The following is a 57,671-nucleotide window of genomic DNA, read 5'->3' as shown; positions in this document are numbered from 1 at the left end:
GTCGCTGCCGACCAGCTTGCGGCAGGCCGTCGCCCGCATCGCGCGCGTGCCGCGGCTGCTCGTGGTCTGCGACTACGACGGGACGCTCGCGCCGATCGTCTCAGACCCAGCGCAGGCGGTACCGCGTCCGGAGTCGGTGCGGGCTCTGCGATCGCTGGCCGAGCTGCCCGACACGACCGCCGGCGTGATCTCCGGCCGGGCCCTGCGCGACCTGGCCGCGTTGTCCGGACTGCCCGCCGGCGTGCACCTGATCGGCAGCCACGGCGCGGAGTTCGACGCCGGGTTCGCCCACGCGCTGGACCATGGAGCGCAGGCACTACGCCGCCGACTGGAGGTCGAGCTCGAACAGCTCGTGGGCCGCTCCCCCGGCGTGCTGTTGGAGCTGAAACCGGCCAGCATCGCGGTCCACGTACGCCGGGCCGAGCCGACGGTCGGCGCCTCCGTCCTGGACGCGGTCCGGGCAGGTCCGGCGCGGTGGGACGGCGTACAGGTGACCGAGGGCAAGGCGGTGATCGAGCTGGCGGTCGTCGAGACCGACAAGGGCGAGGCCTTGGACATGCTGCGCCGTCAGGCCGACGCCACCGCGGCGCTGTTCGTCGGCGACGACGTCACCGACGAGAAAGCCTTCGCGCGCCTCGCCGATCCGGACGTCGGCGTGAAGGTCGGCCACGGCGAAACCCTGGCCGAATACTCCATACCGGACACGGAAGACGTCGCCGTGATGCTGGACTACCTCCTGGCGGAACGACGCATCAGGCACGTGTCAGGCTGACGCGTCCTCCCCGGCGGCCAGTGACCGCAGGATCGGTCCGTACTTCGGATCGGCCAGCGCGTGCGCGAACTGCGCCACCAGATAGTCCGCCGGGTTGCCGGTGTCGTACCAGCGCCCTGCGATGACCTGCCCGTACACGGCGCGGGTCTCGGCGTAGGCGTTGATCGCGTCGGTGAGGTACACCTCGCCGGTGCGCTGCTGCTCCCAACGCGCGGTGGCCTCGTGCAGCTCCTCCACGATGCCGGGGGTGACGACGTAGCCGCCGATCGCGGCGAAGTCGCTGGGCGCGTCCGCCGGCTTGGGCTTCTCCAGCAGGCCCGAGATCCTCAGCAGGCCGTTGCCGAGGTCCTCGTGGACGATCGGGACGCCGTAGCGCTGGGACTGCGAGCGGTCCATCGGCATCAGCGCCAGCATCGGGCAGCCGGTCGCCTCGTAGGCGGCTATGAGCTGCTGCGCGCGCGGGACCTCGGCCACGAACACGTCGTCGGGCCACAGCACGAGCATCGGCTCGTCGTCGCCGAGGCCTCGCGCGGCGTTCAGCACGGGAGTGCCGTTGCCGTAGGGGCCGTGCTGGTCCTGGTAGGTGATGTGGCCCTCGCGGGCCAGCTCGGCGACGTCCTCGACGGCCTGGGCGTAGGCGTCCTTGCCCGCGGCCTGAAGCTGTTCGACCAGCGCCGGGTTCGGGCGGAAATGGTCCTGGATCAGCGACTTGCCGCCGGACACCACGATGGTGATGTCCGTGATCCCGGACGCCACCAGCTCGCGCACCGTGTGCTCGATGACCGGCCGGTCGCCGACCGGCAGCATCTCCTTGGGGATCGCCTTGGTCAACGGCAGCATCCGGGAACCGATCCCGGCCGCCGGGATCACCGCCCTGCGGATCGTCACAGCCACACCGGGGCCCTCCGGATCGGGTCGGAACCCGCCGGTGGCCCGGCAGGACACTTCGGACGCTACCAACGCCCCGCCCGGCAGCCGGGCGCGACACGCGTGAGGGTCGATGCCTTTGGCACGTCGGGGTCTTCGAAACGCAGGGTCTTCGAAACACCGGGTCTTCGAAACGCCGCGTCTCGGAACGCCGTCGCCTCCATGTCAATTGTCATTCAACGCCCTGACAATTGTCAGGATTACTTCTGTCATTTCCGAGCCCGGCGACCTCGGAGGCCGGCGTGGCCGGCATGACAACGGAATGATTCGGTGCGAAACGCCCAGGCCGGGACGGTCCGGGCCGAGGTTGCAGCAAGACTGTGACCCAACGCGGCGAGAGCTGACCCGCCTGGGCATATGCTGCACTGGTCGCCCGGCCGTCTCGACTTGCATTGGTGTCGGATACTCCATGACCGCAGCGCTCTCCCACGACCCGGTCGCGGCAGGTCGGCGTCTGCCGCACCTGCCGTTGATCATGATGTACCACTCGGTGGGCGTCCGCCCGCACGACCCGAACCACCTGGCCGTGACGCCGGAGCGGTTCGAGGAGCAGATGGCGACGCTCAAGCGACGCGGGCTGCGCGGCGTCTCCGTGGCCGAACTCCAGGCGGCCCGGGCCACCGGATCGGCGCGCGGTCTGATCGGCCTCACCTTCGACGACGGCTACACCGACGTCGTGGAGAACGCGCTGCCCATCCTGCAGCGCTTCGGTTTCTCCGGGACGTTCTACATCCTGGCCGGCCGGATCGGCGGGGCGAACGAGTGGGACGAGGGCACCCCGTGGCCGCTGGTCGACGAGGCGGGGATCCGGCGTTGGGCTGACGCCGGGTTCGAAGTCGGGTCGCACGGCTCGATGCACGTGGCACTGGCCGACGCGGGCCCGGACGTGCTGCGCACGGAGGTCGCGGACAGCCGCGAGAAGCTGTCCGACATCGTCGGGAAGCCGGTGAACGGCTACTGCTACGCCTACGGGTCGATGGACGCCGCGGCCCGCTCGGCGGTCGCCGCGGCCGGGTACGAGCACGCCACCGCCGTCGTCTCCCGCGAGTCGCTGGGACCGCACGCGCTGCCCAGGCTCTGGATCGGCCAAGTGCACACGTCCAAACATATTCTTAAATTGCTCTACACCTACCGGGTTCATCGCCGTATTTCCGGTCGGCATGCCCTATGATTTCGAAGCCGTACGCCACCGACGGCACGGCGCCCCGGACAAGTTCGACGGCCCGCGATCCGGCCCCGAACTCTTGTCATCCGGTGCCCCCTGAGTACTTGCACCACGCGTAGCCCGCTGTATACCTTCCGCCCCAAGCCGATTTCGGCTACAAGGCTCGAAGGCACCGCCGTCAGACCTTTCCCTTGGGGGGACACGAATGCGATCGCTGTCGGTTGTGATACCGGCTTACAACGAAGCCGAGAACATCGAAGACGTAATAGCTTCGATACCGGTTTCGCAGTTGGCTGACCTCGGCTGGTCCACGGAGATCGTGGTGGTCGACAACAACTGCAGCGACGGGACCGGAGATCTGGCGCGGGCCTGCGGCGCCGAGGTCGTGTTCCAGCCGGAGAAGGGCTACGGCAACGCCTACAAGGCCGGCTTCGCCGCCGCCAAGGGCGAGGTGATCGCCTCCGGCGACGCCGACCGGACCTACCCGTTCGACCATCTCCCGGAGCTGCTCGCCGCGCTGGAGAGCTCCGGCGCGGACTTCCTGACCACCGACCGCCTGCACTCGGCCAACCGGGGTGCCATGAAGCACTCCCACTTCTGGGCCAACCACGTCCTGAGCTTCGTCTCCCGGCTCATCTTCCGGCACGGCATCCGCGACTCGCAGTCCGGCATGTGGGTCTTCCACCGGCACGTCTGGGCCGGCGTGGACGTCCGCTCCCCGGGCATGGCGTTCTCCCAGGAGATCAAGAACGCGGCGGTCCTCGCGGGCTATAAGGTGACCGAAACGCACATCGAGTACCGAGTACGCGGCGGCGACGTGAAGCTCAACTCGGTCCGCGACGGCCTGCGCAACCTGGCCCACCTCATCGGCCACCGGATCCGGCACGACGGCCCGGCGGCCGACGGGCCCTACCAGGACCAGGAAGTCCCCGTCCGAGCCCGGGCCAAGGGCGTCCGGCTCCCGGCGATGCGTACGGCGACTGTGTCAGAAGGAGAAGGAGCAGCACCGGGATGCCAGACGACGGGCAGCGGCACAGCCGCCTGAGCGAGGTGTTCGCCCGGCTGTTCCCGGCACGGTCCCCGAAGTCCCCGGCCGGGGCTGCCGGGTCTGGTCCCGGTGTGGGTGAGGGTGCAGGACGGCAAGACATCGCCGGCTCCCGCGGGCTGGGAGCCGGACATCGAATAACGGCGAGCGTCCACGAACCGGCCCCCTACGCGGACCCGATGGCCGATACGACGCTTTTGGGCCGGATCACTCTGTCGGAGCCGACCGCCGACACGATGGTGTTGGGTCGGATCACCTTGCCGCCGCCGACGGCGGAACCGACCGGCCCGAACGCCGGCGACACCGATGACACCAACGACACCGACGACGCCGCGCCCCCCAATCCCGCCGACCGTATCGACTTCACGGACGCCTACCCCGACGTCGCCTACCCCGACATCGCCGGCGCCGACGCGGATGACGCCGATTACGCCGCGCCCCCCAATGCCGACGACCGCATCGACATCACCGAGGCGTACGCCGACATCCCCGACATCGCGGACATCGCCGCCGACGCCGACGATGTGGACACGGTCGCCGCCGCCACCGACCACGCCGGGCCCACACCGCCGTGGTCCGTCCGCTCCTTCGTCGACCGGCACCGCCGACGGCTCACGATCGTCGCGGCGGGCGTCGCAGCCGTCGGTATCCTGCTCGCGCTGCCGCCGGTCCGCACCCAGCTCCGGGATTCATTCACGCAGCTGCCCAAGCCGTACACGGCCCTGTACTTCTCCTCGCCGCCGCAGATCGACGGCACCGTGCTGACGGTGCCGGTGAGCGTGCACGCCGTCGACACCGGCGCGGAGACCTTCAGCGTCCGGGTCTGGACGGTCGACGCCCAGGGCCGCGTCGACGACAGCCGCACCGCCGGCCTCAAGTGGGACGGCCAGGCGCTGAGCGCCGTCATCAGCATGCCCGTCAACCCGCAGGCCACCTTCGTCTGGGCCACCCTGAACGGCAGCACCGAAACCCTCCACTACAAGATCGCGGTGTCATGACCGAGCAGAGCTCCCCCGAGCACATAGCCCCCACCGGCTCCGCGCCTGGCAGGCGTCGACGCGTCGTCCAGGTCACGCCGAACTACCCGCCGCAGCTCGGCGGCGTGGAGCGGGTCGTCCAGATCCTGGCCACCCGGCTCGCGGACCGGAACGACGTCAGCGTCGTCACCACCGACAACAAGGCGGACGGCGCGCCGCGCCGGGCCGTCGAAGCGGGCGGCGTCAAGGTCCGCCGGCACCGGGCGCTGACCGTCGCGCACACCTCGCTGGCCCCGGGCATGTTCGGTTCGCTGCTGCGGATCCCGCGCGGCACCGTCATCCATCTGCACTGTGCGACGGCGGTCGTCCCGGAACAGGTGTGGCTCAGTGCCCGGATGCGCGGCCTGAAGTACATCCTGCACTTCCACATGGAAGTCGACGCCTCCGGACCGCTCGGCCGGCTGCTGCCGTACTACAAGACGCACCTGTTCGGCCGAGTCGTCCGGGGCGCGGCCGGTGTCATCGTGCTCACCGATTCGCAGCGCGGCTTCTTGGCCGAGCGCTACGGCGTGGACCCGGCGAAGGTGTACGTGGTCCCCAACGGCGTGGCCGAGGAGTACTTCCTGCCGCCGCGCACACCGAACCCGGAGCAGGCGGCCGCTTCCGGACCCGAACCGCTCCGGCTGCTGTTCGTCGGCCGCCTCGGCGCCCAGAAGAACGTCGCGCGGCTCCTCGACGCGCTGGCACTGGTCACCGAGCCGGTCCGGCTGCGACTCGTCGGCGACGGCGAACTGCGCGCGGATCTGGTGGCGCGGGCGACCAGACTCGGCCTGGACGACCGCGTGGAGTTCGCCGGCCGCAAGCACGGTGACGACCTCATCAAGGAGTACGCGGCCGCCGAGCTGTTCGTCCTCCCGTCGGACCGGGAGGGCATGGCGTTGGTGGTGCTGGAGGCCATGGCCGCCGGACTGCCGGTACTGGCCACCGCGGTGCCCGGCAACATCGAGACCATCGAGGGCGCGGGCGTGCTGGTCGAGCCGACCCCGCGGGCCCTGGCCGCGGCGATCGACAGCCTGGCCCGGGACCGCTCGACGCTCGCCGCCACGGCGGCGGCGGGCACGGCGCGGGTGGCCGACAGCCGCTGGGACGACGTCGTGGCGGCGATCGAGGACGTGTACGAGCAGGTGGGATTCTGAACACCGAGACCTCCAACGGCAGGACGGCCCTCCTCGCGAGCGTCGTCCTCGCCGGCGTGATCGCCTCGTTCGGCGACTACTACCTCCCCGGCATACTGGCCACGCTGGCCGGCCTGTGGCTGATCCTCGGCGCGCCGACCGCGCTGTGGCTGGGCCTGGCACAGCGCGTGGTGTCCCGGCTGGACTCCGCGCTGCTGGTCGCCTTCGGCTTCGCCGTCGTCACCGACTTCGCCGTGCTGCTGCTGGTGAACTTCGGGGCACCGCTGGTCGGGTACTACCGGCCGCTCTCGACCGTGCCGCTGGCGGCCGGGTTCGCTCTGGTCAACCTGCTGATCGGCGCGCTGTCCCCGCAGTGCACCGTGGACTGGGACCGGATCCGGCGCCTGCGCCCGGCCGGCCTGCGGGTCGTGGCCGGCTACGGCGTGCTGTGCGTCGTACTGGCCGTCGCCGGCGCCACCCGGCTGAACAACGGGCTCGGCCCGGCGGTCAGCATGCTGGCGTACACGGCACTCGCCGGGTTGCTGGCTCTGCTGCTGATCCGGCACGAGCGGTACGCGGTCGAGATGCTGGAGCTCGGAGTCTTCCTCGGCGCCGGCGCCCTGCTGCTGCTGACGTCGCTGCGCGGCTGGCTGATCACGGGTCACGACATCCAGGTCGAGTACGACGTCTACCGGCTCAGCCTCGCCAGCGGGCACTGGGCGATCTCGGACTACCGGACCCCGTACAACGCCTGCCTGAGCATCACCCTTCTCCCGCTCGCGCTGACCAAGCTCACCGCCATCTCCGCGGCCGGGGTCTGGAAGATCGTCTTCCCGGTGATGTTCGCCGTGGCCCCGGTCGCCCTGTTCCGGTCGGTCCACAACCTGGCCTCCCGGCAGGTGGCGCTGCTTTCCTCGGCGCTGTTCCTGACGTTCCCGACGTTCTTCACCGACATGCCGTACATGGCCCGCCAGGAGATCGCGTTCGTCGTGCTGGGCGCGGCGGTCGTGGTGATGACCGACCGGCTGGGGGACATCCGGCTGCGGCGCTACGCGTTGATCCCCCTGCTGACCGGGATCGTGCTCGCGCACTATTCGACGGCTTATGTGCTGGTGATGGTTCTGGGATCCGGGGTGGTGGTCACCGCGGTCTGGCGCCTGCTGGACCGGATCGGCGCGCGGTGGCGCAGCCGCGGGGTCGCCGGGGATGCCGGGGACCCCGCCGAGAGCCAGACCGCTGACACCTGGGACTACGGCGACTGGGACTACGGCGACAGTCTGGACAAAGCCGACGGGATCGGCGACACCAGCAGAGCCGGCGAAATCAGCAGGGCCGGCGCGTCCGACGCCCTCGCCGCAGAAAGCCAAGGCAGCGAAGGCGGCAGCAGTGGCAAGGGCTGGCTCGGGCGCCTCTCCGCGGCCGTCCGGAATCCGGGCGGCCCGCAACCGAAGCAGGCCATCCCGGCGTTCCTCACGGTCTGGCTGGTCGCCCTCACCGCCGTGCTGGCCGTGGGCTGGGCCGGCCCGGTCACCCACACCAGCGGACAGCTGACCAGCACGCTGACCTCCGCGTGGAAGGAGGTCATCGGCCGCACGTCCGACGCCGGCTCCTCGGACACCTCCAACAGCCTGGTCGGCGCCTCCAACGTCACCGACGCGCAGCGCATGGCCGCCTACCTCGCCGAGACCCGCGCCGCGACCACGCAGGACCGCGACCAGGGCAACCTGTACCCGCAGGCCGTGATCGACAAGTACCCGACCCCGCTCACCTCGATGCCGGACATGCCGCTGACCCCGGTCGGCACCAGCCTGCGGAGCGCCGGCCTGCCGGTCGCGACCGTCAACGGCCTGATCCGCTTCGGCATCGCCGCGGCGATCCAGCTCCTGCTGCTGCTCGGCACGGCCGTCACCCTCCTGGGCCTGCGCTACCGGCGGCTCGGGGCCGAGCTGACCCCGACCCGGGACCAGGCCGCCCTGGCGGTGGGGTCGATCGGCGTCCTGGTCGTGCTGACGCTCGTGCCGCAGCTCACGGTCGACTACAGCGTCCTGCGAGCGCTCCAGCAGGGCATCTTCTTCTTCGGCCCGTTCATGGCCGCCGGCCTGCTCTGGGCGCTCCGCTGGTGCGGCCGGTACCGGACGCCGGTGCTCGCCGCGGTGATCGCCGTGATGGCCGTCGACCTCACCGGCGTGGTGCCGCGTCTGACCGGCGGCTATCAGCCCCAACTCGCGCTGTCCGACGCCGGCGAGTATTACGACGCGTACTTCCCGACCCCTCAGGAGATGGACGCGGCCGCCTGGCTCCAGAGCGTGTACGACCAGTTGCCGCCCGATGCGCGGCAGACCATGAATCTCCAGACCAGCCAGGACGTCTGGGAGCGGATCCAGACCGTCTACATCGGCCCGGTCGCCACCACGGTCGACCCGCTCCGGCTGGAGCCGGGAGGCTACGTCCTGCTCGGGCACGCGGAAGTGAACCAGGACCGGGCGTCCATCGACTATCGAGGCACGGCAGTGCTCTACGTGTACCCGACCGGCCTGCTCGAAGACTTGAAGGACAGAATCTACGTCAGCCCCGGAGTGGAGATCTACCGATGAGTGACAGCGTCGGCGGACCGCTCAAGGTCCTGCTCGTCTGCCATTACTACCCGCCGCATCTGGGGGGCATCGAGAACGTGGTGCACTCCGAGGCCCGGTATCTGACCGAGGCCGGGGTGGAGGTGACGGTACTCACCAGTGGCGACCGCAGCAGCGTCAGCGACGAGGACGGGGTCCGGGTAGTCCGGGTCCGGGCCTGGAACGGGCTGGAGCGCAAGGCGGGTTTGACGTTCCCGGTCCTAGGGCCGAAGCTGCTGCGCAGTGCGACGCGCTGGGCGCGGTGGGCCGATGTCGTGCACATCCACGATGCCTTCTATCTGACGTCCTGGGCCGCGCTCACCGCAGCGAAGCTGACCCGCACTCCCATGGTGACCACCCAACACATGGCGCTGGTGGATTTCAAGCCCGCCGTGCGCGTGGTACAGCAGGCCGTCTACGCGACCGCCGGACGGCTGCTCCTGCGCGACGCGAGGTCGGTGTTCACCATCAACTCCGATGTCGCGGCCTTCGCCCGCGCCTACGGTGCACGGCCGGAACGGATGCACCATCTGCCGAACGGCGTCGACACCGAGCTGTTCCGGCCGGTCCGGGACGCCGCCGAACAGGCCGCCGAACGAGAGCGGCTGGGACTGCCACCCGAGGGCGTGCTGGTGCTGTTCGCCGGGCGATTCGTGCCCTATAAGGGTTTCGATCTCTTACTCGCGGCCGACGATCCGGGCTACCGGCTGGTGTTCGCCGGCGGGCCCGCCGAAGCGCTGGCCGGGGCACCGGAGTCCGTGAGCTACCTCGGCTCGCTCGCCCCCGCCGAGATGGCCGCCGCCTACCGGGCCTGCGACATCCTCGCCCTGCCTTCGACGGCCGAGGGGTTCCCGCTGACCGTCCAGGAGGCGATGAGCTCAGGGATGGCCGTCGTGACCACCGATCTGAGCGGGTACTCGGTCTATGAGCTGGATCGGGATCGCGTATCGTTGATCGATCGGGACGCGGAGACCCTCCGCGCCCGGCTGCGGGAGATCGCCGCGGACAGCGAGTTGCGCCGGCAGATGGGCAAGTACGGCCGGGAGTACGCGGTGGAGCGGTTCGCGTGGCCGAAACACGCGTCCAGGCTGATCGAGACGTACCGTTCGGTGATCGGCCCGGAGAAGAGTTCCGCCGACCGGGGATGACGTATGAGGACGATGTACCGGCCCGCCGCTGAGACGCTGATGGTCGCCGGGCTGCTGGGCTGGGGCTATGTGGCCCTGATCGCGGTGCTGCGGCCGCACGTGCTGAGCGAGCCGATCGCGGCCGTGCTGCCGATGCGGCGCGACACGTTCGGGGCACTTTGCCTGCTGGTGTCGTTCGGGGCCGCGTGCGTCCTGCGCGCCCGGACCGGCAAGTTCTGGACCCGGCGCCCCGGCCGGCCCGACGCGGCCGAGGCCGCGCTGGCCGCGGTCGGCGGTTACGCGTTCCTGGTGTGGGTCTACCTGTGCCTCAACAACTTGTTCCACCCGGAGACCACCGGGTACCGGCTCACCCACTTCTGGGAACACCCGTCGGAGGGCACGACGGCCGTTTTGTGCTTCCTGTTGCTGTCCGTCTGCTTGTTCGGCCTGCGGGTCCGTAAGGCGCGGCATGGCTAAAGGGCGCCGCAGGCGGGGGGCCGCCCCATCAGACTCCGACACCGCGAGGTCCGACTATTCGGACACTGACGGCTCGGGCCTCGAAGGTGACGACGCCGAGGGCGCGGGCGACGGCGAAAAGGCGAGCGACGGCGCGGGCGCGGGCGCGAAGATGCTCCGCAACTCGCTGTTCCTCATGGCCTCCGCCGGCCTGACCGCCGGCATCGGCTTCATATTCTGGGCGCTCGTCGCCCACATCTACAGCTCGACCCAGATCGGCCTGGCCACCACGCTGCTGTCGGCGATCTCGCTCATCTCCTTCCTGAGCACCTTGGGCTTCTCGGCCACGATGATCCGGTTCCAGGCCGTCGGCGCGGCCCGCAACCGTCAAGTGTCGGTGATGCTCGCGCTGGTGGCGGCCGCGAGTCTGGTGGTCGGCACGGGCTATGTCCTGGCCATGAAGAAGATCTCGCCGGATCTCGGCTTCATCCGGGACAAGCCCGTCTACGCCCTGATAGTGATCGTCATCTGCGTCTTCGCCACGGTCAACCTGGTGACCGACTCGGTCTTCATGGCCGCGCGCATGGCCGAATACAACACGCTGGTCGACGGCATCATCCAGAGCCTGGCCAAGCTGGCGCTTCCGGCGTTCGTGATCGGCATGGGCGCCATGGGCATCATCACGGCCTCCGGAGTCGGATACGTCGTCGCCACGCTCGCGTCGTTCTACTACATGTACCGGAAGGTCGGCTTCCGGTTCTCCTTCCGGCTCGGCGGCACCCGGATCCGGGAGACCGCGAGCTACTCGGCGACCACCCAGTTCTCCTCGCTGCTCAACCTGATACCGCAGCTCGCGCTGCCGATCATCACCCTGCGCTGGCTGGGGCCGGACGACGTCACCTACTACTACCTGGGCTCACAGATCGCGGCCCTGCTGTCGACCGGCTCGTACGCCATCGGCAACGCGCTCTTCTCGGAGGGCGCCCACGACCCCGCGCAGATCCGCAACCTGATGAAGCGGTCCGCGAAGATCATGACCGCGGTGATGATCCCCGGCGTCGCGGTCGTGATCCTGGTGCGCGAGCCGCTGCTGAGCCTGTTCGGCGGGAAGTATCCGGGCCACGCGCAGGGGCTGCTGACGATCCTCGCGCTCGGCGCGCTCGCGGTCGCGTTCCACACCTGGGCCAGCAGCGCGCTGCGGATCACGGGGCGGATGAAGCCGCTGCTCGGCAGCAACGTCGTGTACATGGCCGCCACCCTGGCGCTGGCGCTCGGTTTCGCGCACCGCGGCCTGAACTGGATCGGCTGGTCCTGGGCGCTGGGGAACCTGGCCTCGGGACTGTTCGCGGTGGCGTTCGTGCCGGGGGCGAAGCTGGCGGCGCCGGACGCGGACTACGAAGGCGACGAGGCGCTGGAGCCCGACGAGGACCGGGTCCCGGCGGGTGTCGGCGCGGCCGAGCCGCGCAGCGTGCCGCGGGAACGGCCCCGGCCCCGGCAGAGCCCGTGGGTCGGTGTCGGCGACTCGACCGCGATCACCGAGCCGATGTTCTTTCCGTGGAACCGTCCCGAGGTACGGGGGCGGAGCGACCGGTTCGAGCAGTACGGCAGGGACGACGACAGCTCCGCCGCGCCGCGGCCGTACGGACGGCAGAGCTGGCAACCGGCGCGGACCGGCAACCTGCGCGTGCGGCCCCGGGCGATGCCGCGGGACGGGGCCGGACCGCCCGGCCGGACCACGCCGCCGTCGCCGCCACCGCCGTCTCCGGAGGAGGAGACCCAGATCATCCGGCCGATCGTCGTGCCCGAATCGTTCTTCCGGCCCGAGCCGGAGCCCGAGGACCGCAATCCGCTCAGATCTACCTCAGCCCCGGAGTGGAGACCTACCGATGAGTGACAACGCCGCCGGACCGCTCAAGGTCCTGCTCGTCTGCCATTACTACCCGCCGCATCTGGGGGGCATAGAAAACGTCGTGCACTCCGAGGCCCGGTATCTGACCGCAGCCGGAGTGCAGGTGACGGTACTCACCAGCGGTGACCGCAGCAGCGTCACCGACGAGGACGGCGTCCGGGTGGTCCGAGTCCGAGCCTGGAACGGGCTGGAACGCAAGGCCGGGGTGCCGTTCCCGATCCTGGGACCGAAGCTGCTGCACCGTGCGATGCGCTGGGCGCGGTGGGCCGATGTCGTGCACATCCACGACGCCTTCTATATGACGTCCTGGGCCGCGCTCACCGCAGCGAAGCTGACCCGCACCCCCACGGTCGCGACGCAGCACGTGGCGCTGGTCCACCACGATTCGGCCGCCGTGGGACTGGTCCAGAAGACCGTCTACGCGACGGCCGGACGGTTGCTCATGCACAACGCGCGGTCCGTCTTCACCATGAACTCCGACGTCGCGGCGTTCGCCCGTGGCCTCGGCGCGCCGTCGGACCTGGTGCGCCATCTGCCGAACGGCGTCGACACCGCGCTGTTCCGGCCGGTCCGGGACGCCGCCGAACAGGCCGCCGAACGAGAGCGGCTGGGTCTGCCTGCTGAGGGCGTGCTGGTGCTGTTCGTCGGGCGGTTCGTGCCCAAGAAGGGTTTCGACCTGCTACTCGCGGCCGAGGATCCGAGCTACCGCCTGGTGTTCGCCGGCGGGCCCGCCGAGGCACTCGCCGGGGCACCAGAGTCCGCCATCTACCTCGGGGCCCTGCCTCCCGCCGACGTGGCCGCTGCCTACCGGGCCTGCGACGTCTTCGCCCTCCCGTCGACCTCTGAGGGGTTCCCGCTCACCGTCCAGGAGGCGATGAGTTCCGGAATCGCAGTCCTGACGACCGATGACAGCGGGTACGCGGCCTACGGCCTGGATCGGGATCGCGTGTCGTTGGTGGACCGGGACGCGGAGACGCTCCGCATCCGGCTGCGGGAGATCGCCGCGGACTCCGAGTTGCGCGGGCAGATGGGCAAGTACGCCCGGGAGTACGCGGTGGAGCGGTTCGCGTGGCCGGACCACGCGTCCAGCCTGATCGAGACGTACCGTTCGGCCGAGGCTACTGTGTCTTCTTCCCGTCAGCGATGATCTGCTGCAGAGCGGCGAACGAGGGCCGGTAGGTGCCATCACCCCGCCGCAGTCCGAAGACCAGGTGGTCGGCGGGGTCGTCCTGGTAGGAGAACCAGAAGAACGACACCACGTTCGGATAGGAGGACAGCACCTCCACCTCCCGCTTGACCTGCTGTACCTGCGAGGTCTCCTGCGGCTTGACCTGGCTCGCCGGCCCCCAGATCAGGGCCGGGATGTTCGCCCCGGTCTCGGTGATCCAGATCGGCATGTTCGGGGCCCCGGCCTCGTTCAGCGCGGTGATGATGCTGGTCGGCGATTTGCTGATGGCCAGGAAGGTGTTGCTGTTCGCAGGATCGCCGGCCGGGTAGGGGTGGTAGCCGATCCCGTCGACCGCCTTCAGGCCGCCGGCCTTAGCGACCGCCGTGATGAAGTCGTACGGGCTGGTGAACGGCGCGCCGGGGCTCGGGTGGTCCGCTGCCAGGCCGCCCATCAGAACGAAGGCGTGCGGGTCCGCGGCGCGGATCGCCGCGGAGATCGTCACCAGCAGCTTGGTGTAGTCCGCCGGGTTCGGCAGCGGAGCCCAGGCATCGATGTTGGGCTCGTTCCACACCTCCCAGTAGTGGACGCCTCGTGCCGAGTAGCGCGCAACCGCCTGTTTCACGAACTTCGCGAACACCGCGTTGTCGGCCGGCGGGCACAGGGAGGTGTCCTTGCAGGCGTCCCGGCGCGCCCACGGCGGCGGGAAGCCGATGGTGGCCAGCACCTTCAGACCGCGGGCGTTCGCCGCGGCGACGACGGTGTCGAACTTCGAGAAGTCCGGCGGGTAGTCCGCGGAACCCTGGTAGTCCTCCCAGCCGAAGTCGACACGGACATAGTCCATGCCCAGCCGCTTGGCGTCGTCAAGCGCGGTCTTGAGCTGGTCCGGGGTGTCGAACGTCAGCGTGTCGCTGTAGTCCAGGCCCCACTTCAGGCTGGCCGGGTGCGCGGTGTCGGCGGTGCTCGCGGTCGACGTCGCCCCGGGGACGGTTCCGGACGCGGAGCCGGTGCCCGCGCCCGCGGGCTGGGTCGCGCCGGACGTGCCCGTGGCGGTCGAGGGCCCGCCCGCGGAGTGGCCGAACGCCGTGGGCTGGCCGGGGTCGCCGCCGGAGACCGCGGTCGCGACACCGGCGCCGATGACGACCGCGGCCGCAGCGGCCCCGATGAAGGTCCAGTGCCGTCGCCTGCTGTTCACCATTATGATTTCGGGGCCGGTGGCCGGCTGCCCTTCGCTCCCCTCGCCCGGACTTCGTCGTTCGGCGGATCCGGTCGGTGACCGGGAGCGACCGGGAGGCCGCCGTCGTCGCGGGCGCCCATAATAGGGGACTCCGCTCGCGAGCGTTCATGGTGTCATGGTTCGGCGTCTTCGGTGTGACCGCGCTGATTCTCGAACCCTGTCCGTTCGCCCCCCTGTCGGTCCGAGGATTGCGCGGCTCTGGTGAGAATTCTGCACATCGTCAACCTGGGTTTCGAAGCCGGCGGCGCGGAGAAGTTCGTCCGCATGCTCCGGGACAGCCAGACGGCCCGGGGCCACCACGTCCGAGTCGTGGCCCTCGACGCGCCCTCGGGCGACCACGCCGTCTTCGCCGACGACCTGATCCCCGAGGTGGCCGGCGGCCCGGTCGGCAAGCTGGCCGGGTTCCTCTGGCATCGCCGGGCCTACCGCGAACTGCGGCGGATCATGCGGGATTTCCGGCCGGACCAGGTCCATCTGCACACCGTCGGCGGGTTCAGCCCGGCCGTGTTCCCGGCCACCCGCGGCGCGGTGCGGATCCTCACCGTCCACGGCCCCGAGGACTGGACCAGGAAGCTGCTGCGCTGGCAGGTCGCCGACAACGCCGGCCGGATACCGCCCGGCGCCCTGCCCCGCTACCTGCATCTGCGTCTCCTGATGCGGCCCGCCTACCTGCTGCTCGGCCTGCGCCGGATCGACGGTTTCGCGGCCCCGAGCCGGTTCGTCGCCGAGCTGATCCGGGCCGACGCCGGCCGGGTGCCGATCCGGGTGATCCCGCACGCCCTGGACCGGGTCTTCACTCCGGCGCCGGTCTCGGAGGTGTGGCAGGCGGCCTACGTGGGCCGGCTCAGCCCCCTGAAGGGGGCGGACGTCCTGCTGGAAGCCTTCGGCATCCTGGCCCGGACGCAGCCGAAGGCGCGGCTCGTGGTCGTCGGCGACGGCCCGGATCGGGCGCGCCTGGAGGAGCGCGCCGCCGACCTGGTGGCGGCCGGTACCGTCGAGTTCCGCGGCTGGCTGGCGCCGGCGCAGGTCGCGGAGTGCCTGGGTGGCTCCGCGCTGCTGACCGTGCCGTCGACCACGCCGGAGATCTTCGGACTGACCGCCCTGGAGGCGCTGGGGCTGGGCCGGCCGCTGGTCGCCAGCCGGATCGGGGCGCTGCCGGAGCTGGTCGGGCCGGACAACGGGCTGCTGGTCGCCCCCGGCGACGCCGCCGCGCTGGCCGAGGCGCTGGCCGAGTTGCTCGGCGACGCCGAACGGCTGGCGCGGCTCGGGGAGGGCTCAGCCCGGCGTGCCGAGGCGTTCGATCTGGACCGCTGTCTCGACGAGTACGAGTCCTGGTATCAACAGGCCGCCGCGGCCCGAAAGCGTCCGTAGCAACTGCGGACCCCAGTAGTACCGCACTACCTGCGGCGGAGGCGGTTTTCCGCGACCTGCCACACCGTCCGCGCACCGGTCAGGAAGAACGGCGCGAGGTCGTCGCGAGCGAACCAGGCGGCCTCGTCCGCGGAACGCATGGCGGACAGCCAGGAACGCAGAGAGAGGCTCCCCTCCCGGCGATAGGCGAGGGCGGCGATCGGGTCGTAGTTCTCGACGACCAGGGTCCGGCCGGGCAGCGCCGCCCCGGAGGGCACCCCGCGTCCGGTGAGGTCCAAGTGCAGCGCACGGACCACGTCGATGCCGGCCGAGTCCTGGAACAGCCGGAACTGGGCGCCGAGCCGGGGATTGAGGTCCAGGAGCCGGTAGCTGTCGTCGCGCGGGTCCCAGCGGTAGTCGAGATCGACGGGGCCCCGGTAGCCCAGCCCGGACAGCAGGGCGATCGCGTCCGCGCGCAGCCGCTCGTTGAGCACCCACCGGCCGTAGCTGGTCAGCCCCGCGTGCGCCGGGAAGGAGCGCTCTTTGATCCCGGTGTGGCCGAACAGGCACCGTGATTCCGCGTCGAAGTAGCCGTGGAAGAACCAGTCGTGCGGCGGGCCGGCCGGCGCGGGCGCGAGGTACTCCTGGAGCAGCAGGCCGGTGTCCGGGCCGTCGCCGGTCGCCCGCCGGGCCCGCTCGACCACCGCGAGCATCTCCTCCGAGCTGCGGACCACGGTCGTGCTCGGTAATCCGGCCGCCCGGTCGGCGGTCCAGGGCAGGTTCACCTTGGCCACCACGGGATATCCGCAGGCGTCCGCGAAGGCCGTGGCCTCGGCGGCGTCCGCCGGAACCGTCGTCGCCGGATGCGGTACCCCGGCGACGCGGCAGATCTCGGCCAGCGTCGCCTTCCCGGCCATCCGGCGCGGCAGGTCGGCCGGAGGTTCGGGGAACAGGTACCGGGAGCGCAGCTTGTCACCGTGCTCGGCCAACAGGATCGCGCCCGCGTCGTCGGTGGTGACCAGGACCGCCGGGCCGGGCAGCCGGTCGGCGAGCCGGTCCAGGAGTTCGATCACGTCGTCGGGATGGGCCCGGTCCGGCATCGGCGACACCGCCCGGCGGGCGTACCGGGACGCCCCGGCCGGAGCGAACCGGTCCTCGCGCATGGCGTGGACCCGGATCCCCAGCCGCCCGAGGCTCCGGATCACCCCGAGCCCGCCGTGGTGGAAGACGTTCCGATCGAGTTTGAGAAGCACCGCGTCGGTCGCGGTATCCGCACCAACCGACGCTTTCAGTGACATGGCAACCATCTTAGATCGAAGGTCAAGGCAGCCCTCGTCCCGCGCCGAGGTCAGCGCGGGAGTCTCGGCGCCACGGTACGGGCCGCGAACGCGGACCCGAACACGAAGCGCATGGACGGACCGAACGTCGCCGCCGAAGCCAGCCCGACGACGAACAGCCCGGGCACCGAGGAGTTGAAGCCCGCGCCGAGGACCGGTGGGCCGTACGAGCCCCGCATCCCGCGAACCTGGCCGCGCAGCTCATCGCCGAGCATCGTGAACCTCCGGACGTCCACATCGAACCCGGTCGCGGCTATCACGTGGTCGGCCACGAGTTCGCGGCCGTCGGACAGCTCCAGCCGGAGCGCATCGCCCTCGGGCTTGGCCGAGGTGATCTCAGTACCGGTGCGGACGTGCTCGGCGTCGAACGACTTCTCAAAACGGTCGCGGATCCACCACGAGCCCTCGGGGCCGAGCGTCCTGAGGACGACCTCCATGCGGTATCCCCTGGGCATCCGCCGGAAGAGCTTCGGCAGGCTGCCCAGCACGATGTTGTAGTAGCCGGGCCCGAGGCCGTTCTCCGGCCGCCGGACGTGCTCCCACACCGTCGCGGGACGGTCGCTGGGAAGGTTGTTCCACGCCAGCGCACCGGTCCGGGCGACCAGCGTGACATCGGCGCCCGCGTCGTCCAGCAGCACCGCGATCTCGATCGCCGCCTGCCCCGCACCGACCACGGTGATCCGCTTGCCGGAGAACCCGGACAAGTCGTTCACCGCGCTGCTGTGCAGCACCTGCGGCGCCTCGATCCCGACCAGCGCCTGGGGGAACCGCGGGAACGGCAGGAAGCCGGCGGCGAGCACCACCGAGCGGGCCCGCACCGAGGACCCGTCGGCGAGCGCCAGCGCGAACACCGAGCCCTCCCGGTCGACCCGCAGCACGTCGGTCTCGTGCAGGTCGGGCGCGGTCTGCTGCCGGAACCAGCGGCCGTAGTCGACGAACGTCTCGATCGGTGTGGGCAGGCCGTGCGCGTACGGCAGCCCCTCAAGGTCGCAGTACGCCTTCAGCGTGTACTGGTCGCGGGGATCGGACAGGTGCGAGGCCCAGGGCTCGGACTTGAGCTTCATGCCCAGCGGCATGTGCTCGGCCCAAGCCCGCATCGGCGTGCCGAACACCCGGGTGCGGGAGCCCCGCGCCTTGGCGTGCGCGGCCACCGAGAGACCGTAAGGCCCGGCACCGACCACGGCGGTGTCGAGGACCTCTGTACCTGTCATCACTTCTCCTTGTTCGGGTCCCGCAGAACCTGTCCCAGGCCTCACGGACGCCTTCTTCCATGCATTCGGGCATGCCGACGATCCGGGGACCGTCCCCGCTCGAATTCGGTGCCGACGTTCCGCCCCGAGACCCCCTCGACCAGCGCGAATGCGGGGCGACATCGCGGTGTTCTGGAGATGAAGATACCGGCCAGCGCGCTGAGTCAGTGCGGCAGGACATCGTAGCCGCGCTGAAGGTAGTGGTGAAGTAAAACGGCTGGGTGGCGGGCCGCGCAAGTGCGCGACCCGCCACCGGGGTTTTCACCGACGGAGCGGTGGGGCTACTTCGGACGATTTGTTGCTGCTGTCCGGCGGCCGGCTATCCGGCGTAGTCGCGAGAGGCTCGCGATTCGGTGCGCGCAAGCGCGGAAGTGGGGATGGCCGTGACGGTGCCCGTGGCCGTGGCGGGCTGAAGCCGGTGTTCGGCCAGGCGCCGGGGGTCGGGCCAGCGGACGTTCGTGGCCCAGCCGAGCTTCTCGAAGACCCGGATCACCCCCGCGGACAGGTCGATCTGGCCGCGATCCACGCCGTGCCGCGCGCAGGAGGGGTCGGAGTGGTGCGTGTTGTGCCAGCTCTCCCCCATCGACAGCACCGCCAGCGGCCACAGGTTCGTGGCCCGGTCGTGCTTGCGGGTCGCGAACGGCCGCGTCCCGAGCAGGTGGCACAGGGAGTTGACGCTCCAGGTCACGTGCTGGAGCAGGAACACGCGCGCCAACCCCGCCCAGATCAGGGCCGTGAGACCCGCGGTCCAGGCGAAGTCGCCGATCATCCAGCCGGCCAGCGCGGGCAGGGCCAGGGATGCCACGCACAGTGCCGGGAACAGCCCGGCGACGCGGCGCATGGCCGGTTCGGCCACCAGGTCCGGGGCGAAGTGGTCGACATCGGTCGGGTCGTCGCCGAACAGCCAGCCGAAGTGCGCGTGCACGAGGCCGTGCAGTTGGCCGATAGGCCCGGTGCCGTATCGATACGGCGAGTGCGGGTCGCCGGGCCGGTCGGTGAAGGCGTGATGCCGGCGGTGGGTCGCGACCCAGCTGATGACCGAGCCCTGGAAGCTCATCGATCCCGCGACCGCGAGTCCGGTCCGCAGGGCCGGCGCCGCGGTGAAGCTCCGGTGGGTCAGCAGGCGGTGGAATCCGACGGTGACGCCGAACCCGGTCAGGAAGTAGAAGAAGCCGGCCAGCAGCAGGTCGACCACGCCGACGCCTCTCCCCCACAACAGCCACACCGCGCCGACGAGCCCGGCCAGCGGCGCGACGACGAGCAAGGCCGTCACGGCCACCTGGACCCGGCGCTGAAGGACTGTCGTGGTGGTAGGTGGGCGGCCGGGAAACGGCTCCACGCCGTCATAGGGAATCGCAGCCATGGCGATGTACCTCACAAGCGAAGGCAGCGAGGCGGGTCACGGGACCGGCGTGAGGTCTAGACCTGATCGGAAACTCGGTCGGCTGCGATGATTTGGGTCCTCTTCCCCGCCAGTCTACGCCCCGAAGAACCCCTGGCGGGAGGCTTGCCAGGGGAACTTGTCGGGAACTATCAGTTCGTCGGGAACTATCAGTTCACTGAGACCGTCCCGGCCTCCGAGCAGCAGCAGGCCGCCGAAGGTGATCAGGTTGGCACTGATCACCCACTGCGCGGCGCTCTGCGTCATCTTGAGCGACTCGGCGATCGTCGGCGCGGCGAGGATCACGGCCTGCGAGTCCAGGATCACCATGAAGTTGGCCGCGCACAGCAGAACGGATCATGTGCCGCCGACGCGAACGACGTGCAGGTCGGCCGCGCTCAGTGCCCTGACTACGGCTGCTGCACCGTCCGCAGGGAGCCGGTGGACTTACCGGTCCGCTCGCGGAGCAGCACGCGCAAGGTGTTCGCCTGCTCGTAGCCGACCTTGCGGCTGATCACCTCCATCGACAGGTCCGTGGTGCGCAGCAGGTGAGTGGCCTGCTCGACCCGCAGGTCCTGGACGAATCTGATCGGGGAGGTTCCCATCACGCGCATGACGGCCCGCTGGAGCGTCCGCTCGCTGACGCCGAGGTGGCGGGCCGCCGCCGGGATGCTGAGCGGCTCGGCGATGTGGTCGCGGATCCAGCGTTCGAAGCCCGCTACCAGCGGGTCGCTCTGGGCGAGCGCGCTGGGGATGATGTACGGGGCCTGCGACGGCCGCTCGTCGACCACGAGGTAGCGCGTCACCAGGTCGGCCACGGCCGGGCTGGTCTCGCGGACGATCGCCAGCGCCATGTCCAGGTGGCCGAACGCGGCGCCGGCCGTGGTGACGCCGCCGTCGCGGACGACCATCGCGCTCTGGTCGAGGTGGACCCGGGGATAGCGGGCGCGGAAGGACGGCGTGAGCCACCAGGTGGTGGTCGCGCGCAGACCGTCCAGAACGCCCGCCTCGGCGAGCAGGAACGTCCCGGCACACGCCGTGGCGACGGCCGCGCCGCGGGCACGGGTCTCGAAGACCAGCTCGCGTTCGGACTTCGTGGCCTCGCCGCTGACCAGCTCGACGAGGACCTCGGGAGCACGCTGGTTGATGGCCGGCACGATCAGGAGATCGGCGCGTTCGGCCAAATCAGTGGACTGACACTCGATGACGTGCCCGGCCGCCGTCCGCACCCGCTCGGTGAAACCGACCGTCGTGACCTGCCAGCGCGGGGCCTGGCTCAGCTGCTCGGCCATCGCGTTGGCGGTGTCCAGCACGTCCAGAACCGACGCCAGGCCGGAGTCGAAGGCGCCCTCGCAGACCAGAACCGCGATGTCCATGTCGGAAGTCCTATCGATGATGTCGTTTCCGCCACTGATGGCGAGACGGATCGGCGACTTACGGTCGTGGTGCCGCCGGGAGAACCGGGCCGAACCGGATGGACGAAGGGAACACCATGAAGATCGGTCTGCTGGTCCGGATCGAGGCCAAGCCCGAGTTCGCGGACCAGGTGGAGAGCGCGCTGCGGGGCGCGCGGCAGCTCGCCGACGAGGAGCGGGCGACGGTGGCGTGGTTCGCCTTCCGCCAGTCGCCCACCGTCTTCGGCGTCTTCGACACCTTCGACGACGAGGACGGACGCAAGGCGCACCTGGCAGGGCAGATCGCCGCAGCGCTCGGGGAGATGGCGCAGACGATGCTCGCGACCGCTCCGACGATCGCGGAGGTCGACCTGCTCGGGGTCAAGGTCCCCTGAGCGCGGACGACTACCGAGACGGCGCGGCCGAGCAGCGGCTCGTCGAGGAGGCACGCTGCTCGGCCGATGGCATCCGCCGCACTCGCCGCGCCGGTCACGGCAGTCGGTAGGGGTCATCGGCGGGCAGCCACGCGTCCGGGGCGCGGAGCGCCTGATCGTCCACGCCGGCGGCGAGGGCCTCGACAGCGGCCAGGACCGCGGACCGCTGGTCGTCGCGGCGCCAGACCAGGGACCAGGTCCAGTAGATCTTGGGCTCGACGACCTCGCGGCGCGTCAGGTCCGGGGCCGGCGGCGTGGTCTGGCCCTTCGGGGAGTTGAGCACCGGCCGGCGGATGCGGCGTACGTGGTCGAAGAAGGCGCTGCCGGTGATGCCGCCGTTGGCGATGCGGACCGGCTTCGCACCGGTGGCCTGGCACAGCTCGCGGGCGAAGACGTTCCACGACGCCCAGGACGTCTCGTCCCGGTCCAGGAGCACGCAGGTGTCGGCCGCCGCAATCGGGGTGTCGTCCTCCCCCGCGGCGACCGCGTACAGCCGGTCCATGCCGAGGAGCCGGGCGTCCAGGCCGCGGCGCTCCAGGTCTGCGCCCTGGATCCAGCACACCGCCAGGTCCAGGCTGTGGTCGGCGACGCGCGCCGCCTGCGCGTGGGAGGGCGCGACCCAGGTGTCGACGTGCACGCGCGAGACCGCGGACAGCCGGCGTTCGAGGTCAGGCGGCAGCCAGTTGACATAGCCGAGCCGCACCGGGGCCGCCCCGGACAACTGCGCCGCCGTCCGGTGCAGCTCCTCGGCGCCCTCCACGACCTTCCTGGCCTGCGCGAGCAGCGCCACGCCGACCGGCGTCAGCTTGACCGAGCGGCGGTCGCGGTCGAACAGCCGCACCCCCAGGTCGCGTTCCAGGGCCTTGATCTGCTGCGAGAGCGAGGGACCGGCGATCCGCAGGCTCTCGGCGGCGCTGCGGAAGTTGAGCTCCTCGGCGACGGCCAAGAAGTACCGGAGCTGACGCAATTCCACACCCCGATCCTAGGTCCGACCAGCGTCGTCGCGATCGCACGACAGGCCGGCCCACACCGTCGCGGCGACGACGGCCGCGACCAGGACCACCACGGCCGCCCACACCAACGCCTGCCGATAGCCGTGGTGTAGCGCGGGGGTGACCGCCAGCGGCCCGAGGATCTGCCCCACCGAATACCCGGTCGTCAGCAACGCCGCCGAGCGCGCGGAGCCGAGCTGGTTCCCGATCCCGAGGGCGAGTTGGCTGATCGCGACGAACGTCGCGCCGAACAGCACGGCCGAGATCAGCGCGGACACCACACCCGGCACAACGGCGGGCAGCACGATGCCGAAGCTCTGCAGAAGCAGTGCGCCTGCCAGGAGGCTCGGAGTGCTGAAGCGGCGGCCAAGCCCGGCCCACCACGCCGCCGACGGCACCGCCGCCAGCCCGACCAGCACCCACGCCCCGGTGCCGACCCAGCCCGGTGAGGACTGGCTGATGGCGGCGACCAGGAAGGTGCCCGCGATGATGTAGCCCAGGCCGTCGAGGCTATAGCTGACCAGCAGCGCTGTCTGGAGACGTCGGCGCCGCGGGGCGCGTTCGGGTTTCTGCGAAACCCGGACCCGCTGACTCGGAGCCTGACCCGGCGCGAGTTCCCAGGCAATCGCACTGAGGACGAGCGCCAAAGCCGCCGCAGCCCACCACGCGGTACGCCAGTCGCCCGCGCCGCGCACCACCAGCACCGCCACACCAGACAGCGCAATCCCGGCCCCGACGCCGCCGAAACCCCAACCAGCCAGCGAAGCACGGTCTCCGTACACTCCGTGCAGCCCGTTCAGCAGCGCGTGCACCGCGATCACGAACACGACCGCGCTCGTCGCCCCTGCTGCGAGCCGCAGGATCCACCACCAGACCACTGATTCGCCGACAGGCATCAGCGCCAGCGAAGCGACCAAAACAAACAACGACCAGCGCAGCGCCGCACTCGATCGCGCCACCGCCGGTACAGCGGTACACAGCAGCGCCCCGGCGAGATACCCGGCGTAGTTCGCCGTGGCCAGACCCGCTCCCGCCGAAGTGCCGAGCCCGGCCTGAGCGTGCATCAGCGGCAGAATCGGCGTGTAGACGAAGCGTCCGACGCCGACCGCAGCAGCCAGCGCCGCCGCCGCACGCACCGTGTGCCACAGCGAGGAATCCGGCGCTGTATCGACGCCGCCGGCCGGCGCCTTCAAGATGGCGACATCCCGGAGTATCAGGACACACCATCCTGCTTGCCGGGGTCGTTCGGGTGCGAGACCAGCGGCGTCACCGTCAACGACATCCACGGCCGCAACGGCAACGTCCCGAGCACCTTCTCCTGCAACTCCTGCTCGTCCCTGGCGCGCCACACTCCGATGCTGCGCAGCTCCCCCTCCGGACGCCACAGCCGGAACAAGTGCCCGGATTCGGCCAGCTCCGCAGCCCGAACGGCCTCGGCGGCCCGTCGCCGATCGACCTCCGCCGGCTCGGTCCCCTCCGGGATCGCGGTCGTGATCTCGACCAGAAACTCTCTCATCGCCCGGCTCCTTCGCCACGACGCCACCCTGCGGGCGTCCGTGCGGCCAGATTCCGCCCGGAATCCGGCCCGTCGCCACGACCAGTTTCCAACCTCGTGTAAGCCACAGACTCCCACCGCAGGTCATGGCATGCGTCTTTGCGACAGCTAGAGAGCCGCCGAAGTGGCTTTTAGTTGACCGGTCGTCTAGTTTTGCTGACGAGGGCAGGCGGTCAGCCGCCCGTGACAGTCGCCTGACAGTCGTCTGACAGTCACCCGATCCCCGTCATCTGATCAAGGAGATGGACCATGAGCATCGACACGGACGGCCGCAAGGTCGCGGTCATCACCGGCGCCTCGCAGGGCATCGGCGCCGGACTCGTCGAGGGCTACCGCAAGCACGGCTACGCGGTCGTGGCCACCTCGCGCGGCATCGAGTCGTCGCAGGACCCGGACGTGCTGACGGTACGCGGCGACATCGCCGACCCGGCGACCGCCGAGCGGGTCGTCGCCGCCGCCGTCGAGCGGTTCGGGCGGGTCGACACGCTGGTGAACAACGCCGGGGTATTCGTCGCGAAGCCGTTCACCGACTTCACGCTCGCCGACTACGAGCTCACGACCGGCGTGAACCTCGGCGGCTTCTTCCGCATCACGCAGCTGGCCGTCGAGCGGATGCTGGCCCAGGGCGGCGGCGGCCACGTCGTGCAGATCACCACCAGCCTGGTCGACCACGCCGACTCGGCGGTCACCTCGGTGCTGGCCTCGCTGACCAAGGGCGGCTTGCAGTCGGCGACCAAGGCGCTGGCCATCGAGTACGCCGGCCGCGGCATCCGCAGCAACGCCGTCGCGCTGGGCATCGTCAACACCCCGATGCACCCGGCGGAGTACCACCCGACTCTCGCCGCGATGCACCCGCTCGGGCGCATGGGCGAGATCTCCGACGTGGTCGAGGCGGTGCTGTACCTGGAGCGTTCGCCGTTCGTCACCGGCGACGTGCTGCACGTCGACGGCGGACAGAGCGCAGGACGCTGACAACCGGTCCGAGGCGGAGGTTCACCATGAGCGAGATGAGCACCATGAGCAAGACCTTCCTGATCACCGGCGTCTCCAGCGGCCTGGGGCGAGCCTTCGCGGTCGCCGCCCTCCAGGCCGGGCACCGGGTGGTCGGCACCGTCCGCGATCCGGGTCAGATCCCCGCTTTCGAAGCGCTCTCCCCCGGCCGTGCCACCGGCATGGAGCTGGACGTCACCGACGACGAGCGCGTCCTGGCGGCCGTGCGGACCGTCGAGGACCGGATCGGCGCGACCGACGTGCTGATAAGCAACGCCGGCTACGGCGTCGAGGGCACCGTCGAGGAGTCCTCGATGGCCGACCTGCGGCGCCAGTTCGACGTCAACGTCTATGGCACGGTAGCCGTGGTGAAGGCGGTTCTGCCCGCAATGCGCCGCCGGCGCAGCGGCCACATCTTCACCATCTCGTCGATGGCCGGACGCACCGCGCCGCCCGGCGTGGCGTTCTACGGCGCGAGCAAGTTCGCCATCGAGGGCTTCTCCGGCTCGCTGGCGCAGGAGGTCGCAGGCTTCGGCATCCGCGTCACCTGCCTGGCGCTCGGCGGATTCCGCACCGACTGGGCCGGACGGTCGATGACCCGGGTCCCGCGGACCATCGCCGACTACGACGCCGTCTTCGACCCGATCCGCGCGGCCCGGCAGGCCAAGGACGGCAACCAGATCGGCGATCCGGCGCTGGCCGCCGCAGCCGTGCTGAAGCTCGTCGACGGCGACGACGCCCCGGTGCACCTGGTCCTGGGCAGCGACGCTCGCCAGCTGGTCGAACAGGGGCTGAAGCGGGCCGGCGACGAGCTGAACGCGTGGGCAGAGCTGACGAGATCGACCGACGCCCCGCTCAGAGACTGACGTCGGCACCGCGACGAGCGCGGGTCGCATTGGCTTTCGGGCCGGTGCGATCCGCGCTTAGACGTTGACCGCGTCGGACGACTTGGAACGCGCACCGAGAAGCGCTAGGCAGTTCGCCCACAGAGTGTCCAGATGCTGCGTGTCGTTGTAGAGCTTGGCGAACAACACCTGGCCCTCCAACTGCGCGACCACTGACCGCGCCGCCTCGCGCGCGTCGGCCACAGTCGCGTCACCGCGTTCCTGAGCGTCCGCGACGACCTTCTCCACCAGCTCCACCTGCACCTCGAAGATCTCCTGGAGGCGTCGGCGTATCGGCTCGGTCTGGTTGCTCAGCTCCAGGGTGAGGTTCCCGAACATGCAGCCGGAGACCGTCCCGCAGCTTCGCTGCCCCGCGCGTAGCCCGGCCTCGGTCTCCTCGAACAATCGCCGGAGCCGATCCATTGGCGCCGGGGCCGCGTCGCCGCCGAGCACGCGCTCCCAGTCCGCACGCTGAAGGCGCCAGTGCTCGTCGAGAACGGCGAGCGCCAGCGCCTCCTTGGATGCGAAGAAGTAGTAGAAGCTGCCCTTGGGCACGTCCGCGGCCTTGCAGATTTCCGCCACACCCAGCGCCGAGTACCCGTTCAGCTCGATCAGGGTCCGTGCGGCGTTGAGGATCTTCTCTTCGGCATCGCTGGTCCTACCCACATGACCAGTTTACGACCGGTCGTCTATCAGCTTCCCGGCGGCGGCGAGACATACGGAAAGTGGTCGAGCAGCGGCCCGCCTTCAAGACCTGATGAGAAGTCCTGGTTCACCACCATCTTGATGATGTTCGACGCGATGTCCTCGGCCACGCCCTTGCCGTTCTTCGTGTCGTGCCACGGGTTCCAGCAGGCGAAGGTCCCCGGCACGTACGTGATGACGTTCGGCAGCAGCGTGTCCGCCGCCCACGCGCCGTAGGCCCGCGCGGTCGGGAAGGCGTGCGGGCCCTTGTCGTACGTGCCGCCGGCTTCGACGACCGCTGCGATGTTGTCGCGCACCTGGCCCCAGATCCCGGACGCGGGGTCGGTCGCGGGGTTGTCCGGGCGGCCCAGCAGGTCGATCGCGGGAACCGTGGAGTTGTAGTCCTTGACCTGGGCCGAACCGCCGGCGAAGTCGAAGAAGGTGGTCATGTTGGGTGCCCCGGCGCGCTGGAGCTGAACCCAGGTGTTGTGCCCCTGGTCGAAGTACGCGGTGGTGGCCCAGAAGTTCAGCGGGCCCAGACCCGTGACCTCGACCGGCACTTCGAGCACGAACGAGCGCACGCTGGTGTTCGCGAAGTCGTCGTGCGCCGGGCGCAGCGCGTCGAAGTCGGGGAAGGTCCCGGTCGCCAGGGCCTTGGTCGTGGCGACCGGGAAGGGGATGAAGTTGTGGAACGGGTCGCGGCGCTGCCCGGCGAAGAGCTTGATGCCGTGGTGGCACTCCACGACCTCCCCCACCGGGCAGTCCGGCGGCGTGATGATCCGGCCGGCGGCGGTGCGGTCGGTGGCGGCGGCCCCGGTGAGCTGCTCGACCCGCACGTGCTGCGTGCCGTCAGGTCCGATCGGGAACGTGGCGCGCCAGGTGATGTCCTCGACGTAGTCGCCGTCGGTGTCGACCTTGAGCTCGTACATCGCCGCGGGGTTCCAGGGCTCGCCGTGGAGCGGCGAGGTGTTCACGCCGAAGACCGTACGCGGACCGAGCAGGCCCGCCGCGCCCGCGAAGCAGAACGCGTCGGTGATGTCCTCGGTCTCGTCCTGGGGGTAGTCGAAGTGGTGGGACATTGCTGCTCCTAGCGGCGGGAGTACGGATTGGGGGAGTACGGATTGCGGGAGAACGGCTGAAGCGCGAGCGTGTAGAACCGGTCGCGGTAGGGAGCCTCGTCGGTGGCGCCGAACTCGGCGTACATCCACAGCACCGGCAGCTTGTCGGCGTCCCAGGCGACGTGATCGGCACGGCCGTCGGCGTGCAGGACGTCGTACCAGCCGTACGGGAAGCCGGACAGCACGGCGACCCGCGTGGCCGCGCCACGACCGGGGATGACAGAGGCGTCGACCGTCGTGCCGTCGGCGGCGACGACGTGCGGCCACGCGGAGTCGGTGCTCGCGAGGTGCGGCCGCCGGTAGTAGTCCAGCACCGACACGGCCCTGACCCCCGCTGGCAGGACCAGACGGGTTCCGGGCGCGAGCAGCGGGGCGTGGTAGCGCCGCTCGCTGCCGGAAACCAGGTCATCGGCAGCGGGTGCGACGGCGGGACCGATGGCAGGATCGGCAGCGGCAGTCAGGCCGCCACCCGACCCCACCGAAGTGGCGGCCTCAGCGGAGCCGCCCTTCCCGAAGCCGTACACGACGGGAAGGGCGGCCATCCCGCCGAGAACACCTCTCCGGCCGATCAGTCCGGCGCCTTTAGCGCGCACCGACTGCGGGCGTTCTCGTGGGTCTTTCGCGTGGGGGGAAATCAGCGACATGCGCCAAATCTAAGATCCAACCCGCGTTCGCATCAGCGGCAAATGCGACATCTTCGATGGGCATTCCGACTCGGCGAGGGCGCCGGATCGACGATGCCCGCGGGCTGGATCCCCCTCACGGCGTGATGGTGATCGAGCTGGCGTTGGACACGTTGGTGATGTGCGCGGCGGCCAGGGTCGTGGCCGGGCTGGAGCTGCCGGACGGGACGATGTTCTGCAACGTCACGTTGCTGATGGTGCCGCCGGGCAGCCCGGTGATCCGGCTGGCGGTCTTGTCGGCCGCCCGCAGCTTCACGTTGGTGACGTTCACGCCCTGCGTGGGGCCGACCCCCGAGGACTCCGTCATGAAGGCGAGCCAGCACTGGTTCCCGGCGTTGTTGAAGTCCAGGCGCTCGACATCGATGTCGCTGAAGGTGATGCCGCTGGCCGACACCGTCCCGTACTTGTGGTCGATACCGACGGCGACCGCCGCGTCGTACACGACGACCTGCTGGAAGGTGATGTTGGACTGCGGCTGGTCGACGCCCTGCCCGACCTTCACCGCGTAGCAGTACGTCCAGCACACCAGGTCGGTGAAGGTCACGCTGTCCAGCGGCTGCGGCTGGCCCGGCACCTGGCCCGTGATGTCCGTGTTCGACGCCCACGTCTTGGTGCTGAAGTTGTCGTCGAGGCCGATCCCGATCGCGTGCGTGACGCTGACGCCGCTGGACTCGTTCACGTCGACGCCGTCGTTCTCGCCCATGTCGAACCGGTTGAAGAGCTTGATGTTGGTGAACGTCACGTTCGACGACCGGACCGGGATGACGCTCCAGCTGCTGGACTCCCGGAACGTGACGCCGTCGCACGAGAAGCCGTCGACCCACACCGGCGCGAGCAGGTTCACCCCGAGGTTGCTGGGGGCCAACGATGCCATCCCGTTGCCGTCGATGATGCCGCGGCCGTAGAGGCTGATGTTGGAGGAGTAGAAGTCGGTGCTCACCAGCCAGGTCAGGTCCCGGTTCTGCGAGCTCTTGTGCCCGTTCACGGTGTAGTAGGCGGCGTCGCCGGTGTACCGCAGCACCGCACCGGGTTCCAGGTACAGCGCTGTATTGCTCAGCAGCACCAGGTTGCCGACGTTGTAGACGCCTTGCGGCACGTAGACAGTGCCCTGACCCCCGTTGCCGGAGCCCCAGGACGAGGCGTCGGCGATAGCGCTGCTGAACGCCTGCGTCGAGTAGCCACCGGTGCCCGGCTGCGCGTTGTACGGCGAGGCCGTCACGTTGAAGATGCCGTCGCCGCCGCTCGGCGGCTGGTTCGTCTCCTGCGGGTCGAAGGCCAGAACCAGCTGGGGCCGGCCGTCGAGCTTGACGATGTAGTAGCCGTCGCTGGGAAGGGTGAAGTTCAGGGTCGAGCCGCTCACGCTCGCGGAGATGCCGAGTTTCTGGGGACTGATGCTCCACGACCCGATGTTCGTGTTGTTGATCTTCGTGACGGCGACCTGCGCGCTGCCCGAGCCCATCGCCAGCTGCGCGATGTCGTAGCCGGTGAACTTCTGGACCGGGACCGGGATGCCGTTGACGGTGATCCGGTAGTCGGTGGACGCGGGGTAGATCGACGGCACCGGATACACCTGCAACGCGGCGGCGAACTGGGGTACGGCAGTACCCTGCGGCACGGCGGCGTCCTGGGGCGCGGCGTTCGCGGCCGGCGACGAACCCGGACCGAAGCCGTACAGCACTCCGCCGACGCCGATCACTCCAGCGGCACCGAGGAAGGCGCGCCGACTCACGTCGGATTTGGGGGACTCAGCGCTCGGTTCTGCATGTGGTTCTTTGCGTGGTTCTTTGCGCGGTTCCATGTGGGATTCCTATCCTTCGGGCAACTCTTGGCCACGCCGCTCCCACGAGGACTCACTGTGACGAGCAGCGAAGTCCGTGTCAAGCCCCGTCGAACACGGATCAACGCGATGGCAGGAGAATCAAACAGAGATCACCAGTGATCGAACACATCCGACCACCGAGTCTGCATCCCGATGAACTGCCCTGATGCCGTTTTCGTGTTGCGCGGGTGTGTCCGGCCACTGTGAAACGAGCACGTCCTGGTGATTTTCTGACCACTGGTTCAGTAATCAACCAACCGCTGACCGGTGCTTACCTGCGCACAGACCCCTTGACAGACCCACTGGTCTAGTCCAGCTTGATGAACTACGCCGCATTCGACGACCCGCCGGCCCCCTGTCGCTCCCACCGCAGCGGACCCGCCCCACCTGCTCCGCAATCGCACAAGAAATCACAGCGCCGGTCCCGTGCGCCGACGGCACTCGGACCACACGCCGACCACCCCACGTGAGGAGCACTGGATCCATGATCTCCCGAAGAAACCTGTTCGCAGCCGCTGCCGCCACAGCCGTCCTGCCCTCGGTCGCCGCCCTCGCCCCGCGCGCTTCGGCGGCCACCGGCAGCACGCTCAACATCGACCTGCAGAACAACACGGGCTCCAACACGGTCTACGCCTACGTCACGGGCCTCGCGATCGACAACGGCAACGCCTGGTTCCTCCTGCAGTCCGACGGACGGACCCCGTACTACCCGCCGTCCCCGCCCTCGACCCTCACGCCGCTCGGGGCGAACTGCGCCATCCCGCTGGGCCCGAACGGATCGACCACCCGGATCACCATTCCGCACCTGGCCGGCGGCCGAATCTGGTTCTCCATCGACAATCCTCTGACGTTCCTGGTGAACCCCGGACCGGCGCTGGTCTTCCCGTCGGTGAGCAATCCGTCGGACCCGAACATCAACGTGATGTGGGACTTCTGCGAGTTCACCTTCAACAGCACGAATCTGTGGGCGAACATCAGCATGGTCGACTTCGTGGCCATCCCGATCGGGCTGACGTCCACCGGCGCGGCCGGCACGCAGACCGCTCCGGGCCTGCCCGCCGGCGCGCTGGACACCGTCTGCAGTGCGTTGCAGGCTCAGAGCGCGGCCGACGGACAGGGCTGGAACCAGCTCATCGTCACCTCGGGCGGGGCGAACCTGCGCGCGCTGAGCCCGAACAACGGGATCGCACAGAACTCCTCGCTGTTCGCCGGCTACTTCGACGGGTACCTGGACCAGGTCTGGTCGAAGTACAGCTCCCAGACGCTGTCCATCGACACCCAGGCGCAGTGGGGCACCGTGACCGGAAACGTATCCGGCGGCGTGCTGAACTTCCCCGGCGTCGGCTCGTTCGGCCGGCCCTCCAGCGCCGACATCTTCAGCTGCAACTCAGGGCCCTTCAACACCAGCGGCGTGGAGATGGGCGCGCTGACCGCGCGGATCAGCGCCGCGATCAACCGCACCACGCTGCTGATCGACTCCGACCAGCCCGCCGGGGAGAACCCCGCGAACTACTACCAGTACCCGCAGACCAACCACTACGCCCGGATCGTCCACGCCACCAGCATCGACGGCCGCGGCTACGCCTTCCCGTACGACGACGTGGCGCCGACCGGCGGCGTGGACCAGTCCGGCGCGGTCGTCGACCAGAACCCCACGCTGCTGACGGTGACCCTCAGCCCGGTCCACGGGGGCGGCGGCGGGGGCGGCGGCAACCCGGTCATTCAGGTACAGGCCGAGAGCGGGACGCTGCACGGTCTGGGCACCGAGGCGATCTATCCCGGCTACACCGGTAGCGGATACGTCGCGGGCTGGAACCATGACGGCCAGTGGGTCGACCTCCACCCGAGCGTCAGTCAGGCCGGCCCGTACACCCTCACGCTGCGCTACTCCGCTGCCGCCGGTAACGCGTCACGGTACATCTACGTGAACGGGTCGGGGGTCGTGAACAACCTGAGCCTGCCCGGGACCGGGTCGTGGTCCTCGTGGAACACGGTGACGGTGCCCAACGTCGCATTGAACGCCGGGTCGAACACGATATCCGTGATCTACAACAGCTCGCTCGGCAGCTCGAACTACCTCAACCTTGACGAGATCACAGTGCAGTACGCCGGCTGAGCTTCGATCCCTATCCACCCTCGGGAGCCCCAGTGAGAACATCCTTGCCCGCACTACCCCACCGTCGCCGTTTCTTGGCCGCGTTCCTGGCTTTGGCCCTGGCGTTCTTCGTCGTGGACGGCCGCCAGACCCGAGCTCACGCGCAGGCTAACGGAGCCGCGATCAGCCCGCTGATGGGCTGGAGCAGCTGGTCGTTCCTGCGCAACCACCCCACCGAGGCCGCTATGAAGGCGCAGGCGCTGGCGATGTCGACCAGCGGGCTGGTCGATGCTGGGTACCAGTACGTCAACCTGGACGACTTCTACTACCTCGACCCGCAGAACACCGTGGACTCCTACGGGCGGTGGGTCACGGACAGCAGCAAGTTTCCGGACGGGATGGCGAATCTGGGTTCGTACATACACTCGCTCGGGGAGAAGTTCGGGATGTACTTGACGCCGGGGATTCCGGTGGCCGCGTACAACCAGAACACGCCGATCGCCGGGACTTCGTTCCACGCGCGGGACATCGTCTCCAACACCACCAGCTATGAGACGAACTACAACTTCGGCAGCGGTCGGATGTACTACATCGACTACGCGAAGAACCCCGCGGCCGCGCAGGCGTACCTGAACTCCTGGGCGAACCAGCTCGCCGGCTTCGGCATCGACTACCTGAAGATCGACGGCGTCAGCCCGAATGACGGGGATTCCCAGGGCGTCGCCGACGTCCAGCACTGGTCCCAGGCGCTCAACCAGACCGGCCGCACCATCCACCTGGAGCTGTCGAACAAGCTGACGAGGGCGGACGCGGCGTCCTGGCAGCAGTACTCGAACGGCTGGCGCATCGAGGACGACGTCGAGTGCTACTGCGGCGCCAACGGTTCGCCCTATCCGCTGACCGACTGGAACAACGTGGCCCTCCGCTTCTCCGACGTCGTCCCGTGGATCGGCGTCGGCGGCACCGGCGGGTGGAACGACCTGGACTCGATCGAGGTCGGCAACGGCTCGAACGACGGGCTCACGTATGACGAGCGCAAGACGCAGCTGACGCTGTGGGCGATCGAGAACTCGAACCTGACGCTCGGTGTGGACCTGACGAACCTGGACTCGACGGATGTCGGGCTGTTGACCAACTCCGAGGTGCTGGCGGTGGACCAGGCCGGGCATCCGGCGCGCGCGGTGGACCGCACGACGCAGCAGCAGGCCTGGTACGCGGCGAACGGCGACGGCAGCTACACCGTCGCCCTGTTCAACCTGGCTGGCTCGGCCGCCACCGCGTCCGTGAACTGGCAGGACATCGGCTTCACCGGCTCTGCGGCCACGGTGCATGACGACTGGTCGCACGCCGACCTCGGCAGCTTCGGCACCGGCTACAGCGTTTCGTTGCCCGCCCACGGAGCGACGCTGCTCAAGGTCACACCGACCGGGTCGGTCGGCTACACCGCGATGTCGTACAACATCGTCAACGCCAACAGCGGTCTGAACCTGGCCACGTCGGGGTCGTCGGTCGTGCAGCAGAGTGCTGATAATGCGCTGGACCAGGAGTGGCAGCTGGTGCCGGTCGGCGACGGCAGCTACAAGGTTCTCAACCGCACCAGCCAGCAGCAGCTGGCCGTTCCTTCTGGCAGCCAGGGCGCACAACTGGTCCAGGCAGGCGACGACAACGCCACCGACACCCAGTGGCGCCTGGTCCCGACCGGCAGCGGCTCCTACACGCTGAGCTCGCCCTCCGACGGCCTGCTCGCCGACGTCTCCGGCGGCTCGAAGAGCTCCGGCGCGCCGGTGATCCAGTGGCCCGCCAACGGCGGCGCGAACCAGAAGTGGACGCTGGTCCCGGTGCCCGATGCGAACGTCGCCTACCGCGTCGAGAACCTAGCAACCGGTGGCCGGCTGGACGTGAACAACGACTCCACGGCCGATGGCGCGACCCTGCTTCAGTACTCTGACAACGGCCAGGCCGACCAGAAGTGGACGTTCGTCAAGCAGGCGAGCGGCGCGTACACGATCGTCAACGCCAACAGCGGCAAGCTGGTCAACATCCCCGGACCGACCACCGCCGCCGGCACCCAGCTCATCCAGTTCGGCGACGACGGCGGCAGCAACGGCCGCTGGACGCTGGTGGACGAGGGGCCGGGGGCCGTCGGGCTGAAGAGCGTGTACGACGGGTTGATGATCGACCTCACCAACAGCAGCACCGTGCCCGGCGCCGCTGTGATCCAGTTCCCGGCCGACGGGGGCGTAAACCAGGAGTGGTCGCTCGTGCCTTGAGTGGGGCTGGGGCGGGGGCGGTGGGTCGGCGGGGCGGTGGGTCGCAGGAGCCTGCGGACTGCCGCCCCGTTCTTGCGTGTGTTTCCGGTATTGAGTGGGGTGGCCGGTGGGGTGGCCGGGGTGCGGTTGGGCCGCGGTTTACAGGCGATTTTTACGGCTTCGCGCAGGGTTTGATGACCTCGCTGGGGGACGCAGTTCGGTTGGGCGACTCATTTCGCGCTGGCGGCTGGCGGTTTTCGTGGGCACGACCGCGCGGTGGTTCGAGCCGGAGCGTGGTGCGTTGGCGGGCGGCGGTTTACGCGGACACGACCGCGCGATGGTTCGAGCCTGAGCGCGGTGCGTTGGCGGGTGGCGGTTCACGTGTCCACGACCGCGCGGCGGTCCGAGTCACTGCGCATGCGTTGCGTAGGCGGCAATCGTCGGGCGTGGTGGGCACCTCAAGGCCTCCGGCGGGCGCTCTACAGCGAGGGGGCGACCCGCGCGTGCTGCTGTTTGGCGGCGGTCCGGGACTGGTCGGCTCCCTTTACGCTGTTGCCTGCGTTGCGCTGTCTGCTGGCGGTCGCTGCTTGTGGTCGCCGAGGTTCTGGGTCCCTCGCCGCGTCGTCGCCGTAAACGGAACCAGCCCGGTCCGGTGGTGTCCAGCCGCATCGCTGCTGCTGTGGTCGTTCTCCGTTCGGCTGGACACCACCGGCCCGGCCAGGTTGGCAGAGCCCGCCGACGCGGCGAGGGACCCAGAACCAACACCCCACATGGTCCTTCGGACCCCCTCACCGCGTGGCCGGCCACGCTTGCCCGTCACCACCCGCAGCGGCCAAGGCACCGGTTCTCGCCGAGGCCGGCAGCCTGGCCGCACCGGTGCGGGGTCGTGCCCGCACAGCGAGCGAGGCCGTGGGCGCCGATCGTCAGCGCTCGACTGGCCCGGTGGCCCACTTCTGGCCGGCGAGGGCGGCGCGGATCAGGGTCAGGGTGCGGGTGTGGTCGGCGATGGTGTGGGCGCGGCCGGTGATTTCGTGGCCGCCGTCGAACCAGTCGAGGACTACGTCGGCGCCGGTGGCTTCGAGGGCTTGGGCGTAGGCGTGGGCCTGGGCTGCGGGGGTGCGGGTGTCGTAGCGGCCTTGGCGGATCCAGGCTGGGGCGCGGACGTGGTCGATGTAGGTGATCGGGGAGGCTCGGCGGTAGCGGTCGGGGATCTCTTCGGGGGAGCCTCCGATGAAGGTGCGCCAGGCGGTTTGGATGGCCGGGTTCATGTCGTGGTAGGCCGTGGTCCAGTCGGCGAGTGCCACGAAGGCCAGGGCGCCGGCGAACAGGGTGGGGAGGCGGCCTAGGGACAGCAGGGACAGGAAGCCGCCGTAGGAGTGGCCGGTGATGAAGATGCGCGCCGGGTCGGCGATGCCTTGCTCCACCAGCCAGTTCACTGCGGCGGCGATGTCCTCGGTTTCGCGGTCGCCGATGTCGGGGCGGAAGCCTTCGCGGAAGTCGCGGCCGAAGGTGACCGAGCCTCGGTAGTTCAGGGCCGCGTAGCCGATGCCCTCGGCCAGGAATGCCTGCGCTTCGGGGACGTAGCCGTCGACCGTGACCATGTTCGGGCCGCCGTGTACGGACAGCACCAGCGGTCCGGGCTCGGTGGCGCCTTCCGGTCGGGCCGACCAGACCTGGACGGGGGTGCCGTCGGCCGAGGTGACGGTGGCCGAGCGCAGTGGCGTCCCGGCGGGGACTGGTGTCGGCGCCGCGCCGAGGTCCCAGGTCTGCTCGCGCGTCTCGTCGCCGTCTACGCGCAGCAGTCGCAACGGCTGGTTGAAGCGCGTGTGCAGCAGCCTGATCTCCCGGCCGGGACCGTAGTGCGAGGCGAAGATGTTCAGGTGCGCCGCTGCGACGTCCGGGCTGAAGAAGCCGCCGTCGGGGTGCGGCACGGCACGCAGCGTGGCAGTCGCCAGGTCGTACTCCAGCACCCGGTGCACCCCGGCGTCGACGTGCACCAGCAGCAGCCGCTCGGCGTCGTCGGACCAGTCCAGTGCCACCAGGTCGCCGGCCAGGTCCGGGGCGTCTACGTCGATGCGGGCGCTGTTGGCGGGGTTGAAGACGCAGGGTCGGGCGAAGCCGCTGCGCTCGGTGCTCACCAGCAGCCGGTTGTCGCCGGGGACCGGGGAGAAGCGGACGGCGCGCACTGGGCCGTCGGGGCCGTCGCTGAGCACTGACACGGTCTTCGCGCCCTCGACGGCCAGGACGGTCACCGCGAAGCGGCGGATCCCCGGGTTGTGGTCGGTGGTGTCCACCGCCGCGAGCAGGCCGTCGGCCGAGATCACGCCGTTCCACGCCTCGTTCGCCGAGGCGTACAGGCGCCGCGGCACGTCGCCCTCGGCGGCGACGTGGAGTTCGAAGCCGTCGTCGGTGACCACGGTGAGCGCCACGCGTCCGCCGGTGCGGGCCACGTCCAGGCCCCGCAGCACATACGGCGGCAGGCCCGGGGTCAGGTCGGCGGCCGCGCCGGTGGCCAGGTCGGTGCGCCAGACGTGCCCGACCTCCGAGCCGTGGTCGTCGCGCATCGCCAGCAGCGAGAGACCGTCACGGCCGAGGACCGCCTCCAGGCCGTCGCCGGCGTCGGCGAGGGCGGCCGGAATCGCTGTGACCTGATCGCTTTCCGCGTCCCACACCGCCAGGGCCAGGCCGTCGGTGTCGTCGGTGACCAGGAGGCTGACGTCCCGCAGGCCGCGGCCCCGGCGGACCTTCACCAGGCGTTGGTGCGGGAAGTAGGCGTGCCAGTGGGGTTCAGGCATGGCAGGCATGGCAGGCTCCGATCAGAGTGGGCGGCTCAGGGTGATGGCAGGCGACTTGATGTGCGGATTCGCTGTCGCCGACGGTGGCGGGCTGTGTTGAAACGAGAGTCTGGGGCGGGGCGGTGGTGGCGCAGATATCAGTGGCCTTCCAACAGCGGGTGCGGAACCGGCAACCGGACGGCGGGGCGAGCGGGCTCGGCACGTCGCCGTCCAAGACGATCCGCTTGCGGGTGCGCTGGATGCGCGGATCGGGCACCGGCACCGCCGACAGCAGGGCCTTGGTGTAAGGGTGCGCGGGGCGGTCATACAGCGCCTCGGCTGGGCCCCGCTCGACGATCCGCCCCAGATACATCACCGCGACCTCGTGGCTGATCTGCCGGACCACCGACAGGTCGTGGGCGATGAACAGGTAGCTCAGCCCGAGTTCTGCTTGCAGGTCCTCAAGCAGGTTGATCACGCCGGCCTGCACGGACACGTCCAGCGCGGACACCGGCTCGTCCAGCACCAGGATCCGCGGCTCCACGGCCAGGGCCCGGGCGATGCCGATGCGCTGGCGCTGCCCGCCGGAGAACTGGTGCGGGAACCGGCCGGCGTGCGTCGGGTCCAGGCCGACCAGCTCCAGCAACTCGGCCACGCGCTCCTCGCGCCGTCCCGGGTGCAGGCCGTGCACCGTCAGTGGCTCGGTGAGCAGGGCCCGGACGCTGAGCTTCGGATTCAGCGAGGAATAAGGGTCCTGAAACACCAGCTGCACCGTCCGGCGCAGCCGCCGCAGCTCGGTGCCCCGGGCCGCGGCGACGTCGATGCCGCCGACCGTGACCTCGCCGCCGGCCGGTCGGACCAGGTTCACCAGCACCCGGCCCAGCGTGGTCTTGCCGCAGCCGGTCTCCCCGACCAGGCCGAGCGTGCGGCCGCGCGGCACCGTCAGGTCCACTCCGGCCACCGCCTGCACTGTGCGGGTCCTGCGGCCCATGCGGCCGCGGCCTTTGAGGTGGTATTCGGCGACCAGGTCGCGGACGTCGATCGCCTGCGGGGGCTCGGTCGCGGCGGCCGACTGCGTCATGGCCTCGGCGGCGGTCATCGTGCCGCTCCCATCAGCTCCAGCACGCGGGCACAAGCGCTGTCATGCCCGGGCGAAACCCGCGTCATCGGCAGGTCGGGGACGTCGCAGACCCCTGGCAGGACGTGCACGCAGCGCGGCCCGAACGGGCAGCCGACCGGCCGGTCGCGTGGCGACGGCGGCTGGCCCGGGATCGGCACGAGGCGCGCCGTCTTGCGGTCCACCCGCGGCAGGGCGGCGAGCAGGCCTTCGGTGTAGGGGTGTGCGGGGGCGTGGAAGAGGTCGTCCACCGGGCCGTCCTCCAGCTTCGTGCCGGAGTAGAGCACCAGGACGCGGTCGGCCAGGCCCGCGACGACGCCGAGGTCGTGCGTGATCAGCACGACCGCGGTGTCGGTGCGGTCCTGGACCCGCTCGATCACCTCCAGGACCTGCGCCTGCACGGTGACGTCGAGCGCCGTGGTCGGCTCGTCGGCGATCAGGATCTCCGGATCGTTGGCAATGGACATCGCGATCAGGGCCCGCTGGCGCATGCCGCCGGAGTACTCGTGCGGGTACTGGTCCAGCCGTGCCCGCGGGTCGGGGATGCCGACCAGGTCGAGCAGCTCGGCGGCGCGCTCGTGCAGCTCGACGCGGCCCCGGTCGCGGTGGTGGACGGCGACGGCCTCGGCCAGCTGGGCGCCGACCGTCATCATCGGGTTCAGCGCGGACAGCGCGTCTTGGAAGACGATCGCGATCCGGCGCCCGCGGACGTCGCGCATCTGTGTGTCCGACAGGGTCAACAGTTCCTCGCCGCGCAGCCGGATCGAGCCGGTCACCTCGGTGCCGGCCGGCAGCAGCCCCATGATCGCCATCGAGGCGGCGGACTTGCCGGACCCGGACTCGCCGACGATGCCGAGGGTCTCGCCGGCGGCCACGTCGAAGCTGAGCCCGGTCACGGCGGTCACCGGGCCGGCCTCGGAGCGGTAGCGGACGGTCAGGTCGCGGACCGCCAGCAGCGGCGTGTCCGCCGGACCCGCGCCACCGGTCGGGATCGCTGAGGCGGCCGGGCCCCCGGAGTTGTTCGTCGCGGCTGTCGTCATCGCCTTATTGCCTTCCTTGCGGGTCCAGGGCGTCGCGCAGCCCGTCGCCGACGAAGTTCACCGCCAGCACCGTGGCCAGGATCGCCAGGCCCGGCGCGTAGAGCAGGTAGGAGTGGGAGGTGCCGACCATGCCGGAGGCCTGGCTGAGCATGGTGCCCCAGCTGGAGCGGGGCGGCTGCACGCCGAAGCCGAGGAAGCTCAGCGTCGACTCCAGGATCACCGAGGCGGCCACCGCCAGCGAGACGTTGACCACGATCACGCCGGTCAGGTTGGGCAGCAGGTGCCGCCACAGGATGCGCCGGGTCGGCACGCCGAGGACCCGGGCCGCGTCGATGTACTCCTTCTCGCGCAGGCTGAGGACCTGGGCGCGCACCACGCGGGCGATGCTGGTCCAGCCGATGCCGGCGAGCACCAGGACGATGGTCGGCGGGGAGGAGCCGAGGCCCTGGATAGCCAATGCCAGCAACGCGATCGCGGGCACGATGAGGAACAGGTCGGTGACACGCATGAGCACCTCGTCGACCCAGCCGCCGAAGTAGCCGGCGACCGCGCCGAGCAGCGTGCCGAGCGCCGTGGACAGCACGCCCACGCCGAGGCCGATGGCCAGGGACACCTGCCCGGCGTACATGACCCCGGACAGGTAGTCCCGGCCCAGCTCGTCGGTGCCGAGCAGGTGCGCGCCGGACGGCGGGGCGGCGCCGAGGAGCAGGTCCTGCGCGTTGTGCGGGTAGGGAGCGAGGAGGCTGGCGCCGAAGCAGCCGACGGTCAGGGCCGCCAGGACGACCAGGCCGGCGACCGCGACCTTGTGGCGCGCGAAGCGGCGCAGGGCGATTCGCGCCTGGCTCGGCTCGTGCGCGTTGTTGCTGGTCTTGTGCGCCTTCTCGGTATCGGGCTTGGTGTCGGTCTCGATCTCGGTCATCGCAGATTCACCCGAGGGTCCAACAGGGCGTACGCGGCGTCCGCCAACAGATTGAAGAGGATCATGGCGAGCGCGATGACCAGCATCCAGGGCACGAGGGTGAACACGTCGCCGGCCATCATCGAGTCCAGGAACAGCCGGCCCATGCCGGGGATGGAGTAGATCTGCTCGGTGACCACCAGCCCGCCGACCAGCAGCGCGGCATCCATGGCGACCACCGTCACGAAGGGGGCGAAGGAGTTGCGCAGCGCGTGCCGGATCAGGATCCGCCGACGCGGCACGCCCTTGGCCCGCGCGGTCCGCACGTAGTCCGAACCCAGCGACTCCACCAGCGCCGCCCGGCTGAACCGCGACCACCCGGCCACCAGCCCGACGGTCATGGTCAGCACCGGCAGCACCAGATGCCGCAGGTAGTCCACGTTCACCCCGTGGGAGCCGGGCGAGTGCAGGCCGATGAAGTACAGCGGCGGGTCGGCCATGCCGAACTGCTGCTGCGGCCAGATCGCGAGGGCCTGGATGAGGATCAGGCCGACCCAGAACGCGGGCATCGCAATACCCAGATACGACAGCGCGGTGAAGCCGTAGTCGCCCACGGAGTACTGCCGCGAGGCCGAGTACAGCCCGACGGCCAACGCCAGCACCGCCGCGAACAGCACGCCCCAGACCACCAGCTGCGCGGTCGTGCCGAGCGCGGACCCGATCATGGTGGAGACCGAGCCGCCGGTGCGGGTACTGGTGCCCCAGTCGCCGGTGACGAACGCCTTCATCCACCGCAGGTACTGCACCGGCACCGGCCGATTCAGGCCCAGCCGGGCGGTCTCGCGCGGCAACGCGGTCGGGTCGTGCGACTGCCGCAGCTTGGCCAGCGGGTCGAAGGTGGCGCGCACCGCCCAGAAGAGCAGGAAGGAGGCGATGATCACGACCGGCACGGAGGTGGCCAGGCGGCGGGCCAGGAAGGTCAGCATGGTGGCGCCTCCGAGGCTTGGGGGGATGGCGGCCGCGATTGCGAGTGCGGCGGCGAGGGGAGCCTCTGTGAGAGCCTCGGCGGTTGCGGGCCCGGATGCGGCGGCTGCGGCGCTGGCCGCGATTGCGGATGCGGCATGTACTGGCGCTGCGGCCAGGTCTGCGGGTGCTGCAGCGGCGCTGGCTGCGCGTGCTGCGGCTGCGGCACCGGGCGCACGTTCTGGTGCGGCGGCCAGGTCTGCGTGTGCTGCTGCGGCGGCGCCGGTCGCGTGCGCTGCTGCGGCAGCGAGGCATGCGGCAGGAGCATTGTCCTCAGTGCCATCACGAAACCAGCCCCCACTCCGCGAGGTTCCACCAAGGCCCCTCCAAGGGATTGATGCTGATCGGCCCGCCGACGCGCTTGTTCCACAGCAGCACGTTCGGCACCGCGCTGATCGGCAGCGACACGACGTTGGCGGCGATGAACGTGTCCGCTTGCAGCGCGGCCTGGCGGCGGGCGGTCTCGTCGGTGGTGTTCGCGACCTCGCCCAGTAGCTGGTCCAGTTGCGGGTAGTTCGACCGGATGAAGTCGATGCCGGCCTGGCCGTTCGAGGGGCCCGGGATGTTCTGGGAGGCGAAGCTGGCGTCCAGGGTCGGAGCCGGGAAGGTGTCCACGATGGTCCAGAGCCCGAGGTCGAAGTCGCCGGCCGGGGCGGTCTTGCTGAAGAGCTCGGCGGCGGTGCTGTTCTTGATCGTCAGGGTGAATCCGGCCTGCTTCAGCTGGGCCTGGAGCACCTGCTCGATCAGCTCGCGGCGCTTGTTGCCGGACAGCGAGGTGATGGTGAACGCCGCCGGGCGGCCGTCCTTGGCCCAGACGCCGTCGCCGTTCTTCGCCCAGCCCGCGCCGGTCATCAGGGCTGTGACCTTCGTCAGGTCCAGGTGGTAGGTGGAGAAGTCGGTGCCGGCGTAGCGCGACAGCATCGGGGAGTTGAAGCTCTGCGCCGGGCTCGTGGAGCCCAGCGGCCCGTACAGCCGCGTCACCAGCGACTGGCGGTCGATGGCGTACGCCACGGCCTGCCGCACCGCGGTGGAGTCGAACGGGAACCGGGCGTTGTTCATCCACAACGCCTCCAGGTTCCCCGACTGCGCGTCGGTCTGGATGTTCGCGTTCGGCAGCCCGGACTTGATCTGGTCGATGACGTCCAGCTGCGGCGACGGATACAACGCGTCCAACTGCCCGGAGCGGAACGCCTGGAAGGCCGCGGCCGTGTCGGCGGTGAACTGGAACGTCACCTTGTCCAGATGCGGCTTGGGACCCCAGTACTTGTCATTGGGCACCAGCGTGACGCTGCTCCCCCGCACCCACTGCTCGATCTTCCACGGCCCGCCGCTGAAGCTGTACCCGTTCTTCATCACCGCGTCCCGGTCCTTGCCGGCCAGCAGGTGCGACGGCAGCACCCCGTAGTCGCCGCTGAACAGCATCTTCCAGTTGCCGAACGGCTTGCTGAGCGTCACCACGGCGGTCTGCGGATCCGGGGTGTCGACGGAGGTGATGAGGCTGTACCCGGTCTTGTCGAAGATGTCCTGGCCGTCGCGGACCTGCAGCGCCGTGTACTTCAGGTCGGCGGAGGTGATCGGCTGCCCGTCGGACCAGACCGCCTTCGGATTCAGCCGGTAGGTGATCTTCGGCTGCGCGTCCCCGGTGATCGTCGGCTCGCCGGCCATCAGCGGCGAAGCCACCGGCACCCAGTCGGCGCCCTGCTTGGCGACCGTGAACGCCTGCGGGATCGTCTCGTTCTTCATGATGTACTCGCCCCACACCGCGCCGCTGCACGTGCCCAGCCAGTCCGCACAGTCCGGCTCCTGCTCGGCGCCGATGACCAGGCTGCCGCCTTGGCGCACGGCCACGGGAGCCGCGGTCTGGGTACGGACAGCCGATCCGGCCGCCGGATTCGCGGAACCACCGCCGCAACCGGCCAGGACCAGAGAAAGGGAGAGTCCTGCGACGACAAGGGCGACGGGCCCCGTGCGGCGAATGCGGCGAAGGCGGCCGATGCCGCGGGGGGTATAGCTCAACTGCCGGTTCATTATTTGTCAACCTCTTCTCAACCGGTGCGCCGATAGTGAGGGGTAGCGATACCGGTCGTGTCAGTGAGCGATGGGAATGGGAACGGTGAGTGCGGGTATTGCGGGACCCGGTGTCAGCGCAGGGCTTCGATCAGCCCGGCGACCAGAGCCGCGCGTTCGAGCAGGGATTCCTCGGCGACCCATTCGTGGCGGGCATGAGCACCGGCACCGCGAGGGCCGAGGCCGTCAAGCGTCGGGATCCCCAGGCCGGCGGTGAAGTTGCCGTCCGAGCCGCCGCCGACCCGCGCCGCGCCCAGCGACGGCAGACCGCGCTCGCGGGATACCTTCCGTGCCAGGTCCAGCAGCTCGTCGGACATGGCCTGCTCCAGCGGCGCCCGGTTGATACCGCCGGACACCTCCAAACGAGCCTCGGGGTGCCGAGGCACAAGCGCGTGCAGCGCAGAATCGACGCGCTGCAGCTCGGTCAGCTGCCAAGCGCGCACATCGACGTTGAAGGCAGCCGCCTCGGGCACCGTATTGGTAGTAGTGCCCGCGGAAGCGACAGTCGGAGTAACAGTCGTGCCGGCGCCGCTGTCGCCAAGCCTGGCGACAGCGAGCACCTGACTCGCCAGCTCGATCAGAGCGTTGACGCCGGCCTCCGGCTCAAGCCCGGCATGCGAGGCGCGGCCCCCCACAGCGATCCGGTACAAGCCCACGCCCTTGCGCGCGACCTTGGCGGCGTCACCTTCGCCGGGCTCCAGCACCAGCACAGCCGAGCAGTCCGCGGCAGCGGATTCGACCAGCGCACGAGACGTGGGCGACCCGGTCTCCTCATCCCCCGTCACCAGCACACTGACATGCTCCAGGCCCCCGCTGTCGGCGGCCAGAGCGAGCGCCTCCCACCCGATCACCAGACCAGCCTTCATATCGAAGGCACCAGGCCCGGTCAGGCGGCCGTTCTCGCGGGCGAAGGGCCGTTCGGCCAGCGTCCCCAGCGGCCAGACGGTGTCGGCATGGCACAACAGCAGCACACCGCCGGGCGCGCCGGACCGCTTGGGCCAGAACAGGTGCGGAACCTCGTCGCGCACCAAGCGGTGCGGCGTGCCCAAACCCGCCGGAGCCCAGGCGGTGAGCAGGTCGTAGCACGCGTGCAAGCCCGCGGCGTACCCGGACGGAGTCTCGTGCCCGACCAATTCGGCCAGCCGGGACACCGCACGCTCGGCGGCAGCCGCCGGGCCGGTTCCGAGGTTGTCGGCGGCAGTCATGAGGACCACCCCTGCCGGGCCAGGAACTCCCCCAGCACGGACGCCGTGGCCTCCGGCGCCTCCTCGGGCACGTAGTGGTCGCACGGCAACGCCTGGCCGATGACCGCCTTCGCGTAGTCGCGCCACACGTCCAGCACGTCGTAACTCCTGCCGACGAAGCTGTGCTCGCCCCACAACGCCAGCACCGGACACTGCACGAGTCGACCCGCAGCCGCGTCCGCCTCGTCGTGTTCCAGGTCGATGCCCGTCGCAGCCCGGTAGTCCTCGCACGAGGCGTGGATCGCCGCCGGATCGGAGAAGCACCGCACGTACTCGGCCATGGCCGTGGGATGGAACGGCGTGCCGCCATGGTGCCGGGCCTGCATCCGGGTCCGGACCCAGAACCCGGGGTCGGCGCCGATCAGGTGCTCGGGGATGCCGTTGCCGGCGGCCAGAAAGAACCAGTGGTAGTACCCCAGAGCGAAGTGCGTGTCGGCGGTGGCGAACGTGTGCCGGGTCGGCACGATGTCCAGCACCGCCAGCGCCGCGACCGCGTCCGCGTAGTCCAGCGCGAGGCGGTGCGCGACCCGGCCGCCCCGGTCGTGGCCAGCCACGGCGAAGCGGTCGAAGCCCAGCTCGCGCATCACCAGATACTGGTCGGCCGCCATGGCGCGCTTACTGTAGGCGGCGTGTCCCGGCGCCGTGGACGCCGGCTTGTCGCTGTCGCCGTACCCCCGCAGGTCGGTGAGCACCACCGTGTACCGCGAGGCCAGCAGCGGTGCGACCCGGTGCCAGATCACGTGCGTCTGCGGGTAGCCGTGCAGCAGCAACAGCGGCGGCCCGTCGCCGGCCACACGCACGTTCACCCCGACGCCCTCGGCGTCCACGCGCCGAGCGGTGAAACCCGGTAGCAGCTCGTCGTTCATGCCCTGATCACAGCAACCCGTCCGGCGGCCTGTCCAAGACACGTCGGTGATGTCTCTGATAGGAACGCCCTATCTGCGGTGCTGAACCGGGACGCCGAGACCAGCCGAGACCTCCGGGACCGGCGTCGTCGGCGAGGTCGAAAGCGGGGTGGAGGGCGGTGCGAGATGGACGTCCGGCAGCTGGAGTACTTCCTGGCGATCGTGGATTCCGGCGGCTTCAGCCGGGCCGCCACCGCGCTGTACGTGTCCCAGCCGTCGTTGTCGCAGGCCATGCAGGCCCTGGAGCGCGACCTGGGCAGCGACCTGTTCCACCGGATCGGCCGCCGCGCGGTCCTCACCGAGGCCGGCACCGCGCTGATCGAGCCGGCCCGGGCCGCGGTGCGCAGCCTGGAGCTGGCACGGGCCAGCGTGGGCACGGTGCAGGCGCTGCGCGGGGGCGCCCTGGACATCGCGGCGATGCCCTCGCAGGCCGTCGAACCGCTGAGCACGCTGATCCAGCGGTTCGCCGTCCGGTATCCCGACGTCGTGGTACGGATCCGGGCCGCGTTCACCCCGCGCGACGTGGTGGAACTGGTCCGCACCGGCGCCTGCGAGCTGGGGCTGGTGGCCACGCCCGGGCCGCTGGCCGAGCGCGGCGTGGTCACGCACCGCACCTGGGAGCAGCGGTTCGTGCTGGTCACGCCACCGGACGGGCCGTTCCCGGCGGGCGTGCCGGTGAACTGCGCGGCGCTGAGCGGGCACCGGCTGATCGTCGGCCAGCGCGGCACCGGGATGCGGATGTTCGTGGACAGCCTGCGCCACCAGGGGATCGAGGTCGGCATCGCGGTGGAGAGTGAGCACCGGGTCTCCATCCTCCCGCTGGTGCTGGACGGGGTCGGGTTCGCGGTGGTCACCGAGGCCTGGCGGGAGCTGGCCGAGCGGACCGGGGCGCTGGTGCTCGACCTGGAGCCGCGGGCCGCGCTGCACGTCGCGCTGGTCAGCCGGACCGCCGAGCTGACCCCGGCGGCGCGCGCCTGTCTGGAGTTGGCGGCGGCCACGCACGAGGCGTCGCCGCCCGACACCCGCTGAGCGCAACCGCAACCCGGAGGTCCAACCGATAGGCCTCACCTATCAGGAGCATCGCCGATCGGTCTTGGACGCCCTCTCCGGGGCGTTGATGCAATCAGCCCATGACGAAACACCGCATCGCGCTGATCCCCGGCGACGGCATCGGCACCGAGGTCGTGCCCGCCGCACGCCGGGTCCTGGAAGCCGTCGGGGCCCGCCACGGCCTGCACTGGGAGTTCACCGAGTTCGACTGGTCCTGCCGGCGCTACCTGCGCCAGGGGGCGATGATGCCGGAGGACGGGCTGGAGCGGCTGCGCGAGCACGACGCGATCCTGCTGGGCGCGGTCGGCTACCCCGGCGTTCCGGACCACGTCTCGCTGTGGGGCTTGCTGATCCCGATCCGGCGCGGGTTCCAGCAGTACGTGAACCTGCGGCCGATCAAGGTGTTCGAGGGCGTCCCCTCCCCGGTGCGCGGCGCGCTGCCCGGCGAGGTCGACTTCGTGGTGGTGCGGGAGAACGTCGAGGGCGAGTACAGCGAGATCGGCGGCCGCATGAACCGCGGGTTCCCCGAGGAGCTGGCGGTGCAGGAGGCGGTGTTCACCCGCACCGGGGTGACCCGCGTCGTGGACTACGCCTTCGACCTGGCCGAGCGCCGCCGGGGCCGGCTGACCTCGGCGACGAAGTCCAACGGGATCGTGCACACGATGCCGTTCTGGGACGAGCTGGTCGCCGAGCGCGCGGCCCGGCACCCGGCCGTGAACTGGGACCAGGAGCACATCGACGCCCTGGCCGCCAAGCTGGTCCTGGACCCGGCCCGCTTCGACGTGGTGGTCGGCAGCAACCTGTTCGGCGACATCCTCAGCGACCTGGCCGCCGCGGTCGCCGGCAGCATCGGCATCGCCCCCTCGGCGAACCTCAACCCCGAGCGCGCGTACCCCTCGATGTTCGAACCCGTCCACGGCTCGGCCCCCGACATCGCCGGCCGCGGCATCGCCAACCCGGTCGGCGCCATCTGGTCCGCGGCGATGATGCTGGAGCACCTGGGGCACCCGGACGCCGCCGAAGATGTCAACAACGCCATAGCCGCCGCGCTGGCCGACGGGACGGTACTCACTCCGGACCTGGGCGGCTCGGCCGGGACCAAGGAGGTCACCGAACACGTGGTGGAGCTGGTGGAGGCTGCGGCAGGGTAGCCGCGAGGGCCCACCGAACCGAAGGACAGCCAGCCGCGAGCGCCGACCGGCGAACTCGATCGCCTCCGCGCTCCACAGCTCCGGAATTCCGGATCCGCTCGGGACTCTGGGCATCGAGGCGGCAGCGCTTTACGCCACGGCACTGGCTATCGCCGCAGCTCGACTGCGCAGCTCGCTCGACGGCATCGCCGGGCCGTTCGCCGTCGCCGTCCTGCTGCTCGCGATCGGCGTCACGCTCCTGCTCCCGGAGAGCATCACACTGTTCCCGTCACCGAACGACCCCCGGTGGCATCAGGTACACATCCAATGGACAGCAATCTTCACCATCGCAGTACTCGGATATCTGTGGGCTGCTTCGGACCACGTCCGCTGAATCGGAAAGGAGCTGGAACGCATCATGGCCGCTACTCGGGAGTACCAACGCAAGGCCGAGGAAGTCCTCACTGCAGCCGAGGAGCTCTTCTTACGGCACGGCTACACCGACACGACCATGCAGGTCGTGGCGGCTCACGCCGGCGTCGCAAAGGCCACCGTCTACAGCAACTTCCCCACCAAGGACGCGCTGTTCGAGGCAGTCGTCAGCCGCCGCGCCGAGGTCAACCCCATAGGCGCCGAGCACATCGACCTGGAATCCCACGACACACGCGCGACCCTGGTCGAGCTAGCCACCTGCTTCCTATCGGCCATCTACTCGCGCGAGCACCTCGAACTCCTGCGCACCGTAGTAGCCGACGCACGCCGCTTCCCCCACCTCGGAGCCCTGGTCGTCGAGGGTGCAGGCCTGCAGACACGCACAAGAATCCGCGAGTACTTCGCGCGCCTCATCGCACGGAGCGAGCTCCAGATCAACGACCTGGACATGGCGGTCGAGTACTTCCTGGCCATCATCAAGGCCGACAGACACGTGAAGCTGCTACTGAATCAGGACGTGGACACCACCCCGGAGACCATCCGTACGATCGCCGAGGGCGCGGTGGACATCTTCCTGAACGGGTCACGCCCGCGTGGGTGACTCCGTCGACTCCGTCGGCTCTGTAGCAGCCCAGCTGGCCAGCAGGTTCAGGGCGTCGAACGACGGGGTGGCGGGCTCGGCGGTGTAGGCCATCATGGTCAGTCCGGTGTCGGCGGGGAGTTCCAGAGCCTCGTAAGCGAGGGTGAGGTCCCCGACGACCGGGTGATGGATGCGTTTGACGCCGGTGCGGTGCACGAGCACGTTGTGGGCGACCCAGGCGGTGCGGAAGTGGTCGCTGCGCGTGGACAGCTCGCCGACCAGCTCCGTCAGGGGTTTGTCGTGCGGGTCCCGTCCGACTTCGGCGCGCAGGATCGCGACGGTGCCGGCGGCCATGCGCTCCCAGTCGAGGTAGTAGTCGACGGCCGCGGGGTCCAGGAACATGAAGCGGGCCACGTTGGGCGGTCGGCGCGGGGTGGTGCTGGTCGGGGTGGCGAGGATCGGGGCGAGCAGTGCTTCGCCGAGCCGGTTCGCGGCCAGGATGTCCAGGCGGCGGTTGCGCACGTAGGCCGGGGCCGTGGACATGGAGTCCAGGATGCGCTGGACGGTGGGGCGCACGGCGGGCTTGGGGGTGCGTGCGGGGGTCCGCGTGCCGGTGTTGACGGCTTCGGCCAGGTGGAACAGGTGCGCACGTTCGGCCTCGTCGAGGTGCAGGGCACGTGCGAGGGCTTCCAGGACGCTGTCGGAGACGCCGCGGGCGTTGCCGCGTTCGAGCTTGATGTAGTAGTCGGCGCTGACGCCGGCCAGCAGCGCGACCTCCTCGCGGCGCAGACCGGCGACCCGGCGGCTGCCGTGGCCACCGGCGCCGCCTCGGCTGCCGCTGCCGCTGCCACCGGTGCCGGTGCCGGTCAGGCCGGCCTTCTCCGGGGTGATCCTGGCGCGGCGGGAGGTGAGGAAGTCGCGGAACTCGGTGCGGGCGTCCATGCCTCCAACGGTACGACCGTTTCTGTCCGCGTGAGGGGGTCTGGCAGTACCTGGAACAGCAGGAACCCCCTGGTCGGAGGCCAGAGGAGGCAGTCCGTGCCAGGCTGGGAGCCATGGAGTACACACGACTCGGAACGTCGGGCCTCAAGATCAGCCGGATCGGCTTGGGCTGCATGAGTTTCGGCGACCCGACCAAGAGACTGACCTGGGTCCTCGACGACGACGCGGCCGAACCGATCTTCCGCCAGGCCGTCGAGCTGGGCATCACGTTCTGGGACACCGCCAACATCTACGGCCTCGGCACCTCCGAGGAGATCGTCGGCCGGGCGCTACGCAAGTACACGCGGCGCGAGGACGTCGTCCTGGCGACCAAGCTGTGGGCGCCGATGCACGAGGGCCCGGGCGGCGCGGGCCTGTCCCGCAAGGCGGTCATGGAGCAGATCGACGCCTCGCTCCAGCGCCTGGACACCGACTACGTCGACCTCTACCAGATCCATCGCTTCGACCCGGAAACCCCGATCGAGGAGACGATGGAGGCGCTGCACGACGTGGTCAAGGCGGGCAAGGTGCGCTACATCGGCGCCTCGTCCATGTGGGCCTGGCAGTTCGCCGCCATGCAGCACGCCGCGCGGTCCCACGGATGGACCAGCTTCATCTCCATGCAGGACCAGTACAGCCTGACCCACCGCGAAGAGGAACGCGAGATGTTCGGCCTCCTCGCCCACGAGGGCGTCGGAAGCATTCCGTGGAGCCCACTGGCCGGCGGCCGGGTCACGCGTCCCTGGGGCGAAAGCTCCACGCAGCGCGCGGAGGTCGGCCCGACCACCGACACGTATGGCAGGCCCCTGTTCCTCGACAGCGACCGGGCCATCGTCGAAGCCGTCCAGCGCGTCGCCGAGTCCCGCGACGTCCCGATGGCGCAGGTGGCGATGGCCTGGGTGCTGAAGAACCCGGTGGTCTCCGCCCCGATCGTGGGCGCGACCAAGCCGCACCACCTCGCCGACGCCGTCGCGGCGCTCGACATCGAGCTCACCACCGAGGAGATCGACTCGCTGGAATCGCCCTACGTCCCGCGGCTGCCGACGTTCTTCTGACGCACGTCGCTCGCGTGGCGCCCCGGGCTTTCGGCCCGGAGCGCCTAGCGAGGCTCAGCGCGCATCAGAGCCCATACTCGATCGCAGTCGCCCCGGGCGAGGCGACCCCGTACTCAATCGCCGTCGCGGCCGGCGACACTCCGAGCGCATACTCGACAGCCGTCGGGTCCGGTGAAACTACCCCGTGCTCGGCGGCGCTGGAGGGCGCCGCGGTCACTATCACCGCGATGCCTGTCGCAGCGGCCAGTCCGCTGAGGCGCCTGAAGACAGATCTCATAGCGGTCTCTCCTATCGGGATTCAGATGGCCCTCACTACGACGGTAGCCCACTCAGCTCATCAGGGCTCTGTTATCGAGTGAGCGCGAGGGTCTGCCGACTCTCCACCCTGATGACGGGAGCCAGCTCCGGCCCCCCACGCAGCCGCTCCAACCACTGCACCACCTCGGCCGCGACGCTCCGGTGCATGATGTCGTTCAGCACGTCGTGCCGCCCGCCCGCCGTAACCGCCAGCTCGGCACGGGGAAGCCGAGCCGCGACACCACGCGCGACGTCCACAGAGGCAACAGAGTCGACCGCGCCGTGCAGCAGCAACACCGGGACTGCCACGTCTTCGAGCCGAGCCCCCGACAGAACCGCCGCGAGATGCGCCGGGATCGCATCGGACAGGCTCCCCCGCCCGAAGTCGACGTCAGCGCTGAGCCGGGCCTGGTGAGTGGGGCAGCTTGTGCGCGCGGCAAGTTCGTGGTCCCAAGCTGCTTCTTCCTCATCGGAAGGCGGAGCCGGGATGTCAGTGTCAGAGTCGGGCAGCCCGACCAGCAGCAGTCCGTCCACCTTCACACCACCGAGCTCGGCCAACACCAGCGCAAGAGCTTGCAGCGCCCCGGTGTCCGAACCGGCCAGCACAACCGGCACGCCAGGACTCGCACCCGCGACCAGCTCCCCGACCAGATACGACACGGCGCCGAGGTCGTCATCCGCCGAGCTGTCGAGCGCATGCACCACATACGCGTCCTGAGCCAGCCGCCGACCGAAGCGTTCGTAGACTCCACCGTGCTCGCCTCGACCGGGGAGCAGGATCACCGTCCCCCGCACCAAGGGCCCGTCCGACGCCGGCTCCCAGGTGTGCGTCGAGGTGTGCGTCGACTCCGCGGCCGTCACAGCTCCGCTCCGACAGCCGCGCCGACCAGCGCACCGGTGTCGGGGCCAGCCTCGGCACCAGCACCAGCATCCCGCCGCGCCACTTCCTCCCGCACCAGCGGAAGCAGCTGCCGCCCATAATCGATCGCATCATCAAGCGGGTCGTACCCCCGAATCAGAATCGTCGTGACCCCGATGTCGACGTAGTCCAACAGCGCCTGCGCAACCGTCTCCGGCGTCCCAACCAACGCCGTCGAGTTACCTCCCGCCCCAGTAGCCTTCGCCGGCGCAGTCCACAGCGCCCGATCATGCCGATCAGCCTTCGCCGCCGCAGCCAACAACCGCTGCGACCCGACGTTCTCCGGCTCCGACCCCGGACCACCCCACCCGCGCCGCTTCTTCGACCAGAACGCCGTCCCACCCCCATTGGTGATCGTGTCCAGAATCCGCTCGGCTCGCTCCCAAGCCAACTCCTCGGTCGCACCGAGAATCGGCCGGAACGAGACCGAGATCCCCGGCACATCAGTCCGCCCCGCCGCAACAGCCGCCGCCCGCACCGAAGCGATCTGCTCAGCCGTCTCCGCCAGCGGCTCCCCCCACAACGCGAACGTGTCCGCATGCCGCCCGCCGACCCGATACGCCGCCTCCGAAGAGCCACCGAAGTACAGCGGGATCCGCCCCACCGGCTTGACGTCGGCGTAGTGGTCCTCGAACCGGTAGAACCGGCCCTCGTGGCTGAACGGCTCCTCGGACTCCCACGTCTGTCGCAGGATGCCGAGATACTCGTCCGTGCGCTCGTACCGCTCGTCCTTGGTCAGGTAGTCCCCGTCCCGGCGCTGCTCGGCGTCGTTGCCGCCGGTGATGGTGTGCACCGCGACGCGGCCGCCGGTGAACTGGTCCAGGGTGGCGAACTGCCGGGCGGCCAGGGTCGGGGCGACGAACCCGGGGCGGTGCGCGACCAGCACGCCCAGCCGCTCGGTGTGCGCGGCCGCGTACGCCGCAACCTGGGCGCCCTCCGGGAAGCCGGAGCCGTAGCCGATCAGGATCCGGTCGAAGCCGGCGTCCTCGTGGGCCCGGGCGAACCTGCGGGTGAACGCGGGATCGACGACCGGTCCGTCGGTGCGGAAGGTCTCCGAGGCGTGCTTGGTGGCGATCATGCCGATGAACTCGACGGGCATGGTGGTTTCCTAACCGTGGTGGGTGGTGCCGGGGCTGAGCCGGTGGCGGGCGAGCGCGGCCTGGCCGGCCGCCGAGATGACGGAATCGTCCTGCGGGGTGTGCACCCTGGCGCACAAGACGTCCCGCAGGTGTCGTTGGAGCGGGTTGTGGCGGGTCAGGGCGTTGTTGCCGACGAGCGCGACGGCGCGTTCCACGGCGTCGATCGCGGCCCGGCTCCCGATGAGCTTGGCGGCGGCGGAGTGCTCGCCGGCCTGCGCGTCGCCGTCGTCGAACCGCTGCGCGAGTCCGGCGACCAGATCGACGGCCGCGGTGAGCTCGACGTCGATCTCCCCTACCGCGTCCTGAAAACGCGGCAGCGAAGCCAGCGGCCGTCCCAGCGCCGAGGGAGTCCGCTCGTGCAGGAAGCCGATCAGCCACTCCCGCGCCGCTTCAGCGACCCCGAGATACAGGGCGGTCAGCCCGAGGTTGTTCCAGGCGATGAGCGACGGATCGCGCCGCGGGTCGGTCGCCGCCGGATCGGTGAGCCCGGCGGTCGCGTCCAGCGGGACCCGGACTCCGTCGAGCAGCACGTCGTCACTGCGGCTGGCGCGCAGGCCCAGATGATCCCAGGTCGACTCGATGCTCAGGCCGGGCGTGCCGGTCACCGGATCAGTCCGGACCAGGAACGAGCCAACCCGAGTCGGCTCCTCATCAGTCCGCGCCCACACCGCCAGCCAGCGCAGCCCGATCGCCCCGGTCGAGAAGATCTTGCGTCCGGTCAGCTCCCACGCCTGGCCATCAACGGCACGCGCGACAGTAGCCGGCAGACCGCCGCGCGCCGGAGTCCCCAGGTCCGGCTCCACTCTCAGGGCATTGACGAGCGCGGGCCCCTCGACCGAGTCCGCCAGCAACTGGTCGTAGTAGTGCGCGGGCCAGGACCCGGTCCGCGCCTGAGCAGCGTGGGTGAACAGCGTCATGGCGGTGACCAGCGCGACCGAGGGGTCGGCGGAGCCCAGGACGCGCAGGATCTCGACGGTGCCGGCCAGGCCGGTGCCGGGTCCGCCGTGCCGCTCGGCGACGGTGGCGGTCAGCAGGCCCGCGGAATGGACCTCGGCCACGCCCTCGAAGGCGAAGGATCCTTCCCGGTCGTGGTCCTCCGCATGCTCGGCAAGGCGTTCGGCCGCCAGGGCGAGCGACTGCGGAGTGGGGCTCGGCAACAGGAAGCGAGTCGGAGTCTCAGTGTTCGCCGAAGTCTGTGTGCTCACAGGTCTTCCTTCCGGAGCAGAGGGGGCGGGGCGGTGACGGTGACCGGCGGCACGGGGCCGGTGCAGCGTTCCAGTTCGACGAGGGCGTGCTGCCCGGTGCACCCCTGGGACAGTCGCGAGCTGGGCACGTCGGCCGTGAGCACGTTGGGATTGCCGTGCACGCACAGCACCCGGCCGTCCGCATCGACGAGCGGGTCGAACCACGCGCCGGTGGGCAGCTGGATCACGCCGGGCCGGACGTCCTCGGTGAGGACCGCCCCGGCCAGAGTCGCACCCCGGTCATTGAAGATCCGGACGACGTCGCCGTCCCGAATGCCGCGCGACTCGGCATCCTGCGGATGCAGACGTACCGCCTCCCGTCCGGCCACCTTCGCGGCCACGCTGACGGCGCCGACGTCGAGCTGGCTGTGCAGCCTGGTCGAGGGCTGATTCGCGATGAGGTGCAACGGATACCGGGCCGCGTCGGCGGCGCCGGGCCACTCGTCGGGTTCGAGCCAGACCGGATGTCCGGGGCAGTCCGGGTATCCGAACCCTGCGACCGTCGCCGACGTGATCTCGATCCGGCCGCTCGGCGTGCGCAGCGGCGAGCCCTCGGGGTCGGCGCGGAACGCCTCGAACAGCGTGAACCGGCTCGGTCCAGTCGGCAGCTCGTACTCGCCAGCGGTCCAGAACTCCTCGAAGTCAGGCACCTGATTCCCGGCGCGGCGGAACTCGACGCTCCATTCCGTATAGAGGTGCTCGATCCACTCGCGGGCAGTGCGGCCCTCGGTGAACTCCTTCTCGAAATCCAAGCGCTGCGCCAGCCCGGCCAGGATCTCGTAGTCGTCGCGCGCCTCGCCGACCGGCTCCACGGCCCGGTGCATGGCGATCAGGTGCGTGTCCCGGCGTCCACCGCCGAGATCTTCGCGCTCCAGGGTGGTCGTGGTCGGCAGCACGATGTCGGCCTGGCGTGCCGAGGCGGTCCAGTACGGCTCGTGGACCACGACGGTGTCGGGCCGGGCAAAAGCGCGGCGCAGGCGGGAGAGGTCCTGGTGGTGGTGGAAAGGGTTGCCCCCGGCCCAGTACACCAGCCGGATGTCGGGATAGGTGTAGGAAACTCCGTCGTAGGGGTAGTCGGTGCCGGGATTCAGAAGCATGTCGGCGATCCGCGCGACCGGGATGAACGTGCCGATCGGATTGCGCCCCTGCGGCAGATACGGCAGACGGGTCTGCGGGCCGTTGTCTCCGACGTCCCCCATCGAGCCGTAGCCGTGGCCGAAGCCGCCGCCGGGCAGGCCGATCTGGCCCAGCAGGGCTGCCAGCGCGAGTCCGGCCCAGACCGGCTGCTCGCCGTGCTGGATCCGTTGCAGCGACCAGGTGACGGTCACCAGCGTCCGCGAGGCAGCCATGCGACGAGCCAGGGTCCTGATGCGCTCGGCGTCGATCCCGCAGATCGCGGCGGCCCAGTCGGCGTCCTTGGCGATGCCGTCGGCGCGGCCGTCGAGGTAGCCGGCGAAGGTCTCGAAGCCGACCGTGTACCGGTCGAGGAAGGCTTGGTCGTGAAGGCCTTCGGCGAGCAGCGTGTGGGACAGTCCGAGCATCAGCGCGACGTCGGTGGCCGGGACCGCCGCGAACCAGTCGGCGTCCAGCGACGTCGGCAGATCGGCTCGCAGAGGGCTGACAAGGACGACGCCGACCCCGCGCTCGGCCAGCTGCGCCAGCGCACCGGGGGTGCCGTGGCGCGTGACGCCTCCCGGGGTGACGAAGACGTTCTTCTCCGGGATGCCGCCGAAGGCCACGATCAGTTCGGTGTTCTCGATGATCGTCGGCCACGAAGAGCCCGCGCGCAGCACGGCGTCGGCGTCGCCGACCAGGTGCGGCAGCAGTACGAGCGAGGTGCCGAGGCTGTAGGAATTACGCGAGGAGGTGTAGCCGCCGAACCGGTTCAGGAACCGGTGCAGCTGGCTCTGCGCGTGGTGGAAGCGCCCGGCGCTGGCCCAGCCGTAGGAGCCGCCGAACACAGCCTCGTTGCCGTGTTCGGCGCGTACCCGGCGCAGCTCGGCCGCCAGCAGGTCCAGGGCCTCGTCCCAGTCGACCTCGACGAACTCCTCCAGACCGCGCCGATCGCTCGGACCGGGACCGTGTTCCAGCCAGCCGCGCCGCACCGCGGGCCGGGTAACGCGGGTGCGGTGGCGCAGCGCGCCGGGGACGTTGCCCAGCAGTGGGGACGGCCCCGGGTCGGCGGGGTGCGGCAGGACCGCGATCCCGCCGTCGGCGTCGTCGTCCGCGCGCACGCTGTAGGCGCCCCAGTGGGACGTGGTCGGGAGTGCGGCCGGGAGCGCGGTCGGAGGTGTCGTCGAGGGCATGAGTGTCAGACCCCTGTCGTGGTGGTCACCGGTCAGACCGCCGCAAGTTCGGAGGCATCGGCCTGCTCGCGCACCAGCCGGACCAGGTTGCCGTAGTCGCGGGCGTCGTCCAACGGTGAGAAGCCGCGGATCAGCAGGGTGCTGACACCGAGCGCGACGTAGTCCAGCAGCGATTCGGCGACTTGCTCGTAGCTGCCGACCAACGCCGTGGAGTTCCCGGCCGCGCCGGTCTCCTTGGCGATGGCGGTCCACAGCCGCTTGTCGTGGACGTCGCCCTGCGCCGCGTACTCCAGCAGCCGCTGCGAGCCGCGCGCCGCGGCGAAGTCCTTCTTGTCCCCGCCCCAGCCCCAGGCCTTGCGCGCCTCGCCGGCCTTCTCCTTCGTCAGCTCCAGGATCTCGGCGGCGCGCGTCCAAGCCTCGGATTCGGTGGCGGCCGGGATCGGGCGCAGGCTCACGCTGAAGCGGGGGTCGCGGCCGTACGGTGCGGCGGCGGCGCGGACGTCGCGGATGCGCTCGGCGATGCCGGCCAGCGGCTCGCCCCAGAAGGCGTAGACGTCGGCGTGCTTGCCGCCGACCCGGATCGCGTCCTCGGACGCGCCGCCGAAGTAGATCGGTATCGCACCGAGCTCCGGACGCACCGAGGACCAGCCGCCGCGGACGGTGTAGAACTCGCCCTCGAAGTCGAAGG

Annotated in this window: 47 protein-coding genes and 1 pseudogene (2 of these 48 running past the window's edge); 20 read left to right on the top strand and 28 right to left on the bottom strand. The window is 70.2% G+C overall.

Going from position 1 to position 57,671, the window contains the following annotated elements; translation table 11 throughout:
- A pseudogene (gene otsB, locus ABH935_RS08090) lies at positions 1-751 on the top strand (trehalose-phosphatase); its annotated part reaches 11 nt to the left of the window's first position; the annotation flags it as partial.
- 12 nt (positions 752-763) lie between these two features.
- Here the strand turns inward: otsB and ABH935_RS08085 are convergent.
- Positions 764-1,666: a UTP--glucose-1-phosphate uridylyltransferase gene (locus ABH935_RS08085; protein ID WP_370377162.1), complete on the bottom strand. Its 903-nt coding sequence runs from the start codon at positions 1,664-1,666 to the stop codon at positions 764-766.
- Between the two features lie 442 nt (positions 1,667-2,108).
- Here ABH935_RS08085 and ABH935_RS08080 point away from each other — a divergent pair, with 442 nt between their 5' ends.
- The 9 genes from ABH935_RS08080 (at position 2,109) to ABH935_RS08040 (ending at position 13,312) form a co-directional block, all read left to right on the top strand.
- The gene (locus ABH935_RS08080; protein ID WP_370377161.1) at positions 2,109-2,870 is read left to right on the top strand and encodes a polysaccharide deacetylase family protein; all 762 of its coding nucleotides are present in this window, start codon (positions 2,109-2,111) and stop codon (positions 2,868-2,870) included.
- A gap of 199 nt (positions 2,871-3,069) precedes the next feature.
- On the top strand, positions 3,070-3,909 hold the full coding sequence (locus tag ABH935_RS08075; RefSeq protein ID WP_370377160.1) for a glycosyltransferase family 2 protein: 840 nt from the start codon (positions 3,070-3,072) through the stop codon (positions 3,907-3,909).
- Entirely contained in the window at positions 3,876-4,907 is a 1,032-nt protein-coding gene (locus tag ABH935_RS08070) for a hypothetical protein (protein WP_370377159.1), read from the top strand. Before ABH935_RS08075 ends, ABH935_RS08070 begins: the two co-directional genes overlap by 34 nt.
- Positions 4,904-6,082, top strand: a complete 1,179-nt coding sequence (locus ABH935_RS08065; protein ID WP_370377158.1) for a glycosyltransferase family 4 protein — start codon at positions 4,904-4,906, stop codon at positions 6,080-6,082. Before ABH935_RS08070 ends, ABH935_RS08065 begins: the two co-directional genes overlap by 4 nt.
- Before the next feature lie 56 nt (positions 6,083-6,138).
- Positions 6,139-8,655 carry a hypothetical protein gene (locus tag ABH935_RS08060; protein ID WP_370377157.1) on the top strand — a complete coding sequence of 839 codons (2,517 nt, stop codon included), beginning with the start codon at positions 6,139-6,141 and terminating at the stop codon, positions 8,653-8,655.
- Entirely contained in the window at positions 8,652-9,821 is a 1,170-nt protein-coding gene (locus ABH935_RS08055; RefSeq protein WP_370377156.1) for a glycosyltransferase family 4 protein, read from the top strand. The genes ABH935_RS08060 and ABH935_RS08055 overlap by 4 nt, the downstream gene beginning before the upstream one ends.
- Positions 9,822-9,824: 3 nt before the next feature.
- Positions 9,825-10,277, top strand: coding sequence for a hypothetical protein (locus tag ABH935_RS08050; protein WP_370377155.1), 453 nt, complete (start codon positions 9,825-9,827; stop codon positions 10,275-10,277).
- Positions 10,270-12,150, top strand: coding sequence for a lipopolysaccharide biosynthesis protein (locus ABH935_RS08045; RefSeq protein WP_370377154.1), 1,881 nt, complete (start codon positions 10,270-10,272; stop codon positions 12,148-12,150). The genes ABH935_RS08050 and ABH935_RS08045 overlap by 8 nt, the downstream gene beginning before the upstream one ends.
- The gene (locus tag ABH935_RS08040) at positions 12,143-13,312 is read left to right on the top strand and encodes a glycosyltransferase family 4 protein (protein ID WP_370377153.1); all 1,170 of its coding nucleotides are present in this window, start codon (positions 12,143-12,145) and stop codon (positions 13,310-13,312) included. The genes ABH935_RS08045 and ABH935_RS08040 overlap by 8 nt, the downstream gene beginning before the upstream one ends.
- Here the strand turns inward: ABH935_RS08040 and ABH935_RS08035 are convergent.
- Entirely contained in the window at positions 13,284-14,525 is a 1,242-nt protein-coding gene (locus ABH935_RS08035; RefSeq protein ID WP_370377152.1) for a cellulase family glycosylhydrolase, read from the bottom strand. The genes ABH935_RS08040 and ABH935_RS08035 overlap by 29 nt on opposite strands.
- Before the next feature lie 243 nt (positions 14,526-14,768).
- On the opposite strand from ABH935_RS08035, the gene ABH935_RS08030 reads away from it, so the two are divergent.
- Complete coding sequence (locus ABH935_RS08030; protein WP_370377151.1) at positions 14,769-15,938, top strand: glycosyltransferase family 4 protein; 1,170 nt, start codon at positions 14,769-14,771, stop codon at positions 15,936-15,938.
- A gap of 26 nt (positions 15,939-15,964) precedes the next feature.
- On the opposite strand, the gene ABH935_RS08025 is transcribed toward ABH935_RS08030, so the two are convergent.
- The 5 genes from ABH935_RS08025 to ABH935_RS08005 all read right to left on the bottom strand — a co-directional run bounded on the left by ABH935_RS08025 (position 15,965) and on the right by ABH935_RS08005 (position 21,261).
- Positions 15,965-17,215 (bottom strand): carboxylate--amine ligase, encoded by a 1,251-nt coding sequence (locus ABH935_RS08025; protein ID WP_370377150.1) that lies wholly within the window; start codon positions 17,213-17,215, stop codon positions 15,965-15,967.
- A gap of 50 nt (positions 17,216-17,265) precedes the next feature.
- Positions 17,266-18,465, bottom strand: a complete 1,200-nt coding sequence (locus ABH935_RS08020; protein WP_370377149.1) for an NAD(P)-binding domain-containing protein — start codon at positions 18,463-18,465, stop codon at positions 17,266-17,268.
- Positions 18,466-18,823: 358 nt separating this feature from the next.
- Positions 18,824-19,867: an acyl-CoA desaturase gene (locus ABH935_RS08015; RefSeq protein WP_370377148.1), complete on the bottom strand. Its 1,044-nt coding sequence runs from the start codon at positions 19,865-19,867 to the stop codon at positions 18,824-18,826.
- A 114-nt stretch (positions 19,868-19,981) separates the two neighbouring features.
- Positions 19,982-20,215 (bottom strand): hypothetical protein, encoded by a 234-nt coding sequence (locus tag ABH935_RS08010; RefSeq protein ID WP_370377147.1) that lies wholly within the window; start codon positions 20,213-20,215, stop codon positions 19,982-19,984.
- An 80-nt stretch (positions 20,216-20,295) separates the two neighbouring features.
- Positions 20,296-21,261 carry a GlxA family transcriptional regulator gene (locus ABH935_RS08005; protein WP_370377146.1) on the bottom strand — a complete coding sequence of 322 codons (966 nt, stop codon included), beginning with the start codon at positions 21,259-21,261 and terminating at the stop codon, positions 20,296-20,298.
- A 116-nt stretch (positions 21,262-21,377) separates the two neighbouring features.
- Between ABH935_RS08005 and ABH935_RS08000 the strand changes: the two genes are divergently transcribed.
- Positions 21,378-21,674 (top strand): putative quinol monooxygenase, encoded by a 297-nt coding sequence (locus tag ABH935_RS08000; RefSeq protein ID WP_370377145.1) that lies wholly within the window; start codon positions 21,378-21,380, stop codon positions 21,672-21,674.
- Positions 21,675-21,768: 94 nt separating this feature from the next.
- Here ABH935_RS08000 and ABH935_RS07995 read toward each other — a convergent pair whose 3' ends face one another.
- The 3 genes from ABH935_RS07995 to ABH935_RS07985 are packed head-to-tail and all read right to left on the bottom strand — an operon-like array spanning position 21,769 to position 24,221.
- Entirely contained in the window at positions 21,769-22,686 is a 918-nt protein-coding gene (locus tag ABH935_RS07995) for a LysR family transcriptional regulator (protein WP_370377144.1), read from the bottom strand.
- Between the two features lie 9 nt (positions 22,687-22,695).
- The gene (locus tag ABH935_RS07990; RefSeq protein ID WP_370377143.1) at positions 22,696-23,898 is read right to left on the bottom strand and encodes a YbfB/YjiJ family MFS transporter; all 1,203 of its coding nucleotides are present in this window, start codon (positions 23,896-23,898) and stop codon (positions 22,696-22,698) included.
- 20 nt (positions 23,899-23,918) lie between these two features.
- Positions 23,919-24,221 carry a muconolactone Delta-isomerase family protein gene (locus ABH935_RS07985; RefSeq protein WP_370377142.1) on the bottom strand — a complete coding sequence of 101 codons (303 nt, stop codon included), beginning with the start codon at positions 24,219-24,221 and terminating at the stop codon, positions 23,919-23,921.
- A 288-nt stretch (positions 24,222-24,509) separates the two neighbouring features.
- On the opposite strand from ABH935_RS07985, the gene ABH935_RS07980 reads away from it, so the two are divergent.
- Together ABH935_RS07980 and ABH935_RS07975 are read left to right on the top strand one after the other, a co-directional pair.
- Positions 24,510-25,232, top strand: coding sequence for an SDR family NAD(P)-dependent oxidoreductase (locus ABH935_RS07980; RefSeq protein ID WP_370377141.1), 723 nt, complete (start codon positions 24,510-24,512; stop codon positions 25,230-25,232).
- 44 nt (positions 25,233-25,276) lie between these two features.
- Positions 25,277-26,116: an oxidoreductase gene (locus tag ABH935_RS07975; protein WP_370377277.1), complete on the top strand. Its 840-nt coding sequence runs from the start codon at positions 25,277-25,279 to the stop codon at positions 26,114-26,116.
- A gap of 57 nt (positions 26,117-26,173) precedes the next feature.
- Here the strand turns inward: ABH935_RS07975 and ABH935_RS07970 are convergent, their stop codons facing one another.
- From ABH935_RS07970 to ABH935_RS07955, 4 genes are all read right to left on the bottom strand, one after another.
- Positions 26,174-26,800 (bottom strand): TetR/AcrR family transcriptional regulator, encoded by a 627-nt coding sequence (locus ABH935_RS07970; protein WP_370377140.1) that lies wholly within the window; start codon positions 26,798-26,800, stop codon positions 26,174-26,176.
- Between the two features lie 26 nt (positions 26,801-26,826).
- Complete coding sequence (locus ABH935_RS07965; protein ID WP_370377139.1) at positions 26,827-27,897, bottom strand: hypothetical protein; 1,071 nt, start codon at positions 27,895-27,897, stop codon at positions 26,827-26,829.
- Between the two features lie 8 nt (positions 27,898-27,905).
- Positions 27,906-28,478 carry a hypothetical protein gene (locus ABH935_RS07960; protein ID WP_370377138.1) on the bottom strand — a complete coding sequence of 191 codons (573 nt, stop codon included), beginning with the start codon at positions 28,476-28,478 and terminating at the stop codon, positions 27,906-27,908.
- Between the two features lie 217 nt (positions 28,479-28,695).
- The gene (locus ABH935_RS07955; RefSeq protein WP_370377137.1) at positions 28,696-30,348 is read right to left on the bottom strand and encodes a coagulation factor 5/8 type domain-containing protein; all 1,653 of its coding nucleotides are present in this window, start codon (positions 30,346-30,348) and stop codon (positions 28,696-28,698) included.
- 574 nt (positions 30,349-30,922) lie between these two features.
- On the opposite strand from ABH935_RS07955, the gene ABH935_RS07950 reads away from it, so the two are divergent.
- Positions 30,923-32,554: a beta-1,3-glucanase family protein gene (locus tag ABH935_RS07950; protein WP_370377136.1), complete on the top strand. Its 1,632-nt coding sequence runs from the start codon at positions 30,923-30,925 to the stop codon at positions 32,552-32,554.
- 74 nt (positions 32,555-32,628) lie between these two features.
- Positions 32,629-34,803: an alpha-galactosidase gene (locus ABH935_RS07945; protein ID WP_370377135.1), complete on the top strand. Its 2,175-nt coding sequence runs from the start codon at positions 32,629-32,631 to the stop codon at positions 34,801-34,803.
- Positions 34,804-35,705: 902 nt separating this feature from the next.
- Here ABH935_RS07945 and ABH935_RS07940 read toward each other — a convergent pair.
- The 8 genes from ABH935_RS07940 to ABH935_RS07905 all read right to left on the bottom strand — a co-directional run bounded on the left by ABH935_RS07940 (position 35,706) and on the right by ABH935_RS07905 (position 45,811).
- A complete protein-coding gene (locus ABH935_RS07940; RefSeq protein ID WP_370377134.1) occupies positions 35,706-37,577 on the bottom strand; it encodes a prolyl oligopeptidase family serine peptidase in 1,872 nt (623 codons plus the stop codon).
- The gene (locus tag ABH935_RS07935) at positions 37,570-38,655 is read right to left on the bottom strand and encodes an ABC transporter ATP-binding protein (protein WP_370377133.1); all 1,086 of its coding nucleotides are present in this window, start codon (positions 38,653-38,655) and stop codon (positions 37,570-37,572) included. The genes ABH935_RS07940 and ABH935_RS07935 overlap by 8 nt, the downstream gene beginning before the upstream one ends.
- Entirely contained in the window at positions 38,652-39,713 is a 1,062-nt protein-coding gene (locus ABH935_RS07930) for an ABC transporter ATP-binding protein (RefSeq protein ID WP_370377132.1), read from the bottom strand. The genes ABH935_RS07935 and ABH935_RS07930 overlap by 4 nt, the downstream gene beginning before the upstream one ends.
- 4 nt (positions 39,714-39,717) lie before the next feature.
- A complete protein-coding gene (locus ABH935_RS07925; RefSeq protein WP_370377131.1) occupies positions 39,718-40,632 on the bottom strand; it encodes an ABC transporter permease in 915 nt (304 codons plus the stop codon).
- Positions 40,629-41,597, bottom strand: coding sequence for an ABC transporter permease (locus ABH935_RS07920; RefSeq protein ID WP_370377130.1), 969 nt, complete (start codon positions 41,595-41,597; stop codon positions 40,629-40,631). Before ABH935_RS07920 ends, ABH935_RS07925 begins: the two co-directional genes overlap by 4 nt.
- Before the next feature lie 319 nt (positions 41,598-41,916).
- Positions 41,917-43,482: an ABC transporter substrate-binding protein gene (locus ABH935_RS07915; RefSeq protein ID WP_370377129.1), complete on the bottom strand. Its 1,566-nt coding sequence runs from the start codon at positions 43,480-43,482 to the stop codon at positions 41,917-41,919.
- A 293-nt stretch (positions 43,483-43,775) separates the two neighbouring features.
- Positions 43,776-44,906 (bottom strand): M20 family metallopeptidase, encoded by a 1,131-nt coding sequence (locus tag ABH935_RS07910; RefSeq protein WP_370377128.1) that lies wholly within the window; start codon positions 44,904-44,906, stop codon positions 43,776-43,778.
- Entirely contained in the window at positions 44,903-45,811 is a 909-nt protein-coding gene (locus ABH935_RS07905; protein WP_370377127.1) for an alpha/beta fold hydrolase, read from the bottom strand. Before ABH935_RS07905 ends, ABH935_RS07910 begins: the two co-directional genes overlap by 4 nt.
- A 165-nt stretch (positions 45,812-45,976) precedes the next feature.
- Between ABH935_RS07905 and ABH935_RS07900 the strand changes: the two genes are divergently transcribed.
- The 3 genes from ABH935_RS07900 (at position 45,977) to ABH935_RS07890 (ending at position 49,063) form a co-directional block, all read left to right on the top strand.
- Positions 45,977-46,879 carry a LysR family transcriptional regulator gene (locus tag ABH935_RS07900; protein ID WP_370377126.1) on the top strand — a complete coding sequence of 301 codons (903 nt, stop codon included), beginning with the start codon at positions 45,977-45,979 and terminating at the stop codon, positions 46,877-46,879.
- Positions 46,880-46,980: 101 nt separating this feature from the next.
- The gene (locus tag ABH935_RS07895) at positions 46,981-48,051 is read left to right on the top strand and encodes a tartrate dehydrogenase (RefSeq protein ID WP_370377125.1); all 1,071 of its coding nucleotides are present in this window, start codon (positions 46,981-46,983) and stop codon (positions 48,049-48,051) included.
- Between the two features lie 397 nt (positions 48,052-48,448).
- Positions 48,449-49,063: a TetR/AcrR family transcriptional regulator gene (locus ABH935_RS07890; RefSeq protein ID WP_370377124.1), complete on the top strand. Its 615-nt coding sequence runs from the start codon at positions 48,449-48,451 to the stop codon at positions 49,061-49,063.
- On the opposite strand, the gene ABH935_RS07885 is transcribed toward ABH935_RS07890, so the two are convergent.
- Entirely contained in the window at positions 49,046-49,984 is a 939-nt protein-coding gene (locus ABH935_RS07885) for a helix-turn-helix transcriptional regulator (RefSeq protein ID WP_370377123.1), read from the bottom strand. The two genes, ABH935_RS07890 and ABH935_RS07885, sit on opposite strands and share 18 nt — an antisense overlap.
- Before the next feature lie 113 nt (positions 49,985-50,097).
- On the opposite strand from ABH935_RS07885, the gene ABH935_RS07880 reads away from it, so the two are divergent.
- Positions 50,098-51,078 carry an aldo/keto reductase gene (locus ABH935_RS07880; RefSeq protein WP_370377122.1) on the top strand — a complete coding sequence of 327 codons (981 nt, stop codon included), beginning with the start codon at positions 50,098-50,100 and terminating at the stop codon, positions 51,076-51,078.
- Between the two features lie 348 nt (positions 51,079-51,426).
- On the opposite strand, the gene ABH935_RS07875 is transcribed toward ABH935_RS07880, so the two are convergent.
- The 5 genes in view from ABH935_RS07875 to ABH935_RS07855 are tightly spaced (at most 32 nt apart) and all read right to left on the bottom strand, a layout consistent with a single transcriptional unit that may run on beyond the window.
- Positions 51,427-52,236, bottom strand: a complete 810-nt coding sequence (locus ABH935_RS07875) for an alpha/beta hydrolase (protein ID WP_370377121.1) — start codon at positions 52,234-52,236, stop codon at positions 51,427-51,429.
- The gene (locus tag ABH935_RS07870) at positions 52,233-53,393 is read right to left on the bottom strand and encodes an LLM class flavin-dependent oxidoreductase (protein ID WP_370377120.1); all 1,161 of its coding nucleotides are present in this window, start codon (positions 53,391-53,393) and stop codon (positions 52,233-52,235) included. The genes ABH935_RS07875 and ABH935_RS07870 overlap by 4 nt, the downstream gene beginning before the upstream one ends.
- A gap of 9 nt (positions 53,394-53,402) precedes the next feature.
- Positions 53,403-54,638 (bottom strand): acyl-CoA dehydrogenase family protein, encoded by a 1,236-nt coding sequence (locus tag ABH935_RS07865; RefSeq protein WP_370377119.1) that lies wholly within the window; start codon positions 54,636-54,638, stop codon positions 53,403-53,405.
- Positions 54,635-56,983: a molybdopterin-dependent oxidoreductase gene (locus ABH935_RS07860; protein ID WP_370377118.1), complete on the bottom strand. Its 2,349-nt coding sequence runs from the start codon at positions 56,981-56,983 to the stop codon at positions 54,635-54,637. Before ABH935_RS07860 ends, ABH935_RS07865 begins: the two co-directional genes overlap by 4 nt.
- Positions 56,984-57,015: 32 nt before the next feature.
- Positions 57,016-57,671 carry the 3' portion of an LLM class flavin-dependent oxidoreductase gene (locus ABH935_RS07855; RefSeq protein WP_370377117.1) on the bottom strand. The gene runs 442 nt beyond the window's last position, so 656 of the gene's 1,098 nt are visible here — the last part of the coding sequence; its start codon lies off the right edge, out of view — the gene reads right to left on this strand; it ends in the stop codon at positions 57,016-57,018.

Source organism: Catenulispora sp. GAS73, assembly GCF_041262085.1.
GTDB lineage: Bacteria > Actinomycetota > Actinomycetes > Streptomycetales > Catenulisporaceae > Catenulispora.
Note: the sequence above shows the minus strand (reverse complement) of the source record. Positions and strands in the feature narration are given on the sequence as shown.

Bases quoted from the DNA above. Each gene is read 5' to 3' on its own strand.
- ABH935_RS08065 (WP_370377158.1), top strand. From the start codon at position 4,904: ATGACCGAGCAGAGCTCCCCCGAGCACATAGCCCCCACCGGCTCCGCG.
- ABH935_RS07935 (WP_370377133.1), bottom strand. From the start codon at position 38,655: ATGACCGCCGCCGAGGCCATGACGCAGTCGGCCGCCGCGACCGAGCCC.
- ABH935_RS08040 (WP_370377153.1), top strand. From the start codon at position 12,143: ATGAGTGACAACGCCGCCGGACCGCTCAAGGTCCTGCTCGTCTGCCAT.
- ABH935_RS07920 (WP_370377130.1), bottom strand. From the start codon at position 41,597: ATGCTGACCTTCCTGGCCCGCCGCCTGGCCACCTCCGTGCCGGTCGTG.
- ABH935_RS07950 (WP_370377136.1), top strand. From the start codon at position 30,923: ATGATCTCCCGAAGAAACCTGTTCGCAGCCGCTGCCGCCACAGCCGTC.
- ABH935_RS08070 (WP_370377159.1), top strand. From the start codon at position 3,876: ATGCCAGACGACGGGCAGCGGCACAGCCGCCTGAGCGAGGTGTTCGCC.
- ABH935_RS08050 (WP_370377155.1), top strand. From the start codon at position 9,825: ATGAGGACGATGTACCGGCCCGCCGCTGAGACGCTGATGGTCGCCGGG.
- ABH935_RS08055 (WP_370377156.1), top strand. From the start codon at position 8,652: ATGAGTGACAGCGTCGGCGGACCGCTCAAGGTCCTGCTCGTCTGCCAT.
- ABH935_RS07930 (WP_370377132.1), bottom strand. From the start codon at position 39,713: ATGACGACAGCCGCGACGAACAACTCCGGGGGCCCGGCCGCCTCAGCG.
- ABH935_RS07870 (WP_370377120.1), bottom strand. From the start codon at position 53,393: ATGCCCGTCGAGTTCATCGGCATGATCGCCACCAAGCACGCCTCGGAG.
- ABH935_RS07885 (WP_370377123.1), bottom strand. From the start codon at position 49,984: ATGGACGCCCGCACCGAGTTCCGCGACTTCCTCACCTCCCGCCGCGCC.
- ABH935_RS08005 (WP_370377146.1), bottom strand. From the start codon at position 21,261: ATGGACATCGCGGTTCTGGTCTGCGAGGGCGCCTTCGACTCCGGCCTG.
- ABH935_RS07985 (WP_370377142.1), bottom strand. From the start codon at position 24,221: ATGAGAGAGTTTCTGGTCGAGATCACGACCGCGATCCCGGAGGGGACC.
- ABH935_RS08045 (WP_370377154.1), top strand. From the start codon at position 10,270: ATGGCTAAAGGGCGCCGCAGGCGGGGGGCCGCCCCATCAGACTCCGAC.
- ABH935_RS07880 (WP_370377122.1), top strand. From the start codon at position 50,098: ATGGAGTACACACGACTCGGAACGTCGGGCCTCAAGATCAGCCGGATC.
- ABH935_RS08080 (WP_370377161.1), top strand. From the start codon at position 2,109: ATGACCGCAGCGCTCTCCCACGACCCGGTCGCGGCAGGTCGGCGTCTG.
- ABH935_RS07900 (WP_370377126.1), top strand. From the start codon at position 45,977: ATGGACGTCCGGCAGCTGGAGTACTTCCTGGCGATCGTGGATTCCGGC.
- ABH935_RS08010 (WP_370377147.1), bottom strand. From the start codon at position 20,215: ATGGTGATCCTGGACTCGCAGGCCGTGATCCTCGCCGCGCCGACGATC.
- ABH935_RS07905 (WP_370377127.1), bottom strand. From the start codon at position 45,811: ATGAACGACGAGCTGCTACCGGGTTTCACCGCTCGGCGCGTGGACGCC.
- ABH935_RS07940 (WP_370377134.1), bottom strand. From the start codon at position 37,577: ATGCCTGAACCCCACTGGCACGCCTACTTCCCGCACCAACGCCTGGTG.
- ABH935_RS07965 (WP_370377139.1), bottom strand. From the start codon at position 27,897: ATGTCCCACCACTTCGACTACCCCCAGGACGAGACCGAGGACATCACC.
- ABH935_RS08025 (WP_370377150.1), bottom strand. From the start codon at position 17,215: ATGTCACTGAAAGCGTCGGTTGGTGCGGATACCGCGACCGACGCGGTG.
- ABH935_RS07895 (WP_370377125.1), top strand. From the start codon at position 46,981: ATGACGAAACACCGCATCGCGCTGATCCCCGGCGACGGCATCGGCACC.
- ABH935_RS07860 (WP_370377118.1), bottom strand. From the start codon at position 56,983: ATGCCCTCGACGACACCTCCGACCGCGCTCCCGGCCGCACTCCCGACC.
- ABH935_RS07975 (WP_370377277.1), top strand. From the start codon at position 25,277: ATGAGCAAGACCTTCCTGATCACCGGCGTCTCCAGCGGCCTGGGGCGA.
- ABH935_RS07925 (WP_370377131.1), bottom strand. From the start codon at position 40,632: ATGACCGAGATCGAGACCGACACCAAGCCCGATACCGAGAAGGCGCAC.
- ABH935_RS07910 (WP_370377128.1), bottom strand. From the start codon at position 44,906: ATGACTGCCGCCGACAACCTCGGAACCGGCCCGGCGGCTGCCGCCGAG.
- ABH935_RS08075 (WP_370377160.1), top strand. From the start codon at position 3,070: ATGCGATCGCTGTCGGTTGTGATACCGGCTTACAACGAAGCCGAGAAC.
- ABH935_RS08015 (WP_370377148.1), bottom strand. From the start codon at position 19,867: ATGGCTGCGATTCCCTATGACGGCGTGGAGCCGTTTCCCGGCCGCCCA.
- ABH935_RS08000 (WP_370377145.1), top strand. From the start codon at position 21,378: ATGAAGATCGGTCTGCTGGTCCGGATCGAGGCCAAGCCCGAGTTCGCG.
- ABH935_RS07960 (WP_370377138.1), bottom strand. From the start codon at position 28,478: ATGGCCGCCCTTCCCGTCGTGTACGGCTTCGGGAAGGGCGGCTCCGCT.
- ABH935_RS08020 (WP_370377149.1), bottom strand. From the start codon at position 18,465: ATGACAGGTACAGAGGTCCTCGACACCGCCGTGGTCGGTGCCGGGCCT.
- ABH935_RS07890 (WP_370377124.1), top strand. From the start codon at position 48,449: ATGGCCGCTACTCGGGAGTACCAACGCAAGGCCGAGGAAGTCCTCACT.
- ABH935_RS07980 (WP_370377141.1), top strand. From the start codon at position 24,510: ATGAGCATCGACACGGACGGCCGCAAGGTCGCGGTCATCACCGGCGCC.